Genomic DNA, 57,671 nt, shown 5'->3' on the forward strand with positions numbered 1-57,671 from the left:
AACTCCGGTGATGACTGCACTCACTACTCCGCCAATTGTATCGCGGTCTTTACGAATATGGTCGATTAGATCAATCATCCGCTCAGCCGTTTCTAAATCGGGACAGCGCACTGGGGTAGCTTCGGTTTGAGAAAAATCTAGGGATTCGTAAGGCTTTTCCAGTCGTAAATCGCCTACTTGAGAAACGTAGGCTTGCACGTCAATACCTTTATGCTTTAGAAAGAGTTTGGCAACGGCTCCGGCAGCTACTCGGGCGGCAGTTTCCCGAGCCGAGCTACGGCCACCGCCCCGGTAGTCTCGCACTCCGTATTTAGCGTGGTAGGTATAATCCGCGTGAGAGGGACGGAATTTGTCGGCAATGTGCGAATAATCTTTGCTCCGCTGATCTTCGTTGGGAATATAAATGGCTAAGGATGTTCCAGTCGTTTTCCCTTCAAACACGCCTGACAAAATCTGAAAGGTATCGCTCTCCTGGCGTTGGGTGGTAATTTTTGATTGTCCGGGCTTTCGCCGCCCCAACTCCTGCTGAATGAAATCTTCGTCTACCGGGAGTCCTGCTGGGCACCCGTCAATCACTACTCCAATGCCCTTCCCGTGCGATTCGCCGAAGGTGCTGATCTTAAACAACGTTCCGTAAGTATTGCTCATTTTCTTATTCCAAAATTTCTATCTGTCTCCTTTGGCATGTATCAGCAAAATCCCCTGAATTGAAAGTGGCCAAGGAATCAATATGTTCTCATCGCGGATCAATTCAATAATTTCGTTTGCATTACCATGATGCTGGTCTTTTGAGTCATACAAGGCTATCCAAAACCCAGTGTCTACTAGCACACTTTTACGCACCGCTATCTTCTTGAGCACGCTCTATACTAGAAGCATACCCCTCCCAAGGAGCGCGCTTCCTACCACCTACGATAAATTTTCCTTTATTCAGCTTACCATCCCGCCAAATAAGATACATCCGGTCGCCTTTTTTAAATTGAACACTATCAGTGAGCTGACTAGTAATATCCTCTACGAAATCACCCTCAATTTCAAGCTTGAATACTGCTAGCGCGCTTCCGCATTCTTTCGCCTGATGCTCGTCTAGCCACTGGTACAGACCTTCGTAATCACCCTTCAGGCCGAGATCATAAGAAAGCCAGAATGTTTTTACGTTATTTTTTATGATGGCCTAATTAATTGTTTTATGATTTTTACTTCTTGAACGATATTACCGCCACTAGAGCTAACATTCCGATAATTAAAATATTGGCAGCCAGTTGGAGCCAACCGTCGTTATTACGGCTCTTTAGGGTATTATTCATACCCGCAATCCGGTTGTAGAAAGAACCCACATCCTGTGAGCTGATATATTCGTTTTTACGGCTTTTCCCTTCTACTAGCACCTGAATATCAGAGGTCAGCGTATCATACTGCTGACTAGCGGTATTGAAAAACACCCAATTAAAGTAATTACCCAAATCATATTCACCCGGCTCGTTTGGCACAGCGTAGTAAGAAAAAGCTTTAGAACCCGTTACCTGATTGCTCCGCCGATTAATATTTTGTTCTACACTAGGATCGTAAAAGTCAAAGGCATCAGTGGTGCGAAGCGGTGGCTTCTCAATATAATTGATGTTTCCCTCTCCCATAATTTTGAAGGTGTAGTTAAAGCTCCCTCCGGTGGTTAGCTCTTGCTCAGAGATGGACTCATCCAGCCGATAATTTCCTACCGCCACTGAAGCCTTTTGGGGATGCGGTGGCAGCTCTTTCACGTATACCGTATGCGGATCGGTTTTAAACTCTTTAAAGCCTTCTTGCCGCCGTCGCCCAAATATCGAGGGGTTTTTGGCCACTTTATACTTAATCATGGTAAGCGGCACGCTTGGAAAGCGAATTGGCTCGGTGTTGTTGGGGTAATAAGTGGCTTGATATATTTTGTATTGGGTATACCCCTGACTGTTAATTGTGACCGATTGCCCGTTAATGTTCTCGATATTAAAATTTTCTTCCCATACGCTAGAAGGCCGCAATTGCTTCAAAATATCGGTCAACTGTTTACCTATATCGTAAAACTGCAACTGAGCTTGGTTTTTATCCGACAGATAAAAGGCCAGTGTGGTGGTAAAACCCTCACCTAAATAAACAGTATCTTTGCTGGTAGTTAATGCTAAGAAGGCTTCGGCTTTTACATCTACAAACTCCTGAGGCTGATTACGCCGACCGAATAAATCGTCGAAGGGATCGCTGAAAAACGGATTCTGGGCACTTCGTTGCTTAGGTGGCCCTACTGTAATGGTAGTTCCAGGTGAACGAACTTCAGTATCATTCACGGCAATGGTGAACGGAGATAGTTTGAATGTGCCTTCTTGAGAAGGTAAGTATGATTGCGTAACGCTATACGAAGAAGAAATTTGTCCATTAATAATGTTAGTAGAAGACGAAGAAGAAGTTCCGGCTTTCTCAAACCCAGCAATATCAGGAAAGTCGCCGTAACGCCGCAGTCGATCATTGGCTATTTTCAGGGTAATAGTAAACTGTTGGTTGACACCAATATCGTTAGGTCCTAGTTCTACCGAAACATTCTGCGCTTGAACTGACACTATAACTGATGAAAAAAGCAGAATAAATAAAATATTTGAAATATTATTTTGCACAAATAGCTTCATTTGAAATAAAATATTAGCTTTCATAGCATTTTCGGTTCAAGAACTTGCAAATTAGCATAACTTATTATATATTGGTAGTCCATTCAGTTGTAATCATTGTAGTACAACGTTTTACGGAAGCTTGCTTCCTCTCAGTTCAGTCTTAAGGAAATTTTTTTAACCTAAACCCTTTACGCCTATGCAAATATACAACAGACACGTAGACGCCAAGCGTATCCATGCTGAGCTAAGTTATTCCAAGCTTATTCTCGCTAAAGTAAGTTTTGATTCTCTCCTTTTCCGTAAGGAACTGAAGAAAGCGTTGACGGTCTTGTTACCTACGGATGTTGAAATGCTTAAGAGCTGGTGCTACATTAAATTTGGCCAGCAGCACCGTAGCGTCCTGGATGAGTGTTTTTCGCAAACACGTCTTAATTAATTTGCAACAACTATCAAAGTTCTAAAAGCTGCTTAACAAAAGGCAGCTTTTTTATTTACCAGCAAATCGGATATTGCGCTTCAGCCCGGAAAATTTTGCCCGCTTTACCGCTGATTTTTTAAACAACTTACGAAAAACTTCTTCGGTTATTTCTTCCCAGTCACGCTTGGTCATTTCGCTTAAATCAGGATGAGGTTCAAACAAGGCTTCCTGATGCGGCTGTGCGTGTCGGTTCCAAGGGCAAACATCCTGGCAAATGTCACAACCAAAAATCCAATCCTCAAACTTTCCCTCCATCGCCTTCGGGATTTCCTCCTTCAACTCAATGGTGAAATACGAGATACACTTGCTACCGTCTACCACATAAGGTGCTATAATAGCATCGGTGGGGCACGCATCCAAACAGCGAGTGCAACTCCCACAATGATCAGTTACCGGATGATCATACTCCAGCTCTAGGTCCAGTAGTAAAATAGCAATAAAGAAAAAGCTCCCTTGTTGCTTGTTGAGCAGCAGGCTATTTTTCCCAATCCAGCCCAAGCCACTTTTTTGCGCCCAAACCCGCTCTAGTATCGGGGCTGAATCAACAAAAGCTCTTCCGGCTACCTCACCTACTTTCTCCTGTACACTATTTAGCAATAACCGTAGCTTCTTTTTGATGACAAAATGATAATCCCGACCGTAAGCGTACTTGGCTATTTTGTAGGAATCGGGAGAAGCTAGGTTTTCTTCAGGGTAATAATTATAGAGTAACGTAACTACCGACTTAGCCCCTTCCATCAGTTTGGTAGGGTCGAGGCGAATGTCAAAATAATTTTCCAGATACTGCATTTTTCCCTGTCGCCCCTGATTCAGCCACTGCTCCAAACGCGGTGCTTCTTCCGAAAGAAATTCTGCCCGGGCAATTCCACAGAAGTCAAAGTCCAACTGTTGAGCAACCTCTTTAATGAATAAGGAATTATTTGTGCGACACATAGATCACCAATTTTCAGAGTGACAACTGAAATTAGTCAAACAATCCCTGCGCCCTGCCCGGTGGGATAAGTTTTAGATGTTTATAGGCAATTTCGGTAGCTTCTCGCCCTCGCGAAGTCCGCTTAATGTAGCCTTCTTTGATAAGAAATGGCTCATAGACCTCCTCAATGGTTTCGGCTTCTTCGCCACAAGCGGTAGCAATGGTGCTAATGCCGACCGGGCCACCTTTAAATTTCTCAATGATGGTTGACAAAATTCGGTTATCCATATCGTCCAGCCCGTTCTGGTCTACGTCTAGTGCCTGTAAGGCCATTTCGGCAATGGCTTTGTTAATGGTTCCATCACCTTTTATTTCGGCAAAATCGCGCGTACGGCGGAGCAAGGTGTTGGCAATACGAGGGGTCCCTCGGCTGCGGCGGGCAATCTCGTGAGCAGCATCTTCGTCAATAGGGGTAGTAAGAATCTGAGCCGAACGTTTTACAATAGATGTCAGTAGTTCGGCATCGTAGTATTCTAAGCGGGCATTGATACCGAAGCGGGCGCGGAGGGGCGAAGTAAGTAGCCCCGAGCGAGTAGTGGCACCAACTAAAGTAAATGGACTCAGGCTAATCTGCACGGTGCGGGCATTGGGCCCTGAGTCTAGCATAATGTCAATCTTATAATCCTCCATTGCCGAGTAGAGGTACTCTTCCACAATTGGATTCAAGCGGTGAATCTCATCAATGAACAGTACATTTCCCGGTTCCATATTCGTCAGCAGTCCGGCCAGTTCGCTGGGCTTATCCAGCACTGGTCCCGAGGTGGACTTAATTTGAGCCTCTAGTTCATTGGCAATAATGTGCGATAGCGTAGTTTTACCTAGGCCGGGAGGGCCGTGCAGTAGCACATGGTCCAGCTGATCGCCTCGCTTCTTAGCTGCCTGCACAAATATTTTCAGATTTTCTACAATCTTATGTTGCCCGGTAAAGTCACTAAATGATAAGGGGCGTAATGCCCGTTCAACTTCCTGCTCGGCGGGGCTAAGATTTGATACTTCGCCCGTTAAATAATCTTCTCGCATATTCTTATCGCTTTAATTTCATTGCTTTTACTTTCTTGAAAGATTCATCATCGACAAAACGCTGATATTCTTCCGTTTCTACTCCATAAACAGCTACTTTCCCATTTTCATCGCTGTGTACACCCCAACCGTATCTTTTGGTCAGAGGGGAAGCCCTAAAACAAGGCTGACCTTTTGAAAAGAACTTTTCCCTTTCAGAACTCAGTTCGTTTTTATCAATTTCGTTTCTATTTGCAAAAACGGTAAAGAAAATATCGTCTGATGTAAATTTATAAGGATTTTCTTTCAGCAAATCATACTGATAGTTTGCAACTGACTTCTTATCCCCTTTCTGCGGTGGTTGCTGTCCCGAGTTTACCGGACAATCTTCAGCCACCTCAATAAAAGTATTCTGGTAGTTAGTTGAGTGTACTTTCATTTTAAGTAGTGTTGATCGGTGATAGTTTGCCTTTTTCAGATATGCCAGTGCATCATAAAATACAAGACCTGATAACAGGGAATCTGCTGATTTATTCCATGATGTTTAACACATTATCAATTCCAAAATAGTTAATCTGAATGTACGGAAAATTCCGTACTATCGCAGTAAAAATAACATATTTTATGACTTTTTTAAGCATAAAATACTTATAAAAGTAATTTTTTAGTATCAGAAAAGTAGCTTCTCAGTATGAATCCTAATCAGAAGAAAAACATAATTTATTCCATTGTATTGTTAGCCTCAGTCGCTATAGTTTGGTGGGTTCGTAATCAGCCCGAAGCAGCGAGCCAGGAAGCTACCTACCTAAATGTGCTAGGGCAAACAATGGGCACAACCTACAACATTAAGTATCAAGATGATCAACGACGTAGTTTCAAACCTGCCATTGATTCGCTGCTGACCGTATTCAACCAATCAGTGAACCACTATTTGCCCGACTCCGAGATTACCCGTTTCAACCAACAAGACACGCTATATTTTGACCTGCCCTACTTTTATCCTGTCTTAAAACGTAGCGATGAAATTGTACAGGCCACCGATAGTGCTTTTGACCCAACCGTAGCTCCGCTGGTAAATGCCTGGGGCTTTGGACCGGAAGATCAACAGCTACCGGATAGTGCCACCGTTGATTCGCTACTGCAACTGGTGGGTTTTGATAAAATTATGTACACACCGGAGTACGTTACTAAAAAAATAACTGGAGCAAGCCTTAACTTTAGTGCTATTGCCAAAGGGGCTGGAGTAGATGTAGTAGGCGAATATTTGAACCAGCAGGGCGTAAACAATTTTATGGTAGAGATTGGGGGCGAGGTACTTTGCCAAGGAGTGAACGATAAGGGCGAACCGTGGAAAATCGGTATTGATGATCCCAACCGAGCCGGAAATATGTCGGCCGCAGTAACGCTCAATAACCAAGCCATTGCTACCTCGGGCAATTACCGTAACTACTACGAAGTAGACGGAAAACGCTACGCTCACACTATTGACCCAAAAACCGGTCAGCAGGTAACCCATTCTGTACTCAGCGTATCAGTTATTGCTGATGATTGTATGACCGCCGATGGCTACGCTACTGCGTTTATGGTGTTGGGCTTGGAACCTGCCCAAAAAATTATCGCTCGTGACCCTTCGCTGGAAGTACTCATCATTTACGATGACAATGGTACTACCAAAACGTTCCAGACAGATGGGTTGAAGGACATGGTGGTTAACAGTTAGATTTATGAAAGATCAGCAAACGTACCAGGTAATTGGGCTGATGTCGGGCACTTCGCTCGACGGGCTGGATATGGCCTACTGCGAGTTCTCTCTCGAAAATAATCAGTGGCAGTTTCGTATTCCGGTGGCAGAAACGCAGTCTTACGATGATACGTGGCAGCAAAAGCTAAAAAATATAACCGAAGTGAGCGGGGAAGAACTCATCATTGCTGATCGGAATTTGGGAGTTTGGATGGGTGAGGCCGTAAAGGAATTTATTCTGAAACACCAACTAAAACCAGATTTTATTGCCTCCCACGGGCACACCGTTTTTCATCAGCCCGAGCGAGGAATCACCTATCAGATTGGTAACCCGTTTGCTATGCAAGCTGTAAGCAAACAGACGGTTGTTAGCCAATTCCGTAATTATGATGTAGCTATTGGCGGGCAAGGAGCTCCACTGGTTCCTATCGGAGATCAATTATTGTTTGGTGAGTACGATGCCTGTTTGAACCTAGGTGGTATTGCCAACCTTTCTACGCCGTGGCAGGGCAAGCGCATTGCCTACGATATTGGTACCTCCAACATGGTGATGAACTACTTTGCCCAACAATCAGGAAAGCCCTACGATCAAGATGGGCAGCTTGCCCAACAGGGACACATAGATCAATCATTGGTAGATGCACTTAATCAACTTCCTTACTATCGGCAGGACTTCCCCAAATCTTTAGGATACGAGTGGGTGCATCGAGAAATAATTCGGCGGATTGAGCACGCCAATCTCTCCGTACCCGATGCTATTGCCACGGCCTTAGACCATGCTGCTTACCAAATTTCTCAGGCACTCCAATTTTTTGCTGCAAAGCAGACCGAACCGTTTCAAGTGCTGGTAACCGGTGGCGGTGCCTTCAATGATTATTTTATGGATAGCATTCGGCGATATGCGGCTGAAGGAATAGAGATGATCGCACCTCCTGCGAAAATTATCGCCTTCAAGGAAGCCTTAGTATTTGCGCTGCTAGGAGTACTTCGGGTACGTAACGAAATAAATTGTTTACAATCCGTCACCGGTGCCCAATACGATCATTCAGCCGGCGTTATCTTTGGGAATATAGATTAATGGTTCATGAAAGAGCATGTAAGAGCTTTCGCTACAGTGTGTAAACCTCCCCTTTTCCGTTTCATGGCAGCTCCCTTTAGTAAAGAGGGGCTGACTTACGGCTTCTCAATTTATTTTACAAGCATATTAGGTCTAGCTATACTTTTATTCAGCCCTGAAAATGTACAAGCGCAAGATAGCTTAGCTACTTACAAAAAATGGCACGTTGGAGTGAAAGGCGGGGCTTCCTTTTCGTCTATTTCATCTACGGATGAACAGATTACGCGCCAACGCCCCCGAATTGATTTTGCACAGGGTATTGCCTACGGTGCTGTGATCCGCTATATGACTGAGAAGAACTTTGGGTTACAGATTGAGGTGAATTACGTAGAAAAAGGCTGGCGAGAGGAATTTACCTCCCCTGACTCAGAAGGTAGACCACAGCTAGATCCAACTCGTTTCTATCGAGTGAATCTAAGTTATTTGGAAGTGCCTATACTCGCCCACGGGTATTTCGGAAAACGCAACCTTCGTATCTTCGCTACTATAGGAGTATACGGCGGGGTGCTACTATCAAGCAGTACCCAAACTGCGCCATCGGTAGATCCGAATGAAATCACCTACGAGTATTTAGTGCCTGAGCAAAATGAATACGACCTAGGAATTAGAGGTGGAGCCGGAGTGGCGATTGTTACAAAGGTGGGCACCTTTCAGGTAGAGGGCACCTACAGTTTGGGGTTGAATAGTGTACTGGATCGTAACCGAACGACAATCCCTAGTATTTTACAAAATAACGCCATTGTCGGCTCGCTGGGGTACTTAATTAGTTTCTAAAAGAAATATATACATCTCCCAATGTACACCCATTACCCAAAGGCTATTGATTAACTCGTTCAAGATCATGAGTTACATGTAATGGGGTTGAGTTTTTACCCCGAGCTAAAAACGTGAACAATAAATATCAAGACAAATATCGCATTGCCTCGGCCCGCGCCTCATGGTGGAACTATGGCTGGAACGGGGCGTATTTTGTGACCATCTGTACCGAGAACCGTGAACATTTTTTCGGCAAAATTCACGATGGACAAATGCAATTATCACGCACCGGGGTGGTTGCCGACATTCTATGGCACCAAATCCCCTACCATGCGCCGTTCGTGGAATTGGGCGATTTTGTGGTGATGCCGAACCACGTCCACGGAATCATAATATTGGACAAACCCGGCGGTAATACCGATACGGTGGTAGAGACGTTGTATGCAATGTCTCTACCACCGTCAAAAAACCAACAAATGGCGGATATTTCGCCCCGGGCGGGCACGTTGTCGACGGTGGTGCGTTCGTACAAATCGGCGGTGACCCGCCACGCCAATCGGTTGGGATTGGAACATGGGTAGCAGGCCCGGTTCCACGACCGTATTATTCGCAATGATGCGGAATACCAACGTATATCTGATTACATTGTCGCCAACCCTGAAAATTGGACGGGCGATCGGTTTCACACGACCCGATGAAAAATACGATCCCTATTCTGTACGCATCTACGGTTCGGGTAAGTAAACGTCCTTTTTTTAGCTAAAAGCACACCCATTTTACTGATTTAAAATAGCAATATGAGCGTAAAATACTGCTGCCACGAGCATTTTGGAAATGCTATTTTTCCGGCACATACGTTAGCATACTCAATGCATCTTCCCGAAACATATCCTGAGCAATTTCTTGTAATTGGGTAGCAGTAATTGTGTTTATTTTTTTGTAGAGTGCTTCTAAGTTCTCTAACTCATACTGATCGAGTAAGCTACGACCCATCGCTAACATAAGCCCTTGGTTGTTTTCACTGTTCATGGCCATTTGCCCCATCATTTGTTCCTTAGCCCGGTGCAGTTGCATGGTTCCCAAAGGTTTTTCCCGCAGTAATTTTAGCTCCTTTAGCGTGAAATTGACCGCTCGGTTTAATTGCCGAGGTTCAGTACCAAAGTAGATAGCAAATAAACCAGTATCGGTGTACGGCTGATATTCAGCATCAATGGAGTATACCAAACCATGCTTTTCTCGCAACACCATACTCAGGCGGGTATTCATGCTAGGTCCACCCAACAGGTTAATTAGCAAGTAAAAAGGTAAACTACGATCATCGCCTACGGGGTAGGCCGTTCTACCGATAGCACACTGGGCTTGGGTGAGCGTTCGGGTGCGGGTTTCTTGCTGGGGAGGCTGATGGACAAATGGTAGCCGATTCCCTTTTCCTACCAAAGTGGGGACTGAGGTCAAATACTTTTCCGCTAAGCGAAATACTTTCTTGGCCGGAAGGTTACCAACACAACTGAATATCAGCTTGCCGGTATTCATATTGGCTTGCAGAAAATGCTTGAAGTCTTCGCGGTGAAAGCGACGAATGCTCTCATTGGTTCCTAAAATATTTTTACCCAACGGATGCTCCCCAAATACCACTGCATCAAAATCATCCTGAATAGCATCTTCGGGCGAGTCGTAGTACATTGACATTTCTTCCAAAATCACATTGCGCTCCCGCTCAATCTGTTTCTCCGGAAAGATAGAATCAAACGTAATATCGGTCAGTAGCTCCAGGGCATTTTCGAAGTGGCGGTCGAGCACCGAAGCATAGAAGCAGATTTTTTCTTTGGTGGTGTACGCATTCAGCTCCCCTCCTACTGAGTCCACCCGGTTTAGAATGTGGTAGGCTTTCCGCTTACGGGTTCCTTTAAAAGCCATATGTTCCCAGAAGTGGGCTAAGCCTTGTTGCTCCGGCTGCTCATCGCGACTACCAATGTCCAGAATAAAGCCACAGTGTACTACCTTGGTATGGGTAGCTTGCTTGTGGGCAATCCGAATGTCGTTTTTTAGGGTGTGTACATCAAATCCCGTCATGTTCAATACGCGCTATTTCAGTTATTTGGGCGATGAATTAACAAAAAAGTCAGCGTATTTGTGCTACACAACACGAAAATTTGATTTGAAGAGCCACAAAGTTTCTGATCTGTTTCTGTCTCAACTATACGGTATCTTTTCCAGAACATGGGTCACTGCTTCTAAACGAGCTTGGGATTTCTGATTAGCGTCAATAATCAGCCAAGGAGCATGGGCACTATTGGTTACTTCAAACATCCGCTCTTTATACTTGCTGTATTCATCCCACAGTTCTTGCGCTCTTCGGTCAACCGCAGTCATCTTCCAGCGCTTCATCGGGCTATTCTGTATATCTTTAAACCGCTTGGCCTGTTCTGCTTTAGTAATAGAGAAATAGAACTTGATAAGGTGGGTATCCGACTGAATCAGCATCTTTTCAAAATCGTTGACCTGCGACATAAAAACCTCGTACTCCTGATTGGTGCAAAAACCATTCACTGGCTCTACAATAGCACGGTTATACCAACTGCGATCGAAGAAGACAATCTCGCCCGGCTTAGGCAACTGATTAATGTAGCGTTGAAAAAACCACTGCTTTCGTTCATCATCAGTAGGAATATTCAGGGCTACAATTCTAAAGTGCCGAGGGTTGATGTATTCAGTAATTCGTCTGATTGCCCCGCCTTTTCCGGCAGCATCCCGCCCCTCAAAAACGATAACTACCTTTTTGTCATTCTCGATCACCCAGTTTTGCAGCCTAATCAGTTTCTCTTGTTTCTTTTTAAGCTCATCTCGGTAGGCTGCTTCTTCCAACGACTTAGTGAGGTTCACTTTCTTGTTTCTCAATAACGAGTATAGTCCCTCTTTAGAATTTAAGAGCGCTACTTGTTCTTCAGTTAGTTCTAATTTACTCATGGCTGCTATAAATCAACTTGAAAAGCACTTCTATGATACCGCATAATAACGTTGGGGTCGGGAAACAGAGGAATCTTGGAATCGCCTTTTCCTTTGTAGTCAAACTGCGATAATAAATATCGCATACTTTCTAGCCTGGCTCGCTTTTTACTATTGGTTTTCACAATAATCCACGGACTGAAAGTGGTATGCGTCTTGCTGAACATCTGCTCTTTATAGTAGGTATAATCATCCCACAGCTCCTGCCCTTTCATATCTACCGGACTGAATTTCCAGCGTTTCAAAGGATTACTCAGGCGATCATCAAACCGTTTCTTCTGTTCGTCTTTGGTAATTGAAAACCAGAATTTTATTATTTTCAGATTATCTTCGTAGAGTAGGTGTTCAAACTCAGTCACCTGCTCCATAAATTTCTCATACTGCTCTTTGGTGCAAAAGCCCATCACGGGCTCTACCACCGCCCGATTATACCAGCTTCGGTCGAAAAAGACAATTTCTCCCGCGTTGGGCAGTACTTTAATATATCGCCTAAAGTACCACTGGCCCTGTTCAACTTCGGTAGGTTTGGTGAGGGCAACTACTCGAGAGGTACGGGGGTTCAGATGTTCCTTGAACCGCTTGATAGAGCCACCTTTTCCGGCAGCATCCCTTCCCTCAAATATTACTGCTACTCGCATTTTGTGCTGGGCAATCCACTTCTGAAGATTCACTATTTCGGATTGAAGCTTGGCGAGTTCGGCTTCGTACCGTAGTTTCTTTAGGGTTTTATCAATAGAAATATTTTCTTTTTTGGCAATGGCAATGAGATCATCCCGATTTTTCGCCTCTAATAAGTGCTCTGCTTTAAAATCCATAGGTTAGTTTTATAGTGCTCACTAGCCCATACCAAGCAAATATGATTGGTGTGGGGTTGCAATATAGCAATTACTTTGCAGGGCTATTCAGATGAGTAGATGTAAAGGATAATCCGCTCTCTTGTGCAATTTCGGTAGTGAGAATCTTTCTTCTTTCGGCAATCTATGCCTAAAAAAGCAGCATTTAGCTACATAACTTACATGATAAAGTTTTGAATGAAAAGGAAATTATATTTTAAATATGCAAGCATTCCCTATAAAACGAATTATTATTCGGCGTACACTCATTTTCTCAGAAAAAAGCAACTGATTTTTACTTCTGTTTACCTAATTCTTCGTGCTACAAGGGTTTAGCAAACAGCTTTTTGTCTGAACATTTATACCATCTTTATGGCATTTTGACTAAACACTGCTATTCCTGGCTTTGTAAGCGCATTCGGTAGCACTATTAATCAGACTGATTATAGTAGCCGCCATGTTACCTCCTCCGGCTTTACTCTAAAGAAAGAAAATTACATCTCAAATATCACATGGGTAATATCCTAAGTTCAGCTATTGGGAATGCAATCAATTTAGCTTTTAGCTAAATTAGGAAACGCTACTGTGATAGCTATTTTTTTTAGTAGCAAAAATATACCCTCACACTTTGTACACGCATGGAAAAAAATATAGCCATTAAGGAATCTAAAATGGGGATAGAAGCCCCCCTAGCGATTTACCGAATTTTTGATGGCTGTCTATTTGCCTCGGTCATCGATAGTCTGGGGCAAGGAACCAACGCTTGGAAAATTACTCAACACCTCAGAAACACCATGCTGGAAAACTACGACCTCAACCTAGAATGCATTCTAAAAAAATGCGAGCAAGCTATACGGAAAAATTATCCAAATTCAGGGGCTGCTTTAGGATTGCTCAATATACGCCCAGGGCAACTGAGCTACTTGGCTGACGGCGACGCCACTGTGCTGGCGAGTAAAGTTTTTCAGGAATCATGAAGCAGACTGAGAATACTACCACCGAGTTTAAGCAACTACTGCTCTCCTTAGTGGGCAACGCTCCGTTAGGAATTATTACTGTCGACCTTCACGGAAGTATTACGCTAATCAATCACAAAGCACTACAGATACTGAATTTACCACACAACGTTGATAGTTACCTCGACCTAGATGTTCAGAACATACTGAGCGACGTTCCCTCGTTTTGTGAGCAAATAGAGGCCTGCATGGTACGCGGTCAAACCACGTTTAACCTCACGCAAGTGGCCTACCACGATAAGATACTCACTATAAAAGGGCGCCCAATTCTAAACGGAATGTTGCTGACCTTTGAGGATATTACTGAAATTGAACAAACGCACCAACGACTTAGCGAACGCACGCAACAGCTCGAAAATAATAACAAAGAACTAGAACAGTTTGCCTATATTTCGTCGCACGATTTGCAAGAACCGCTGCTCACAATTATTAGTTTCAGCAAATTAGTCTTAGATAAGGCCGACCAATCAAGCTCTGCCGACACGCTAGAGTTCTTACAGATTATTCGGGGGGCTGCCGAGCGGATGAGTGCTCAGATCACCGGATTGTTGGAATACTCCCGCATTGGCCGAAATAAAGACCGAATGCAGACTGATAGCGCCCAAGTAGTAGAGCGCATTAAAACCTCACTGCATTCACTAATAGAAGCCAACAAAGTACAGTTCAATATTAGTGAGCTACCTACGGTACTGGTTTTTAAAGAAGAGTTTGAGTCGCTGCTACAAAACCTTATCAGCAATGCTATTAAGTACCGCAAAAAAGACGTAAACCCAACTATATCGGTTGATGCTCGCGAACTCTCCGGTAGTTGGCAGTTTTCGGTTACCGACAATGGTATTGGTATTGATGAAAAGTACCACGAACGCGTTTTTACTATTTTTCAGCGACTTCACCACAAAAATGAGTACGAAGGCAGCGGAATAGGACTAGCTCATTGTAAGAAAATTGTGCAACTACACCAAGGCAAAATCTGGTTTACCTCTGTACTTGGCCAGGGAAGCACCTTCTATTTCACGATAAGAAAGTAAGTCATGAACAAGCCCATTCACTCTATTTTGCTGGTTGACGATGATTATGCTACCAATAGATATAATAAAATTATTATTGGTGATATGGCCATTGCCCATGAAGTACACGATGTGCTAGACGGAGAAGAAGCACTGGAGGTACTTAAAGATACCTCTCGCTCGCTTCCCGATCTTATTTTGCTAGATATTAACATGCCCAGAATGAATGGATGGGAGTTTCTGGATGAATTACCCAAGCTGCACTGCCAAGATCTAGATCAGGTAAAAGTATATATGCTCTCAGCATCCCGTAACCCCGACGATGTAGAAAAAGCCAAAAAGTACACGATGGTTCGGGGTTTTATTTCCAAGCCTTTAGAACCTAATGAAGTAAAGCTGCTGACAGCAAATACAAATCAATCGCCAGCTTAGCGTAATTTACCGCGACGAGCCGCCAAAATATAGGTAATCGAATTCAGATAGATTGGCAGAAACCTATTTGCTTCAACGAAGTCAGTTCTTCCGCTCTCGCACTGAATAATCAAAGCGGCCACTTTTAACTTCTATCAAACCTAATGAATCAGAAGGTGCGGTAAACGAAAACGTACCAGCCACAATATAGTGGCGATCCTGGTTATCTTCAATCTCAGGATTCAACTGAACATGCCGTAAAGTCAGTTGCCCCGTGCCATTCGTAGCAGTAATATTGCCATCGCCTTGGTTCAACTGCCCGTAGCTCTGCTTTCCATCTAGTATGAAGGTTCCTTCGGGAATTGTACCAATGGACGCAATGGGAGTAGTGCTCACCTGACTTGGGCGGTTATCCAGCACGAAACTAATCTCGGTGGGTATTCCTACTGAATCGGTAAGCTCCTTTTGATAACCATCAATCGTGAAGCGGATGAGGCTATCTTCAGACGAAAAGCGAATACGTAGCACCTCATCGGCTCCAAAGAGGTGAGGCGACCTAACGGCTCGCCACAGGTTACCATTAATAAAACAGCCAGCAGCATCTTTTCCTCCCTCTGAGTAGCGCGGTAACCGCGGATCAACCGGATCGGGAACGAACTCACCCTTGCAACCAATAAGTGCAGCTACTACCAAAATGAATATTATCTTACTTTTCATAATCAAACATAGTAATGAGAAAACCAATCTGGGCAGTACGAAAATTTACATCACGAATAGTTCCCACGAAATCGCCAGTGTCAGATATGTTCGGATACTTCACCAGATTGCGTAGGCCATGCGTATACCCAGCGTATATACCGAAGGTAGTGCTACACTGCCAGCGAAGTTCAGCCCGCAACCCTATGTCGCTACCTCGGTAGTTTTCAATTACCCCAATTCTTTCTGAACCCTGACGGTATCGGGCCCGAATTAAAGCATTTAGTTCTATTCCGGTAGTTACTGACCAACGCTCCCTCACAAAATAGCTCAGGTGTGGATAAGCTATCAAATACGTAAGGCGGTAGGCATGGCGAATATCATCGATTTCCTGAGTGTATCCCCGTTGGCTAAGTTCTAATGAAAATCCGGGGCGAAATGAAGTAGCTTGGAAAGCTGACCCGCAGTAGGTCGCGCCTAACTGATACCCTAAGTGTGGCTGGGTATCACCCACCAGATACTGGCTATGAACGGTACTTGCTGTAGCCCCGCCGTATAAAGATATTTGAGCAGATGCCACGTATGGCAATAGTAGAAACAGTAACAACCAAAACAATAATCGCATAATAAAATTTTTTAAACATACTCTCAGGGACATAAATTATAACCGGAAGGTTGGAAGCCATTTCAGAAAAATCAGAACGCCTCACCAATGGTTAGGTAGTAGCCAGTGGTACCTTGGCCAAACCCAGCATCAAAACGAATGTTGATCTTCTTTTCAGGATCAAGAGTGAAGCGTAGTCCGGCTCCACCCGCTAGTAGAAAATCATTTAGGGAAAAATCAGCAATTTGAGGGGCTACCCCACCGTAGCCTAGGAAAGCCACAGCACCAATGCGCCAACACAAAGGACTGCGGTAGGCAACCTGCCCCAATAGCAGATTTTTATCACGAAAGCGGCCTTCAAAGTAGCCACGTAGCCTTCTATTGCCTCCCAGTGCAGCCAGCAAATGAAAGGGAGGTTCGCCTCGCTGAAATGCCCCGTAGCCATTTAGGGCAACTACGTGCTTCCAGGAAGTAGTAAAATAGGTATTGGCATCTACGGTGAAAGTAGTATAGTTGAAATCACTACCCGTCCAAGAGTTATCGTGCTGAAGAGAAGCTTCTATGTACCAACCTCGTGCCGGGTAAAATACATTGTCGCGAGAATCGTAAATAGCCACTAATCCTGGGCTGGAATTAAGCCCGCCTTGGTTGCCCGCAATATTTTCGTTGGCTAGTAACCCGTCGGGATCAACCTCCGTAATTTTATAATTTTCAAACCAATAACGTAGCCCTATGAACAAGTTTGACCGTGCCCTCCGTAACCAATTAAGCCGGACACGAGGAAAGTTTACTTCGTAAAACTCCTGAGCTTCCAACGGAGCCGGGTTGCCGATACCGTAAAACTGATACACGTACTGGTAGTACCCTATTTCCCCGTAGCTAAAGTAGCGGTTCTGATCCCAGCGAACCTGAAACGGAGCGTACAACAGCAATTGCTCTTGTAAAGTATATACGGCAACGGCCTGAATCTGAGAGTCGGCAGTATCACCGGGAACCCGGAAGGCGTAGATTCCTGCTGCACCGAAGCCCCAGCTAGTTTCGGGAGTGAAGAAGACTACGGGTAAAGCAAATGCCCTATTTTTAAGTACAGTAGAGTCCGCTGGCTGAGCCAGTAATGTATTTCCAGATAGTATACCCAGAACTAATACCACACAGTGACGTAAAAGTAGCCTATACATCCCCCCCACGCCACGTTGGTTTTGTTGCCTATTCACTTCCGCATTCGTTTGAAAAACGTCTGTAATAATTCGCGACATTCTACTTCTAAAACCCCCGACGTAACGAATGTTTTTTTGTGCGGAATGTCTTGGTGATAGCAAGTGTAGCCCTTTTTATCGTCAGCTGCCCCGTACACCAAACCACCGAGCTGCGACCAGTGGATAGCTCCGGCACACATTACGCAGGGTTCGAGAGTAACAAAAAGGGTACATTCGGGTAAGTACTTGGCTCCAAAGTAATCGAAAGCTGCCGTGAGGGCTAGCATTTCTGCGTGGGCGGTGGGGTCATTGAGTTTTTCGGTTTGATTATACGCCCGGGCAATAATCCGGTGATTGGCGACTACAATAGCCCCTACGGGAATTTCGCCTTCTTCGTAAGCTTGCTCTGCCAATTGCAAAGCGTACCCCATATATTCTTCATGACTGCGTTCTCCTAGCAAATTGTTCTTTCATTTGGCACCTTAAGGTAATAAAAATCGGATGAACATTATACGAAACCTATCTAATGATAAAACTCTCAGAGTTACTTATTTTCCAGACGTAGTAGGTATTTTATAAAAAATTCAACTACTTATGTAAGTATTATTTTATCTGATATATTCACAGTTAATAACTCTTATTGGTTACTGAAAGCGTTTATCGTTTATGAGCTTATCACATTAGCGCACATAAGTATTAACTTAAAACTATCATTATGAGACTGCTACACTTTTACTTAGTTGCTACTGTACTAGGAACCGTACTACCTTACTACCAATTGTTTCAGTTTATTGCCGAAAATGGCTGGGGTTTAATGACATTTATTGAAAAGTTATTTATCAATGCTGCTTCCAGCATGGGAGCCATTGACTTGCTTATTTCTTCCGCCGTTTTCTGGGTATTCTTGTACCTTGAAGGAAGCCGAGTGAAAATGTCTAAGCTCTGGATTTACGTACTCGTCAACCTCTTTATTGGGTTGTCAGCAGCCTTGCCACTATTTTTATACGTACGAGAGCGTAGGTTAGCCGCCAGAAGCATGTCCGCGGTGATCGGATAATCTCTGTTCAGTATCAGATATCACAAAAAAAGAACATGAGGGTACTCCTCATGTTCTTCATACTTCGCCGATAGTTTAAGCGAAATTTAGTTGGCTATTTTATTGTACTATCTCCAGCATTGGTGTATCTGCATCAGCAACAGCATCGTTTCCTGGTACGTCTTTCGCCGTTACTACAATATTCAGAGGTCCTTCTGTTAGCGTTTCTCCTTCTGGTGAGAAAGTATACACCGCAACCTGATCTCCCACTAACTCCATCTCTACACTCTCTACCGGAGTGATACCCTGCCCGCTAATGCTAATGGTAGGATTCTCCTGTACCGTTTCGTCAAACTCAGCAGTAATGGTTACATCAAACCCTGTGTTTGTAGCGGGAGCTGAGTAGCTTAGCAAATATGTTGGCGATGTATTATCTACCTGAATGGAAAAATCATCATCCGCCATTGTTTCACCACCTCGCTCACTCGTTTCCGTTGCTCCAGTTGCCAAAATATCAACATCTCCAGCAGCCAGCGTTCCAGCGGTGAATGTGGCCCGATAGGCCTGTACTTCATCGTCGTCCTCCGTAAACATTACAGCTTCTACCCCACTAATCGCTCCACCATCGGCGGTTGTAGCTGCAAAAGTTGGGGCTGATTGCAAAGGGGTGTCAAACGTAGCGTACACTACTTGGCTACTCCCTGCACTCAAGGGCGAGAAGCTTGCCCGAGCCAATGTATCGTTTCCTAGTATAATATCGCCGTCGCTATCAGGTACCAATGTGAAGTACGTTGCCTCAGGGCGAGAGTCAACTACATCAATGGTTAACTCGCAGAACTCACCCTGATCGCTAAAACCACCGCAGTAGTCAGCAGAGGGCGTGCCTAACGTACGAGTTTCGCCACTTTGGTTAGCGTTAATCCGATACTCGTACGAAAGCACAAACTGGTCGCCTTCCTCCAGAGCTTCTACTGTTGCTTCGCTAAAGAATCCAGCTGCTTCAGCAGGGGTAATATTTACATTTACAGGAAAATCAGTAGGCTGATAAATAGCATATTCTACCGGGCCGTAGGTAGTATCTGCTTCGCTATCGTAGAATTCCATAAGAAATGTAAAATCTATCAGTTCTGAGGTAGGTCCTTCTCGTCCTACAAAGAAACGGTGACCGTCTTCTGCTCCGTCAAAATCTTCAATCCCTAGCGTAAAGGCAACGCTTGAGTTAGTGAGATCATTCACGTTAAAGGCATCCTCAATGGGGTTATCATCTGGCTGAAAATCAGGTGCCAACGGAATAACTGGCGTAATCCAGTCGGGCTGACGGATTACGTCCTCATCACGGCAGCCAGCAAAAGCCACCATCGTTACTAATAAACTTGCTATATAAATTCTTTTCATGACTTTCATTGATTATTGGTTACCATCGAAACGAGCCGGATAAGGCTTAGTATCCCAGAATACCGTAGCATCGCGCCAATCGAGATCGCTAGGGCGAGGAGCATTAGTATTGGTGTTTACCTCGTCTAGCGGCAATGGCAAACGGCGGGGGAAGCGATTTACTGGAATAATCGCCATAGCCTGTACATTGTTTCTTGCCACCGGTACAACGGGGTATTTGGTACGCCGGAGATTATTGTACGATTCAATCGGATTACCAAAGTTAGCTAGATGGAATTGACTGATAATAACATCCAACCGAGCTTCTTCCACACTGGAGTGATTAGCATCGGGCATAGCATTATCGTATAGACCTAAAATACGATTTACGTAGGCAGTAATTTGTGCGTCACTTGGCTCATACGTAGCATCGTAGTTAGTAGCATTGGCTTGCCCAAATGCAATTACTTTACTAATTGACTCCTCTATACCCTCTTGCAGCAGTGTACGAGGATCACCGTCAGCACCGTAGAGGAGGGCTGCTTCGGCCAAGTAAAACTTCGTCATGTAGCTCGTTAGCATAGGCACAATACCAGCTCCGGTACCATCGCTCTGCCCTACGGTTTTAAACGAGTTGTCATCAAACAGTCCAACAATTGGGTATACTCCGAAAGTCGTGCGGGAGTTGCCATCGTTCGGAATTCCGCTTCCATCACCGTGATCTCGTCCGGTGTAGCCATCTCCTACGTAACCTACCGCACAAGTTCCGGCCCAAGAAGCGGGGTTATTCGGGCGCGCTCCGTAACCAAAACAAGGGAAATCGTCAGGAACTACCTGGTTGGCCGCCAAGGCATCGGTAAACTCACCAATTTGCCGATAGAAGTAATAGCGGAGACGGGGGTCTGCCACTCCGTATTCGTTCTTCATGCGGTTCATCATAAAGTTACTCATGTAGTAAGTCTTCGCTCCTTGGTAGTGTAGCTGGTGCCAGCGGTGACGATTTTCAGGAGCTAATCCGGCTCCGTATTGCAATTGAAAATCCTGGCTGAATTCCTCAATGAGTTGTCCACTCTGAGCCAGTTGGTTAATGGCTGCTACCGCTTCGCTCCGTCGGCTATCCAGCATAGCCAAGTTAATGTACATCTTTAGCTTAAGCGTATTACCCATCCGCACCCAACTATCGATATCACCGGCGTAGATAATATCGGTTGACGGAGTAAGTGCGTCGTCCGGTAATCCTTGTAGGGTTACTAAAGCTTCATCAGCCAACGCCAGCACGCTATTATAAACTTCTTCCCCTTCCTGAAACTGAGGATTGTTGGGACCCTCGGCTCCAGCTACTGCTTCATTAAACGGAGCAGTACCCCACATATCGATAAGCACCGTATAGACATATGCCTTTTGCAGTTGAGCGATGGCTACGTATGAAGGTAACTCCTGCTCACCAGCATCCTTAATTACTTTATCAAGATTTACTAGAGAGGTAGTAAATAAATCATTCCAGGCATTGTTAAAGTTAGATAAATCAAACTGATACTGACTATCGGTGCTTTCTGCATTTTGCCCTAGGGTCTGCACATCGCCTAAGCGACTGTTCTCGTGAATAAGCGGCTGTACCATCCCGACCTGAGCTGCCGGAATTAACAAGTCTAAATCTGGATTGGTCGGATTGTTCGGATCGGTGTTTACGTCCAACCAATCATCACCGCACGACGAGGCTGCTAACAGCAGCACTGCCATACTTAGTATTGAAATAATATGTTTCATAATTACTTTCTTCTTTACTGATTAGAATGTAAGGGATAGGTTCACTCCGTAGCGTCGGGTGGTGGGTATCCCCATGAAGTCAAACCCCTGGGCAGCTCCTGATACATCGCCTGCCCCCAAACCACTTACTTCAGGATCAAAGTCTAACTCTTTGGGAAAGTTGGGAGCGTTATACCATAAGTTTCTTCCTGAAAGGGTAACGCGAGCACTTCCAAACGGAGTTTTATCTAAAAATGCTTGCGATAAACGGTAGCTAAATGATACCTCCCGTAGACGAATGGTAGTACGGTCGTAGACTGATACCCAATCGGCACCACCAGCAGCCCAACCATCGAAGAAATACCAGTCGTTGGCTGGAATAGTCACATTATTAGGAATTGTATTTCCACTTTCATCCAGAACAGGTCCCTGAGTGGTTCCTAAAATACCAGGCCCTAAACGAGGAACCCGATCGGTTTGACTACCCAAAACACCCCGGCTCTGCATTTGATCTGCTGAGTAAGAGTACATATCTCCTCCGTGCTGATAGTCGATCAAAAACATAAACTCAAAGCCTTTCCAGCTTAAGGTACTGGTCACGCCTAATAAATAGTCAGGGTTAGGATCTCCGATTACCTGTAGCTCAGGGTTTTCGAGAGGCTTACCACTAGTTGGGTTCACCAATACTTGCCCATTAGGATCGCCTAAGCCATTCTCTTCACTCCAACGCAGCACATCGGTTCCTAAAATTTGTCCGAAGGGTTGCCCGGGGCGGTGCACAATCGCCAAGTTGGCGAAACCGCCTACAACTACCTGCTCTAGATCACCCAACTCTTTTATCTCGTTTCGGTTGCGGGTATAGGCAGCGTATAAATTCCAGGTAAGACCACCACGGGTACGCACTGGGGTTAAATCCAGACCAACTTCCCAACCGAAATTATCTACCCGGCCTATGTTAGTCACCCGCTCAAGGTAGCCAGTAGAAGGGGCCACGTCAATCTCAGCAATCTGATCAGTACTCTGACGGTTATAGTAGGTAACGTCCAGCCCAATGCGATTATCTAAGAAACCAAATTCAGCTCCTACTTCATACTCCGTGGTGAACTCCGGCTTCAGTGCCGGGCTACCTAATGTGCTCTTGGCATTAGCTACGTTAAATGTTCCATCAGGATTAGTGAATGGAAACTGTAGATCGCGATAAGCCGTCGTTACATCACTATCATTTAGAATAAACGGAGTTTGCGTTAGGTAAGCATTAGCCTCATTACCTACCGTAGCAACCCCACCACGTAATTTAGCAAAGCTCACTAAATCGGGCATTTGAATTGCCTCGCTTAGTACGGCTGATAAGCTGACACTAGGATAGAAGTAGCTATTCTCCCCATCCGGTAGGGTTGATGACCAGTCGTTACGAGCAGCCACATTTAAGAAAAGATAATCTTGGTACGCCAAAGAAATATTACCGAATGCTCCCTGAAAACGCTGACGACGTAGTAAGTCGCGCTGCATTACCTGACTACCCGTGTTCACGATATTGGTAATACTTCCGTCAATAATACCGTTACCCAAAACAGTAGTTTGCTCGAATACTCGCTCGTTGGCATTATGCCCAAACTGGGCTTGTAGATTGAAATCAGCACTAAGGCTTTTATCGATAGATATCAAGAATACTCCGTCCAATTCGCGACGGTAGATATCATCAAGAATGTACTGCCCGGGAGGCACATTCTCTCCACCCGCTGGCAATAAGCTAGAACGGCGATCAGTGTAAGCGTTAAAACCGATCTGATATGATACGGTCATCCAGTCAAATAGATCGTAGCCAATTTGGGCTTTACCAAACGAGCGATCTACGTTACTGGTAATTGGGGCAAACTCTGATACCCAATAAGGATTATCAAAACCATTTCGGTAGTAGACACTTCCTCCGGTACGTTGGTTGTAGTACGGATAGTTGGTCAGATCGTAAGTAGGGCTTAATAAGTAAAGCATACTAATAAGCGAAGAACCAGCAGAACTTCCAGCAATTACTTCCGCACCCTGTTGAGCCGTACGCTGGTTAGTACGCACGTAATTAACATTACCGTTAATAAATAACCCATTTTCTAGAGTGGTAGTACCACCGAAGTTGATGCTGGTACGGTCTAACTCTGAGAAAGGAATAATTCCTTGGTTATCAGTACGGGAAACACCGGCGGTTAAAGAAACTTTTTCTCCACCACTAGTTACTTGCAGCGAATGCTCCATTAATGAACCGGTATCCCAGAAATTTTTCCAGTTATCAGAATGAGGAACTACCTCATCCAGATCTTCCAGGATTTCAGGATACTGATCGCCTACGTAAAGATCGGAGTTAGGATTACCGTACTTCCGCTGTAACGGATGAGGCACTGTACGATCTCCAGCAGCGATTTCACGATTAACTTCTGAGTAAGGAGGGCCCCATGTTCCGAAGAAACCACCATTGTACACGAAGTTATTACTACCGAAGGTAGCCCCCTGAGTAAATACATCTTGGTAAACTGGCTGCATGGCCACTTCTTCTAGTGAGAAGCTACCGTTGTAAGAAACTTCTAAGCCTTTCTTACTACCGGTTTTTCCGGCTTTAGTGGTAATTACAATTACTCCGTTAGCTGCTCGAGAGCCATAAAGTGCAGCAGCAGAAGCACCCTTTAGTACGGTAATTGACTCAATCATGTTGGGATCTAAGTCAAAAGCCCGGTTCGACATAGGATTACCCTGCTCAAAGTTGTTTCCCGTTCGGGTTACTGAGTTGTCAAACGGAACTCCATCCACTACAAATAGTGGTTGGTTATTACCTAACATAGAGGAATTTCCTCGGATGGTAATGTTGGTAGCCGAACCAACGCCACCACCAGAACCAGCAATGTTTACTCCGGGTACTTTACCCGTTAAGGCTCGCACTGCATCCGGCTCAGAGCGTTGTTGTAAAGTTTCGCCCTCTACTTCCGATACGGCGTATCCCAGAGCTTTCTTTTCCCGCTCAATACCGATAGCAGTTACTACTACTTCTGATAGTTGCCGGGTGTCTGATGTCATTTCCACGTTAACAGTAGAACGACCGTTGATAGCGACTTCTTTGGCTTCCAAACCAATGAAGCTAAACGAAAGAATTTCAGCATCTGCCGGAACACTAATTCGGTAGTTACCATCAATATCGGTAACCGTTCCTTGGCTGGTGCCTTTCACTATGACGTTTACCCCAGGTAAAGCACTACCATCTTCTTCCGAAGTTACTTTACCAGAAATGGAACCGTCTTGTGCCCATACTTGGGTGGATAATAAGAGTGCCAGGATAAAACCCCCTATTCCCTTCACGAGGGAGAACGGATGGCCTGACGAGGTGAGTTGTGTAGAATTGTACCCCATAGTTTCACGTTTTAGTTTAGTTTAACATATCACACTTATAGTATTTTTATATAATTTCTTACGTCAAAATAACCATTGCCCATTTGGCAACAGCACCTACTTATCTGAAAGCAGCTTTTGTAATTCTCAGTTTCTTAACAGAATAGCAAAAATATATCTTTGATTTTAAAAAGAAACTTAATTGCCTATAAATATTCTAAAATTATGGATATTATACTACAAACCTTTACGTAACTAGGCGAAATAGCCATAGTAAATTTTTATGAGTGCGCTTCTTTCATTAGAAAATTTTCTCAAATTCACCTAATAAAGTGGGCATATTTAATTAAGTAACCTACAATAATACATTTATTGTAAAAATACTAAAAGTAAAAATTCAAAAATGTGGGTTTCGCAAAACTCTGTTAATAGTTGTCTTATAAAAGATAAGAGTTTTATCCATAGCACCTAGCAGGATTGCCTCACATTATAGTGTCCATTTAAAAAATGGCAAGGTCGCTTCACCACACAAATGTAAAACAGCCTTGATTAAGGAAAAGCTCTTTTCTTTGGTAAGCCTAGCTAGGCTCGTAGTCGTACAGGTTGTGAACATAAAACTGGCACATTAGAACATGACGACACTTGAACTGGAGTAACAGCATCTTTGAGCATAGGTATTATAGCCATCTTACGTAGTGTAGAAATGAAAAAGACCTATCTTAAAGACAGGTCTTTTCATTTATTGTTCTTAAAACAGGGCACACTTCCTTGCGGTACTCGCTGATTCAAGAAGCTAGACTTCCTCTAAATGAAGTCACTCTTACTCTACGATAAACGCCCGAACTTCGGTAGGAACAATTACCTGCTGATCAGATAATTGAATTTCAAAGATAAACTCTATTTCATCCTCGACTGCCAGGGTATCGGTATCGCTAATGGCTTGGTTTATTTCCGCAATAGTGGTTGTAAACGTAGCCTGCCGTCCGTTGCCAGGAATAGGGGTGCTTCGATAGAAAATAGCCGGATTTTCAGCACTCTCCGCTTCTAGGTTTCCTACATTTACGCTAAACCCACCTGCCACTTGCTGTATCTGACTAATGGTCAAGCCACTCTCTTCCGGTATTTCCATCGTAAACTCTATAGTGCCATCACTAATAGGCACTTCTATAAACGGCGAGAAACCGTAAGTAGTAGCGTTAGGAAAGGTAACGGGTATCTCTGGACGGTTATCTTCCAGAAATTGTCCGTAGTGATCTTCGCAGCTAGCTAATAATACTACTAGGCCAACAATGGCAAATTGAAATATATACTTTTTCATAATTATCTTAGTTAGCATTAATTATTTACATCCCACCATACCGGTACATTAGATGCAGGCGGAGTGCTTGGGACATTTTCATTATTGGTAATGGTCTCAGCGGTGTAAAAAACCCGTAGGGGAATAGTGCCATCAACTCCATCAGCATTTAGGGATAGTGGTAAGGTCGGGTAACCGGTACGGCGGAAATCATTCCACGATTCGTAACCGTACCCAGTAAAAGCAATGTACTTTTGCTCAATAATTTGGGCCAACTGTTCTTCGGTACTACCACTCAAGGTTACTACATTAGGGTTAGCCGCAAAGTACGCATCAATAGCAGTCCCCTCAATACCTGCTAGTTCCATAGAAGCCCGAATACCTGCTTGATAAAGCTCTTGAGCCGTACCTGCTTGTGTGATACCAAAACGAAGGGCAGCCTCGGCTAAAATAAATTTGGTTTGGAAATTGGTAAGTAAGCGAACCGGACCTTCACCATTGGCTCCGGTTACATAAGCGTTAAACTGAGAGTAAGTCTCTGGATTAGGTAACGAACCCCGGAAGCCATTCTCGAAGGATACGTATTCACCTTCAGTTTGGGTGTAGAAGATTGGTAATCGCGGGTCATTCAATCCTTCTAGCCGTGTTTGGAAACGTGAACTTAATGCCATATCATTCTGGAATATACCCAAATTAGTATACGAATACACTGGACTCTGACTTCCTACACTTCCTCCAAAATTCACATTCAGGTCGTGCGCGTTTTCCGTCATATATACTGCTTCACCGCCTGTTCCTTGGCTTATTACAGACTGTATCTCTTGCTGTGCTCGTTCAGGGGCTACTTCGCTTAACTGCATTGCTAGCTTAAGTAGCAAGGTGTTGCCAGCCCGTCTCCATAAGTCTACGTCACCGCCGTAAACTATATCATCAGCACCAGGAGAAACCGCGCTTTCCATACCTAGAAATGATAACCCTTCCCTAGTCAGATCAAATAGGCTTTGCACTGTTCGTCCGTCTACCTCACCGCCTAGATAAATTAGCTCCTGGGGATCAAGATCTGGCTGGATGACCGCGCTGTCTCCCAAAAGAGCTTCTGAATACGGAATATCTCCCCAAAAATCGGTGGTTAAGGCAAAAACATACGCCTGCATAATTTTGGAGATACCAATGTAGGCATTGCCATTTATTTCTTCGGCAGCAGTAATACATTGGCGCCCGTTGATTAAGGCACCACCGTATATTTCAAACTCCCATTGGTTATTGAAATCGGTTCCATCGAGAATGTAAACATCATATCCGCGAGGTCCTCCGGCCGCACCATAGTTATACTGCATTACGGTTGAGGTAAATCGGTTCAGAGCATTCGCGTTAACAAATGCTGCCCCCGCTAGCACCGTAGGTAGCAATACATCCGGGGTAACCGCGAGCGGGTTGTTAGGAGTCTCGTTGACATCCAGGTAGTCTTCACAGCCTGTACTCCAGAGCAAAGAGACTACCGATAATATAGAAACTAATATTTTTTTCATGACTTTGATTTTCTAAATTCTTTAAAGCGTCACTCTTACATTAAACCCGTAGTTGCGAACATTCGGTGGGCCGTTCAAATCTAGCCCTCGAATATTACCGGCTCCCTGCTTATTAATTTCGGGGTCGCCTGGGAAGCCAGGTGCGTACAGTAATAGGTTTCTTCCGGATACACCAATAGTTACATCACCAAACGGCGAGTTTTCTAACAGACTGGCTGGTAGGCTGTAACTTAAACTGAGTTCTCGTAAACGGTAGGTAGTGGCATCAAAGGCAGCTCCCTCATCAGCCAAACCACCTAGCCCACCCCAGTACCGCTGTGAGCTAATCTGGATATTATTAGGGCGAAACGTTCCATCACTATTTTCAATAACTCCGGGTAAAATACGAGGCTGCTCACGATCTACTCCCGTTACTGCCAATGATCCGTTACTTCGCTGGTCAGGAATAGTGAACGAATAAAGCTCACCTCCTTGCTGAGTATCTACCAAAGCCGATAAAGTGAAACCTTTATATCGGATAGTATTGGTTAAACCTGCGGTCCAATCAGGGTTAGGGTCAGCAACAACTACCCCCGACTCGTAAGGCTGGTACGTTCCAGTTTCGGGGTTAATCAGCAATTCCCCCGCATCATTTCGTGGTCTACGGCGGGAAATAATAACTCCGTATGGTTCCCCCACTCGGATGGAAGGAGCGATACCAATAAAACTGTTTCCATCAAGCACTGATGATTCATTTGCAATATCTACGCCTTCAATAATATCCAATACCTCGTTTCTAATTCGGGTATAGTTCAACGAAACATCCCACGTTAGATCACCAGATCTTACCGGAGTAGCATTGAGCAAAAATTCTAATCCGCGGTTTTCCATTTCACCGGAGTTGGTAGTCAACGTACTAAAGCCTGACCCGGCAGCAATCGTTACATCCAGAATCTGATCGCGAGAAACGGTATAGAAGTACGTTGCATCTAAGGTTAGACGATTATTAAACAGACCTACGTTGATACCCCCTTCGTAAGAAGTAGTGAACTCGGGAGTCAGGTTTGCATTTCCAACTCGGGAACCGATCTGAAAACCAGGAACGCTAGACCCACCCACTGAAAGGGGGAACTGAATATTAGCTACGTTATTACCGTACTGACCGGTTACAAATACCGAGTTAAGCAAATACGGATCAGCATCCCGACCTACACGGGCAGCACTACCTCGCACCTTCAAATAAGGCAAAATGTCAGAATCAATTCCTAAAGCCTCAGTCACTACAAAGCTTAAAGCACCGGCTGGGTAAAAGTATCCGCTATTTTCGGTAGGAAGTGTAGAGGACTGATCGTAGCGTCCGGTAAATTCGGCAAATAGAAACTCGCGATAGTTAGCCGAAATTTGACCGTAGTACCCTACTAATCTTCTTTGCGAGCTAAACTCTTCGCTTCCGGTAAATACGGCGGCGTTATTTACGTTATAGAAATTAGGAATGGTAAGCTCATCAGCTTGTATTTGCTGATTCTGGAAATCGCGCTGATTTAGGTTATGCCCCAAAAGTACGTCAAAGTTTAACCCATCAGTAAATACATCTGATTTGTTAGCACTGATGAGTAAGTCTCCGTTGAGTTCCGAGCGGAAGAATAAATCTTCAGTTACTTGACCAGTAGGAGCTCGGCCAGAGCCAATGGCTTGAGTGAATTTTCTTCGATCGGTGTAGACATCAGCTGTAACCCGGTAACGAACATTCAGCCAGGGGGCAATATCGTACCCTATGCTAAAGTTCCCGAATACCCGGTCTACTTGGGTGTCAACTACTTCATTCTCTAGGCTCCAGAGCGGATGATTATTGCTAGCTGAGTAGTAGATGCTTTGCCCGGTATTAGGATCAGCAAATGGTCGCCCTACCAAGTCAAAGCTACGGGGAATACGGGTAATTTGCCCGAAGGCACTTCCTCCATTTCCTTGTACACTACCCAACTGATTGTTCTGAGCGTAGTTGATTTTTCCATCTACAACCAAACCGTTGTCTAGTTTGCTACTTCCCCCCACTGATACATTGTAGCGAGCCAGCTCACTATTACGCACAATACCTCGCTGGTTGGTGTTACCCAAGGATAGAATAAAACTCTTATCAGCGTCTCCACCGGCAATACTTACAGTGTTCTGAATGATTCTGCCGGTGCGGTAGAAGTCATTAATATTATCGGGATATGCTTGGAATGGCACCTCTTCTTCCTGAAGGGTAGTAACGACAGGTTGTCCATCCGCTATTCGTACATCGGTACTTCTAGGGTAGGAACCCAAACCGAACTGAGGTCCCCAAGAGCTACCTGTAGTATTGATATATCGGTTTTGTGACCCTTGCCCGTACGTGTTCTGTAGCTCGGGTAAGTACGAGGGCGTCTGGAAGTTAGTAGAGTGAGTTAATGTTACTTGGGTTCGTCCTTTCAACCCTTTACCCGATTTGGTAGTAATGAGAATTGCTCCATTGGATGCTCGAGAACCGTATAGTGCCGCAGCAGCTGGTCCCTTTAGCACATTAATAGAAGCAATATCTTCCGGGTTCAAATCACCTAATCGGTTGGTGGGTTGATTACCAAAGAGGGTATTAATTCCTCCTACACCATCGCTACCATTATCTACATCATTACTGAAAATGATTTCATCAATAACAACTAATGGTTGGTTGTTGCCATTAAAGGAAGTAAATCCGCGGATGTTGATATTGGTAGATGCACCCGGCGCACCACTACCCGAAGTAATATTTACTCCGGCTACTTTTCCTTGTAACGAGTTTAGCACATCGGGGGATGATTTCTGCTGAATAACTTCGCCTTCCAATTGCTGAACTGAATAGCCTAAGGAACGCTCGTCCCGCTCAACCCCTTGCGCCGTTACTACTACTTCCTGTAGTGACTGCACATCAGACTGTAGACTTACATCAACGGTACTTTGGTTACCAACCGTCACTTCTTGAGAAGCAAACCCAATAAACGAAAATTCAATCACGCTCTCGGAACTAGGTACAGTGAGGCGGTATTCGCCGTCAATGTTAGTTACTGTACCAACGGTTGATCCTTTTACCACCACGTTCACCCCAGGCACGGGCTGATTATCTTCCGCAGAGGTAACTGTACCTGATACAGTCTGCTCTTGAGCCAGCGTTACTGAGGCCATGCCCCATAACGCAAATAGGAATAGCCACTTACCGACTTTTGGGAATCGGCAAGCCCACTGTTCCGCTACGTAATTTGTAGAACTGTTCTTCATAAGTTAAGATAGAATTATTTGATAGGTAAAAAATAATGACTGTTTACTGTAGTAGTCGCTGAGGGTTGGCTAGTCAAAACTATTCGGCAGATTGTAGGCATGCCGAATAGCAATTGCGTACAAACATAGCTTCTGAAATTCCAAAAGTCAACCTTTGCTTGATCTAAGTTAGAAAATATTACACCAATCTTACATAGAAATAAGCGAAAATGTAAGTAAACGGACGATCTGTTTGTTTAAAAAATATCGAATTATTACCGCTGTAAGGCTACTTTACTATTATCTTGAACAAAAAAACATGCTCGTGAGATTAATAGTTAATGGTATCAATCCAAGAGTCGTACAAAATAGAAAGTATGAATATCACTCTACACGTTTAAATCTTTTTAACTTTAGTTTTACAATTTATCTCTTACCTCTTCCTTTGGTTAGCTGTTGTTTGTTTTCCTAACCGAAGTGAAGTACCTAATATAGAATAGCGAGCAACAAGTATTTTTGGTAGGCGACTGTCGAGTTATCATCCAAATAACTCATACTATACCGTTCAGTGGAGTACACAAAAAATCTAGTGGCTCTTTACCAAAAGAACTTAAAATTGCACTGGCAATCTAGTACGTCTACAGTGGCTGATCCTCAGTAGATCGCTTCGTTCAGACAACAAACTTTCCCCTAAGAAGCGAAAAAGCGGACCAAGACCTCTCGTTAGCCTAAATGTCAAAACGCCTCAGTATTTAACAGGCTTACGTTGATTTGGAATAGGCTTCTTAGAAACAAAAAAGCACGGGAAATTCTCCCGTGCTTTTCATTATGTTTTATAAAATGTAGCTGATTTATCCTTCTTCTTCTTCTTTTTCTACGACGGATACTGTTCTTGTCCCATTAATACCCAACGCTTCTACCTGTATAACACCACTACCTACTTGGTCGAAGAATACGCTAACACTGAATTTGTTCGTATTTTCCACGAATGTAAAACTAGGATCTACTGTCCAAATGTACTCTTCGTTCTCGTATAAGCTGGTGTAAAAGGTAATAGTATCCCCTACGAATACTTCTACCACGTTAGGCCATAGTTCTTCACCGTCAGCACTAACAATTAGTCGGGTAGGCTCTAGTGGTTCGGCTTCTTCCTCTTCACACGCCATGGTAGCAACAAGGGCAGATAGGCAAAGTGCCATTATCAATCGTTTAAATAATATGTTCTTGTTCATGAGTGTAGTCTAATAGTATTGCAAGGTAAAATGAACCAAGTAGGTGATAGCTACTTGGTATTATTAAAATTTAGTTCTCTACGTCCCACCACATACGCGATTCCATGGTATTACCTTCGGATAGGCGAGCTACGGCCTCATCATAATTTGCTTTATTCAAGTCAGACTCAATCTGAGCGTAGGCTCGACGGCGAGGAATAGCCCGTCCTTCTACTGCGGCGGGGGCGGGGGCTAGTTCAGGGTAACCAGTACGGCGCCACTCAGCCCAGGCTTGTAGGCCTTGCATGTAAAGAGCAACCCACTTTTGCTCACCAATTTGCTGCAAAGCAGTAGCTTGGTTGAAAGCAACTCCAGGCTGGGTTAAATAGGCTGCAATTTCTTCGGGGGCAATTTGTGCTTGTAGGCTGGTTTTCACCCCAGAAACTGCTTCACCAATATCTTCCTTATAAATCGCATCAAAATCAGTACTGGCAGCTTGAGCATCCCAGAATTCCATAGAGGCACGAATAGCCTGCTCATATAGTTCTTGGGCATTACCCCCAACCCACCCTCGGGCAGCAGCTTCGGCCTGAATGAATAATACCTCAGGGTATGTCATTATTAAGCTGGGCGAAGTGGCCGAACGAACGGTGGCTCCCGGAAATGAGATAGAAGCATTGGTAATACTACCCGCATCAGCCGCGCTCACCCCGTAGGGCATTCCGGCAATGGCTAAGTCAGTACTAGCATCCTTAGCATATGCTGCTAATGTTCCACCAGTAGGACTAGCGTAAATCGGCAATCTAGGGTCGCTATTACCACTCATATAGTCTTCCAATTCATTACTAATAGCGTAATCCGTACGAGTCAGGAAGTGCTGGAAGTAGGTATTATCATTGGCAGCATCGGCTAGGTTAGCAAAAATGGCGTTGTCATCATTGCTGGTAAACACACCTGAGCCAAGGGCACTGGTAATAGCGGCTTGGGCTTGCTCAGGGGCTACCGCTGACATACGCATACCGATCCGCATTTTTAGCGACTGGGCAAAGAGCTTCCACTTGGCCATATTGCCTCCGTAGATTACATCGCCCACTACTCCGGTTTCTGCCGTATTAATCTGCGCGGTAGCCTCATCTAGCTCTTTAATCAAGTCGGGGTATATGTCCTTTTGGTGGTCGTAGATAGGTAAAAATATTTCACGGCCTTGTAGGGCTTCGCTGTAGGGAATATCCCCCCAAATATCGGTGAGCTGATGGAATGTCCAGGCTTTTAGTATACGGGCTACCGCAATTTGGTTGCTATTACTTCCAAAGCTTTGGACTTCGGTCATTGTTTCTTCGTCGGTGTTCAACCGAATAATTTCCTGAAGATCAGACAGTCCACCCAAGCTAGTACCTGTGTTAGGTTGAGAGCCGCGGTAGTACTGGCTAAAATCTGAGTCGGGAGTTTCATATCGGCTAGTATTAGTATACTGGGTTTCAGCCCATAGTTGAGCGTATAATGATCCGTTAGTATTGAATATATTTTTTAAGCCCCGTTGAGCGTGTGTCAACAAATACGAAGTAGGTACTTCTGTAGGGTTATTGGGGTCTCTATTTATTTCCTCAAAGTCATCGGTACAGGCACCTACCAGCACTAAGGCCAGCATCACTCCCCATAATTTTATCGTTTTCATAGTTATATATTTTGAATAGGAGGATGCCCCAATGGGAACACCCTTACCTAATGTTAGCAATGGTTTATAATTTGATGTTAAGGTTGAATCCTAGCGAACGGTTACTAGGCAATTGTCCGTTTTCAAATCCTTGGATGTTACCCGAACCTAAAGCACTTTCCGGATCAACATTAGGAATGTTAGAGTGCAGTAACGCTAAGTTACGCCCTACAAACGATAGTGAAATGGACTGCACCGGAATGTTTTCGTACAGTGACTTGGGAAAAGTGTAACCAATTCGCACTTCCCGCAGCTTCACAAAGCTAGCATCATAAACGTAGTTCTCGCGGATAGAACGAAGGTGCTGGAAGTAGGCAGCCGCATCTACCGGAAGGGTATTTTCTTCGTATACTGGGGCTTCCTCGGTACCGGTGTTCACTACGCCTGCGGCGATAACTCCCCCGCTGTTCGGGTCAACGACTCCGTTATCAACTAGTACCGGATCGCGCAGAGGATTACCCAATGCGTTATCTCCTACAGTGCTGGCTAGTAGTCCTGAGTACTCACCGTAGCGATTAGTCACCGAGTACAGATCACCGCCCTTCTGGAAGTCTACCAATACACTAGCGTTCACCCCTTTGAAAGAGAACTGGTTCATAACCCCACCGGTAAAGTCGGGCATAATGTTTCCTACCACCTGATCAAGTTCGCGTTCGTAAAAACCGTCGTCTCCCACAATACGTTGCCCGTCATCGGTAAGCAAGAAAGACTCCGTTACAATCGCGCCGTAAGGCTCTCCCTCACGGGCGTTAATAGAAGGTCCCCAGCTAGAGATCAAATAATTATCTTGTTCGTCAGTCAGTTCAACTACTTCATTCTGGTTACGAGCCCAGTTGGCCGTGATATCCCATCTGAAGCTATTAGCCAGCTCAATAGGAGTGGCGGTCAGCATTACCTCCCAGCCTCGGTTGGTTACGAGCCCAGCATTGATAACTGCATCGCGGAAACCACTGGTAGCTGATACATCTAGCGGAATGATTTGGTCGGTAGTCTTATTATCGTAGTAGGTAACATCCAACCCTAAGCGATTTTGGAAAAAGCGCAGATCTATCCCAGCTTCGTAAGAGGTCGTAATTTCCGGCTTAAGCTCGCTATTATTCAATCGGTTGGGCACTGAGAAAGCCGGTAGGTCGCCGTAGTTATTTTCGGAACGGTACACCACTGCTAAACGGTAAGGATCAGTGTCGTTACCTACTTGTGCCCAACCCGCTCGCACTTTCATAAAGGATAAGGCTGATAGCCCAGGAAGCAACTCAGAAACTACCACACTGGTAGTAACCGATGGATATAGGTATGAATTATTACCCGAAGGTAGGGTAGATGACCAATCGTTACGTAAGGTTCCCTCTACGTACACAATATCCCGGAAACCAACGTTAGCACTTCCGTATACACTATTAACTCGCCGTCGGCTCTCGTAATCATTAATGATCGGCCGATCAATAGAAGCTTCCACATTAAAGAAGTTAGGTACGTTCAATCCACCCACGGTGCGGTTGGTATTACGGAATAGTATATTATCTCGGCGATTAGCCCCTAGATTGGCGCCTAAGGAGAAATCATCGGTAAGCTGCTTGTTATACTGCATCAGTACCTCAAAGTTGTTCTCTCTCACCTCCCGGATTTCTTCGGCATACATATCCTGCGGAATCATACCTGTAGCAATACGGTCATCGCGACGATCAGTGTAGTAGTCGGTACGGGCCCAACCAGTTATCTTTAGTGAGGGGGCAATGTCGTACGATAGCGAGATATTTCCGAAGAGGCGCTCACGCTGGCTGTTAGCGTAGCTGTTATACAGTACGTAGTAGGGGTTCTCCCAGTACAGTGGCTCTAAATTGGTAGGACTTTTAATATTCCAGGTACGATCTTGCCCTTGAGCATTTTGGTAGTTACGCAGTTTATCGGTGTCTAGCTGACGCTGGTACCACTGATTAAATGCCGTTACTACGTTACCCGCATCTTGACCGTAACCTGTACTGGGAACACCGTCTACGCTATTTCGTACGTAGTTGATGTTGGTAGAAACATTAAGTTTCTCAGTAAGTTGGGTGCTTCCGTTAAAGCCTACGCTGTTTCGCTCCAACTGGCTATTAGGCATTGTACCTTTTTGGCTCAGGTTGGTATACGATAGCCGAAACAGGGTAGTCTCATTACCTCCCGACAGAGCTACGCTGTTGGTAAGGGTACGACCAGTCTCGTAAAAATCACGGATGTTGTTGGAGTGGGGCACAAACGGGGTCAGCTGCCCAAAATCAGGATCGTCGGGATACCAGCTATACCACTGACGCACCAATTGGCCTTCCATGCGGGGGCCCCAGCTTTCGTCAGCCGCGTAGTTTACTACGGGTTGCCCTTCGTGTAGGTCAAACTCTTGCTTATAACCTCCGCCGTATTCGTTTTGGTAGTCAGGTAAAATGTAAGGATTCTCAAACGTAAGATTAGTGTTAATCTCTACCCCAATTCCCTTGCGAGCCGTTCCTTTTTTGGTAGTAATTAGAATCACTCCGTTGGATGCTCGGGAGCCGTAGAGTGCGGCAGCACTGGGCCCTTTCAGTACTGACATAGACTCAATATCATCAGGGTTGATGTCCTGAATAGCGTTTCCGTAGTCTCTTCCACCGCTACCCCGCTGGGTATTGGTGGTATTGAAATTAGAGTTGTCTATCGGAGTTCCGTCAATAACAAATAACGGTTGGTTGTCACCAGAGATAGAGTTGATTCCCCGCAAAATAACCCGAGATGACCCTCCTATGTTGCCCGAAGCTCCAGTAACTTGCACTCCGGCTACCTTCCCAGCCAAAGAGTTAACGATGTTAGTTTCACGGGCTTGGGTAAGCTCTTCGCCTTTTACTTCTTGTACGGCGTAGCCGAGCGAGCGCTCTTCCCGCTCTACGCCCAAAGCGGTTACTACCACTTCCGAAAGTTGCTGAGCATCTTCAGACATGGTAACATTTAGTGTAGATTGGTTGCCGATAACCACTTCTGTGCTTTCCAAACCGATAAAAGAAAACACCAATATACCGTCCTCACTGGGCACAGAGAGGCTGAAGTCGCCTTCAATATCAGTAACGGTTCCTTGCGTGGTACCTTTCAGGATAACGTTTACGCCCGGCAAGGGATCACCGCCTTCCTCAGAAGTAACTTTTCCAGAGATGATGCGACCCTGAGCTATCGCCCCCAAGGCAAATAGCGCAAAAAACGCACTAGTCAGGAGCCAACGCGCTAGCGTCCTCCCAGGTAAAGATGATGAGTAGTTTGTAGAAATTCTCATAAGATTAGAGTTTAATTGTAATTTCAGTATGTCTGTAGTTTATTAATAATTATGAAAGCAAAAGCTTACTAAGCTGACTAGCTATATGGTGGGAATATGACTGAACAATCATATCCAGATCCGAGATTTCAAAGAACTAAATAGATGGTGTAAGCAACCACGTTTGGTTGCTAGGCTCTCCCTAAGAATATTAGGAATCACTAAACTAAATCTTAAATTTTATATATACAAAGAAACACTATAGATAAATTTAAAGCCACCCCTTTTCCTATTATATTAAGACATTTAACAGTAATAATATTTTTATTTTTATACATAAAACAGTATTTAATTCTTATAAGAATAGGCAATAGTAGTTATACTATCACAGATAAAAGTCTAGTTATCGTTTAAATTAGCGATAGAATAAAAAAAATAAAAAGAGGTGAACTTGCATATTTGCAGAGGCAAAAAATGGTAAAATGCAGCAGAAAAATATATTCCACCTACTAATCAACCTGCTAAGAAGATAAGGGGGTAAGTTAGATGGGTTTCGTGTGGTGCTCCTTCACGGTATCAATGAAGCAGCGAACATGATCGGGGGAAATATCGGGGTAAACTCCGTGGCCCAAATTGGCAATATGCTGCTGAGGCCCAAACGCATCCAGCATCTGATGGGTAGCCTGCTTAATGTCACCAAAACTGGCGTAAAGGGCGGCCGGATCTAAGTTACCTTGCAAAACCTTATTGTTACCAACTACCGAGCGAGCGTGGTGAACTTCGGTATTCCAGTCGATACCCACCGTGGCGCAAGGTAGCCGACCAATCTGGGCTAGGCTAGCGTAGGCTCCCTTAGCGAATACGGTAATAGGCACTTCCGTAATGGCTTCGCAGATTTGCTGAATATACGTTAAAGAAAAATGCTCGAAGTGCAATGGAGGTAGTATTCCCGCCCAAGAATCAAATATCTGTACCACGTCGGCTCCAGCAGCAACCTGTGCTTTCAAGTAGCGGATGGTGCTTTCGGTAATCATGCTGAGCAACTGACGCGATAGGTCAGGCTGGGTGTAGAGCATTGCCCGCGCCTTTGAGAAGGTTTTACTACCCGAACCTTCTATCATGTAGGCAAAGATCGTCCAAGGGGCGCCAGCAAAGCCGATCAGCGGTACTCGTCCGTCCAGCTCCTTTTTTACAAGTTTGATTGCTTCGGGCGTATACGCTAAGTCATCGGAAATATCGGCTACTTTAAGCCGATCAATATCAGCTTTACTGCTCACCGTGCGCGGAAACACTGGTCCCCGGCTTTCCACCATCTCGTAGGGCAAGCCCATTGCTTCGGGAATCACCAGAATGTCAGAAAAGATAATCGCGGCATCTACTCCTAATAAATCTACCGGTTGAATGGTAACCTCAGCGGCTCGCTCAGGGGTTTTCACTAACTCAACAAAGCCACTCAATTGCGCCCGTACGGCTCGGTATTCAGGTAAAATTCGTCCGGCTTGGCGCATAAGCCACACTGGAGTTCGTTCAGTTTTTTCTCCCCGAATGGTGCGAAGCAGTAGATCATTTTTTAGTGGCATAACCGAAGAACGGATTTAGAGAAGAGGAAGTTTGATGGGTCAGTTGGGTCAGTCAGGAAAGGAAAGGAAATATTTTAGCATTCCACAGATAATTGAACCATTTGCTATTGATAGAATAAGCAGCCATATAATAACATCTTTCCTTAATCTGTCTATTGATTTTATGACAGCTTCTATTTCTTTTGAAAAATTTTCTATACTCATGCGGATGATTATTTGTTAAGGCTACAACCGTCCACTTCCGAAACTTCCATGAATGTTTACTGATAATTGTGTAAATATACGTAAAATACCAGTATCGCTTTTTAATCTAATCGTATTATGCCTATCCAAAGTATCAACCCAATTAATAATCAACTGATTCAAGAATTTGAAGAACATACTGACAAGGATATTGAAAAAGTACTTAGCCGGGCTGAAAGCACTTACAACCACTGGAGAAGAGTAGCCTTTGCTGAACGAACTCAGCTCATGCTGGCTGCTGCCGCTCAGTTAAAGCAACGCAAAACCCACTACGCTCAACTAATGACCGACGAAATGGGCAAGGTAAAGCAAGAAGCGATTGCCGAAGTAGAAAAGTGTGCGCTAACCTGCGAATATTACGCCGAACGGGCGGAGAAGTTTCTAGCCGACGAGTCGCTCAGTGTTCCTGAAGGTGAAGCCTACATCGCTTACGATCCTATTGGAGCTGTACTAGCGGTGATGCCCTGGAATTTTCCCTTTTGGCAAGTCGTTCGCTTTGCCGCTCCCAACCTGATGGCAGGCAATGTTGGAATACTAAAACATGCTTCTAATGTTCCTCAGTGTGCTTTGGCACTGGAAGAAGTATTTCGCGAAGCTGGTTTTCCTGAAGGTGCTTTTCAAACATTACTAATCTCTAATGAGCAAGTAAATTATTTACTGGAAGATCGCCGAGTGAGAGCCGCTACCCTCACCGGCAGCGAGGGGGCGGGCAGCAGCGTAGCCCGCAAGGCGGGAGAACAAATTAAAAAAACGGTGCTAGAGCTAGGCGGTAGCGATCCGTTTATTGTACTAGCCGATGCCGATGTGGCGCAAGCAGCCGAAATTGGAGTGAAAGCCCGCATGATTAACTGTGGACAAAGCTGCATTGCTGCCAAACGATTTATCATTCACCGATCAATCTACGATGATTTTGTCACTCTGTTTTTACAGAAAATGCAGCAATTGAAACAAGGTAACCCCAACGAAGTAGAAACTGACTACGGCCCTATGGCTCGAGCTGATTTGGCCGATGAACTGGTAAATCAAGTACAAAAATCAGTAGCAAAGGGGGCAAAAGTATTACTAGGCGGAGCACGACCAAATAGAGAAGGGGCATTTCTGGATGCTACGGTATTAACTAATATCTCGCCCGGCACACCCGCTTACGATGAAGAGCTATTTGGCCCGGTGGCTTGTCTGTTCAAAGTAGATTCAGAAGATGAAGCGATCCGTATTGCGAATGACTCTCCCTACGGATTAGGTGGCTCGGTTTGGACGCAAGATATTGAGCGAGGTAAAGTGCTTGCTCGGCAGATTGAGTCGGGTGCTGTCTATATCAATAAAATGATGGCTTCGCACCCCGCCGTACCCTTTGGAGGGGTAAAGCTTTCGGGTTACGGACGTGAATTATCCCATCTGGGTATTCGCGAATTTGTTAATCAAAAAACCGTATGGATTAATTAATTTTCTGTATAGTTTTTAAAAAGTCATTTCGCTGGTAAGTTAAAAAGGCGTATAATTAGCAGAAGATTATATCATCTAAGGGTATAACTCTTCTGTTTAAGGGATTTTTCATGTGCCGACGGCTTTTCTTACTCACTACTTTATTATTGCTGGTGGGTTGTTCTCCTTTTGAAAGTAAACCTCAAGCGAAACAAGGGTTGCTAGATCTCAGCGCGTGGTCGTGGGACAACGACGGGGTTATTGCGTTAACTGGTCAGTGGAGCTTCTATTGGAAGCAACTTGTTGCACCCGAAGCGTTTCCGTCATCTACGCTAGACGCAGAAGGATTTACGCAAGTGCCAAATACTTGGCATCAAGATTTATTTAACAATGTATTGCCGTCGGGTACCGGATATGCTACCTATCGACTGAAAATACAACTACCCGCCGACTCCGTTCCGCTTTCGCTTCGAGTTAATACAGCTTCTACCGCTATGCGTATCTGGATAAACGGAACATCCGTCTACGAAGTGGGGAAAGTAGCTACCTCAGCCGCTGAAGCTGTTCCCGATTATAAACCGCAAGTAGTGCCCATCTCTTTTGCTCCGGTGCTGGATATCGTTATTCACCTCTCTAATTATCACTACCGCAAGGGTGGGTTGTGGGACGCTTTGCAGCTTGGCCCTCATAGAATGGTAGCTCGCCAGTGGATTCGGGACTATGTTGTTGTATTTTTTCTTATCGGTAGCTTCATCATCATGGCTCTGTACCACCTCATTTTATATCTCTACCGACAAAATGATAAATCTCCCCTGTATTTCAGTATCTTTTGTCTGCTTATTGTTATCCGTACCCTCAGCACCGAGTTGTATATTATTGCCCAAGTTCTACCCTGGCCCTGGGTGATACGGGCTGAGTTGCTAAGTTTTTATTTATGTGTACCCGTTTTTGCAGCTTTTGCTTTTGCTATTTATCCTCAGGCAGTTCCACGGGTCTTCTTAAGAACCGTTACTATAGTTACTGGTGTGTTCTGTAGTATCGTACTTATTTTTCCGCCGCTGTGGTCTAGTCATACCGTAGTTCCGTTTGAAGTATTTGCTGTATCAGCAAGTTTATACGGTCTCTACAAAGTAATAAAAGCTCCGTGGCATCAGCTTGATGATATTGTTACCTTCTTATTAGGTCTGGGGTGTCTATTTGTTGCCCTGATTAACGACTCGCTACATGCCAATAATATTATCTACACTTTTTTCGTGGCGCCTATTGGGTTGTTCTTCTTTCTGTTCTTTCAATCTGCTTTGCTCTCCCGTCGCTTCTCTCAAACCGCTAATGCGCTAGAAGCCACCAATAGTCGGCTAGAGCAGAAAAATCAGCTCATTGAGGAAACCAATGAAGAGTTGTCCCGCCTCAACCGGGAAATGGATGTGTTTGTGTACCGTACTTCCCACGATCTACGGGCACCACTTACTTCATTGCTAGGTATTATCAATCTGATGCGGGAAGAATCGCCCTCACCCGAAAATAAGGTGTATCTGGATCTGCAAGAACGGTCTATTTATAAATTAGATGGATTTGTTCGGGAAATACTGGATTACTCCCGCAACTCTCAGTTAGCCATTACCCCCGAACCTATTAATTTCCCCTTACTAATTGATGAAACCTACGCTCTGTATACGCATCTTCCTCAGTATGAAAAGATCGAGAAACGCACTGAACTCAATGATTCTACTAGTTTTATGGGAGATACCAAGCGACTAGAGGTGGTTTTCAACAACCTTATTTCTAATGCGCTACGCTACTACAACCCTTACGAAGAGCACCCCTACGTGCAAATTAGCATTGACGTTAGTGAAAAGCGTGCCCTGATTCAAGTGGAAGACAATGGACTAGGGATTGCCCCAGAGCACATTGATCGTATATTCGACATGTTTTACCGAGCCAGCAACCACCAAGAAAGCTCGGGGTTAGGACTGTTCTTGGTGAAGGAAACGATCGTAAAAATGCGAGGAACCATCAGGGTTGAGTCTGCAGTAAACCAGGGCACTACCTTTACCATTGATTTGCCAAATTGCCCAGAAAAAACAGAAGAGGTACCGCCTGAATCTGCTACTTAATATCCATATGCTGTTTCGCCCGTTCTAGGTCGGCCGGAGTATCTACACTCAGGCTTTTGTGTTTGGTGATACCTACTTTTATGCGGTAGCCATTTTCAATCCAGCGTAACTGCTCTAACGACTCGGCTTTCTCCAGTGGTGACACGGGTAGTTCGGTGATTTCTCGCAAAATATCGGCTCGATAAGCGTACAGATGAACGTGTTTATAAAAAGTATGATGCTGCAACCACTTATCTGCCGGAACATCCCGTAGGTAAGGGATCGCCGTTCGGCTGAAATAAATCGCTTCCCGATGAGCATTGAAAATCACTTTCATCATGTTAGGGTTACTCAGTACCGAAGCGTCGCGAATCTCAGATACTAGTGTACCCAACTGGGTTTGGCCATCCAGTAAGTGGGCAAGTTCATCAATGGCTTGGGGCTGCACAAAGGGTTCGTCTCCCTGAATATTAATTACGTAATCATACGCCTCAGCTTGTTGAGCTAAGGCTTCTCGACAGCGATCGGTGCCCGACGGGTGATCGGGACTGGTCAGGCTTACCGCCCCCCCAAAAGAGACAATATGTTCGGCTATTTTCTCATGATCGGTGGCAACAATTACTTTATCTAATTTCTTGGCTTGCAGTGCCTGTTCGTATACGCGCTGCACCATACTTTTACCGCCAATATCGGCCAGTACCTTTTGTGGAAATCTCGATGATGCCCAGCGAGCCGGAATGATACCCAGAATTTTCATTGAGTTGCTGATTGTTCTTTGAGCAGGGAGCGTAGGGCGGGGCGATTGGTGTTCTGCCCCATGCACCGAGCTCCCTGCTATTTATTGCTAAAGCTACTATCAGTTTGTAATTTTCAACTATCAATTTTCCATTATTCACTCTTTCACTTCTACTTTGTTGGGGTAAAATGCTACATGACCTTTTATTTGTTGGGCAGCATCCTTCGGTGATGGGTAGTACCAGGCTACATCTTTGGCTACTTCACCTTCTACACCTAAATTGTAGTAAGAAGCTTCTCCTTTCCAGGGACAAGTAGTCTGCATATTACTCTCGGTAAAGTACTCCCACTTAATTGATTCCGGCGGAAAATAATGATTTCCTTCTACTACTTCCGTCTGATCGCTTTCGGCAATTACTTGGTCGTTAAAAATAGCTTTCATAATTGTTGGGGTTTAGCCCCGGAACCTATCCGGGGTAGATTTTGGGGTTGGCATTGCGAAACTTCAATTATCTCGTCAGAATACTAAGCAATGACCATCCGAATACTTGAACACGGTAACCTGTAAAGTGTTATACCAACTGGCTAGGCTTTTTCACTTTACTAAAAGAATGACAGAAATACGAACAATTTGGTTGGGAAGGTCTTATCAGAGAGTATAATTTTTCCTAAATCTATGAGTCAGTACGGGCTACGCATTCCTGATCCGAAAAACAAAAAAAGAGTAGTTATTGTCGGTGGCGGCTTTGGCGGCATGAACTTACTAAAGCACCTGGATGAGAACGTATATCAAGTAGTGTTATTTGATAGAAACAACTTTCACACTTTTGTACCACTGCTGTATCAGGTAGCTACTGCCGGTATTGAACCCGACTCTATTGTAGATCCTCTTCGTAATTTGCTGCGAAAACGGATTGATACACATTTCCGAATGATGAAGGTACTACAGGTGCGCCCGGAAAATCAGGAAATTGATACTGCCATTGGGCCTCTGCACTACGATTATCTGGTTATTGCCACCGGCACAGATGCCAACTTTTACGGCAACAAAAATATCGAGTCTAAAGCACTGAAGCTGCAAACACTACAGGACTCGCTAAATATGCGAAGCCGTATCTTGCAAAATTTTGAGATGGCTACGCTGTCTAACGATAAAGCTGAGCGCGACCGTCTAACCAACTTTATTATTGTGGGCGGAGGGCCTACGGGAGTAGAATTAGCTGGAACAATAGCTGAACTTCGTAAGTACGTACTACCTCGCGACTATCCTGAATTAGATTTTGGGATTATGAATATTTACCTGGTACATAGCCGCGACTACCTACTACCGTACATGCCCGAAAAGGCAGGTCGCCAAGCAGGAAAGTTTTTACGAAACATGGGAGTAGAACTTGTTCTTAATACAAAAGTTACTGACTACGACGGTCACGTGGCCACGCTCAATGATGGCCGTACACTAGACGGCGAATGCCTGATTTGGTGCGCCGGAGTACAGGGGATGACCATTCCGGGTTTTCCCGAAGAGAGTACCGAGCGAAGTAACTATGTAGTGGATGAGTTCAGTCAGGTGCGAGGTGTAGATCATGTTTTTGCTATTGGCGATATTGCCCTGCAAAAAACAGCAGAGTACCCCGACGGTCACCCGGGAGTGGCTCAAACGGCTATTCAGCATGGAAAGCAATTGGCTGTAAACCTGAAGCGAATCAGTCTTAAGCAAGAAATGAAGCCATTCCGCTACACTAATCGGGGTACTATTGCCACCATTGGGCGCAACAAAGCGGTAGCCAATTTTTTAGGCAAGATTCGTTCTGGTGGTTGGTTTGCTTGGTTTGCCTGGTGGGTAGTGCATATTTATTATCTGGTTGGGTTTCGGAACAAGCTAGGCACACTTTCTAACTGGATACTCAACTACTTCTCTTTTCGCCACAGTAGCCGCCTAATTGTTCGCCCCTTTGTACGACGAAATGATAGCCAGGAGCAAGAATTGTTTGCTAAGAATATTGACGCTTAATTATGCTTTTGTACTGGCTTTGTTTCAAAAAAGAATGTCTCTCCTTCTTAACACAGTTCCTAAGAAAAATATTTTTTCAGGATGTGTTTCAGCTTTACCTCGGTCAGCGGTTTATTTAGCATATCGGCTAGATTGGAACGTTCGATCTTTGCTACATCTGTCGGGTTGTTTGAGCTGGTCAGCATCACAATAATCACTGATTGTCGGAGGCTTTCTTCTAGCCTCTCATAAGCTTGCAGAAACTCAAGACCATTCATTCCCGGCATATTCATGTCTAGTAAGATAAGACTGGGAAGACAGCTATTGCTCCGCGAGCGTTGTTTGATTACATTTAGTGCCTGCTGTCCGCTGGTAGTTACCAACACTTCTTGGGCTGCCGCTAAGTCATTAATTAATGACTCGTTTACAAAATTCGTAATCTCATCATCATCCACCAACAGGATGCAATCTATCTGTTGCATAAAAAAATAACGGATTTTAACGCTTAAAAAATACTACAAAAGTAGTTCCAGAACCGACTCTGCTCTCAACAGTAATTGTACCGCCCGCACCCTCAACAATTTTTTTAACGATATACAGTCCTACTCCTGTTCCCTCTACATGACTGTGCAAACGCTGGAACATAGAGAATAGTTTGGTATCTTGACTTAAATCCATGCCCAATCCATTATCTGAAACTTTTAGTACGTGGTGACCGTCCGTGGTATTGCACTGAATTCTTACAATAGGCTGCCGATTTGGATCATGATACTTAATAGCATTTGACAACAAGTTGTACACCACACTACGCAAATTTTTGGGTGAAAAGTTGATATACTCACCAACATCTACCGTAACCTCTAGCTTGGTACCTGATTGTTCAATGAGCATAGCGAGATCCATTTGAACGTCATCAATCATTTGCTTCAGATTGATGCTCTCCGTTGGCTGGTTAGATTGCTTCTGAAGCCGCGTGATTTCGCTCATATCTTCCAATGTATGAAGAAAACGAACAACGGATTTGTCTATTAAACCGAATACCTTCTGAATATTGGGTTTATTCATAACCTCAGCAGGTAGATGCCGCTCAAGCAGTTGCACTAGTGATTGAATATTGGTGATAGGAGTTTTAAGATCGTGTGAAGCAGTATAAATGAAGCTATCCAGATCAGTATTAATGAATTGAAGCTGGCGGTTGGTATCGGTTAACTTTTGATTGCTGGCCTGTACTTTCGCATTTGCTATCTGTAGATCTTCGTTCAGTATCTTTTGCTCGCGCGTAATCCGATACAGGGTTTCTGCCGCGAGCTTTTTTTCGTGAATATCGGTTGATGTACCTACCCACAACGTAATCTGCCCAGTTTCATCCCGCACAGGAACTGAGCGGCTCAGGTGCCAACGGTAGGTGCCATCGTGACGCAGTAGCCGGTTTTCGTGCGTAAACTCTGATCCGGTCTGCAAAGCATGCCAATAGTTGGCTAACATATCGTGTAAATCATCAGCATGAACCACCGGTCGCCACTTCCAACCAGCTAGTTGCTCATAGGCTAGTCCGGTATAATCAAACCACCGCTGACTGTAAAAGTCCACCGACCCATCGGGCAAATTCGTCCAAGTCATTTGCGGAATACTATTGAGCAAAGTACGAAAGTAGGTTTCGCTTTTCTCCAGCACCCGGCGTACTTCTACCCGTTGGGTAACTTCGGTTGCTACCATCACAATGCCCGTAACCTTGTGTTGTTCGTCCCGAAGAGGGTAGTACATAAAATCCCAATATCCCGTTTCGGGGCGACCGTAACGATTAATCTGAAAAGGCAATTCTTTAGCCACGTACGGATCACCGGTTGTCATTGTTTGATGGAGTAACTCTTCGTATCCTTGCCCTGCCAGTTCAGGTAATAGATCAAATAACGGAGTATTAAGTGCCTGCTGTTGTGTCTGCCCCAGCAACTCAACGAAAGCAGTGTTGGCCCACTCTATAATGTACTGAGCCCCCCGAAAAACCGCAACGGCTGCGGGTGCTTGCACAAACAGTGTAGATAAAAGATTGCGCTCAGCGGCAAGCGGCGGATTATCTAGCTCGAGGGGTACGCTTAACTTATGAATAATATAGCTGAGAGAATTATGCTCATCGAGTACAGGGGTGGTAAGCACATGAGCACTTGCTTTATGATTACTTTCTTCCAGAGGTAATGATAAAAGTACCTCGTCTTGGTATTGGCTAATTTTAAAGCTTGCCTGGTGAGCTTGCTTGGTGTGCAATACTTCCTGTAGGGAAGCGTGCAAACAAGCACTGTACCCATTATCAGTAATTGCGAATACCTCCTTCAGTGGCTTTCCTACTATTTCTTGACGTACTTTACCCGTTGCCGATAAGTAGGCTTTGCTGGCTGTAAGAATGGATAAATCAGGCGAAAGAAGTAGGTATAAATCCGGAACTGTGTTAAATACTTCAAGCTGATCTGTCGAAAAAATAGCCATAGGGCTCAGCAAATAATCTTTTGAGAAATTCTCAGTAGCAGCAATACTCCTGTACAGAGTGTCATCCGATGATTAAGAGCACTGAATCATTAACCGTTTTAAAGTTTCTTAGTAAGAAAATGATCTTTGTTTTAGTATCGTTTGCTCAATATCTCTAGGGCAAATAACTACAAGGAGCGAATAAAGTTATACTTCATCGGTAGGATTTATTCTTCCCTCTTCACACTATTTTAAAACAGTATACCAATGGCATTAACTTTTGCCAGGAATTGCCGTTTTTACGGTATGCGATTTCTGTCCCCCATTGTTTTTCTTCTGCTACTTAGTTCCTGCAATTACTCGGAGCAAATTTCCCAAGAATTGAATCAGGAGCCTTATTTCGATTTAACTGGCTTAGTAGCGCAACAACTCGTTCACTTAGACTCGCTATATCCCTCAGTAGAGATCACGGCTACTATTAATGATCGTAAAGAAGTGGAAACCATGCGGAAAGATAGTGCCAATTGGGCCGAGACGCTTAAACTATTCAGCGAGGCCAATATCAATCTTCCGGTACTCCAGGGTAGCTACCAAGTTACCGACAGTACCGACCAAGAACACGGATGGAATATTCGTACTTACCAAGCTCTGAAAACGGCCAATGTTGAAATTCCGTACTTAGCGGTCTACTATCAAAAAACTTTACAGGATGTTCGGAAGGTTGAGGCTATCTTTCGGGAGAAGAATATGTTGTACCGAACCGAACGCCATATGGAAATGCAGCTTACCCCCGCTGAAGTGGGACCATTACTTACGGAGTACCAGAGTAGTGGAACGCAAAAAATGCTTTTTCGCGATAGTGTGCATTATCAGCTACGTGCTACATTAAAGTATCCCTCGCTAAATTAATCTAGCTTCTGCCAAAAATATGCTTCAGTCTTTCAACTATTCCTGGTAGCGGTTCTTCTGAGGTATAGTAATTTTGTCCATACTTTTCGTACGCATAACCATACTCGTTAACCGAATCTACGCTGTTTAAGATCAACGACAAATTCTCGTGCTTGCGCGTGGTTTGAATACGGTCAATATTTTTAATAAACACTTTGCGGGAGAAGTCTGCCCGAACAACGTACAGGGGAACATCTGCTTTTTCCATCACCAACGTTCCATCGGTAACCAGTCCTACCGGGGGAGTATCGATAACTACTAAATCATAGCGATTCTTTAGCTCTTCTAACGTATCGGCAAATTTCTGGCTACCAATTAGCTCTGCCGGATTTGGAGGTATTGCTCCGGCCGAAATAAAATCTAGGTTGTCTATCTTTGAATGTCGAATGCAATCATCCAGCGTATATTTCTCAATGAGAATTGTGCTCATACCCTTTGCTGAGTTATCAGCATCAAAAGCAAAGTGTATTTTTGGCCTTCGCATGTCCAAATCGATCAGCACCGTCTTCCGGCCCGACATGGCCATAATACTCGCCAGGTTTGTTGCAACAAATGTTTTACCTTCGGTGCTTACGGTAGAAGTCACCGATACCACTTGGCGGTTATCACTCAACCCCATAAACTGAAGATTGGTACGAATGGTACGAAAAGCTTCGCTGACGGCTAACTTAGACGATTCATTAACCACTAGCACCGCTGGCAATGATTTGGCTCGCCTGTATTTGGGGATACTACCCACAACCGGCACTTGGGTGTACCGTTCTAGCTCCGATTGACTACTGATTTTATCGTGCAGTACGTAGGCAATGAGTAAAAAAGCTACGCTGAGCACCACTCCGGTAACGCCACCGGCTCCTCGTATTAATAAAACTTCGGGGGCTACCGGAGTACCTGGCAGCGTTGCCGGCAATAATACTACAAAATCGGTTACTGTGCCGGCCCTAGCAATTTCTAGCTCGTTTTTCTTTTGAATTAGTGAAAGAAATATTTCTTCGTACAGTGCGTAGTATCGCTGGTTACGGTTATAGTCCGTGCCCCGTGATGGGAGGCGCATAAACTCCTTTTCTATTTCTTCCCGATTTTTTGCTATCTCCTCTGCTTCTTGGCCTAGACTAACCTGATAACTTTGTAATAATTCTAGTATACTTTTCTTCAGAAGCGCAATTCGCTGATCTTTGAGCTGAATAGCGTAGGTTTTTTCTTTGTACGATCCTGCTAATAACTCTCGATCATTAATCAGCTTATTCAGCTCCTGAATGTGCGTAGTTACATCTGAAGGGTACTTACTGAACATGGTGGGTTCAGCCAGAACAACCTCTTCGTTTTCCACTTGCTTTTCTAACTCTGTTACCGCCTCTCGCATCTGAGTGAGCTCGAACCGCTTCAGCTCCAAAGCCTCCAGTTTCATAATAGCTTCGCCAATTTCTGAACGTAGATCGTTGGTTCGGTTCTGAATCGTAAAATCCTCAAAGTAGGTTTCGTACCTACCCAATCGATCCTCAACGGTAGTTAGCTGTTCATCTAAAAACACAATCTGCTTTTCGGTAGCCTCGTTCTTTTTCTCCAACGTATATTCTAGGTACACCGAGTCCATAATAGCTACTAGATCCCGTACCTTATGGCGGTCGTACCCCTGAAAACCGATACGAATTGTGTTGGCTTTCAGATTGACTGGCTCCACATTCATGTTTCTAGAGAGATAGCCCTTTACTGCTTTTTCACTGTTCACGGTAAAATAGTAGCGCGTGTCATCACGAGGCGATTCGTAATCTTCAGTAAGAGTTACTACAAAGCGAAATGAAGGGTTGCTGATTTCTTCTCCGAATGCGTATGCTCGCGATATTACTTCACTCTCTTCTTCGTAGGACAGCACAAATTGCTCATCGTTTAGTATCTCTATATCAAAAGGACGATCATACGCGCCAACATCATAAATAGCGTATTGTACCCGAAAAGGAGAATTTTGGTAGCGCTCCTGAAAGTTGATCCGCCCCCGAGCATAATAGCTGATATCCATCCGGGCTATTTCGGCTACTTTAGTGAAGAATAAGTCTGACTTAAGCAGCTCCACCTCACCCGCCATATTATCTAAGTTTTGCTCCAGGGCATTAATGCCTAGAATATTGGCCTGTTTCTCAACTCCCAGTTTCACTACCGATTCCGATTCGTAAACCGGACGAGTGTACCGAATGTACAGATGAGCTGCCAGATTAGTCAGCACTATAATTAACACCACCCACCAGGCGTGTTTCCGGAACAAGTAAATGAGCTTTCCCTGGTCAATTTGACCGGAAGCATTGCTACTGTAGTAGGTAGATAGTTTGTTTTCGGGAGACATATCTATTTACTCGGATAGCTGAGTTATTAGTAAGACTAACGTTATTGTACTGGTTATTAGACTAAAAATTGGGGAGATGTCCCGCAACACCTCTGAGGTTATTCGCTGCACGGGTTGTACATATATTATATCTCCTGGCAACACTTTCAGCGAGGCCTGCTTCATACCCTCAACGGTTGATAAATTAATAAGCCTCACCTCGGGATCGTCGAGGTTACCCCGAATAAGGCGGATGTTATCGGTTCGGGAAATATTGCCTACCCCTCCGGCCAATGCTAATACTTCTACGAGATTGGTATTTTCATTCATCAGCGGAATTACTTGCCCACCTGCTGCCCCTAATACAATTACCCGTTTATTCACGTACCTCAGCAATACATAGGTATCTTCGTAAAACTCCTCGTACTGCTGTTTTAACAAATCAGTAGCTTCCTTCAGCGTGTAACCAGCAACCTCTACTTCACCCACAAGAGGAAGTTCCACCACACCATTACTGAGTACTAAGTACTGGGGCATGAGTCGCATTTGGTTATTCTGATTCATCATACCTACTTCTCGGGCAATTTCCCGGTTGGGATCAATTAGTAACTCCCCATCATTCGTGTATACCTCTACCTCCAAAAAATCATTAGGCTGGATTATATAATTTTTGTCTGCATCGGCCACTGCTATTTGTAATTCTTCTTTTATGATCTCTTGCTCAGTGCTAAACAAAATACGGTTGCGGTACGCCCCACATGAACTTAGAAGAAATAACAAGCAAACACAGACCGTAAGATGAAGGAGTACTTTCAATAGCGTTAACCTTAAGTATACTGCTTCTGGTATTCAGACAAGCGAGGTAATGCCAAATCTTTATCGGAGATAATGGGTTCCTGAATATCATATTTTTCCAGTTCCCAGTCGATGGCAAGATCGGCATCATCCCAAATGATTCCAGCCTCAGAAGCTTTATCATAAACATTGGTACACTGATAGCTGAAAACACTTTCTTCTAGTGCCACAAAACCGTGGGCAAACCCTTCAGGTACGTAAAATTGGTTGCATCGCTCACTATCCAGCACAACACTTTCGTAATGCCCAAAGGTAGAGGAACCTTTCCGAAGATCAACCGCCACATCTAGTACTTTCCCCTTACTTACACTCACCAGTTTACCCTGCTGATAAGGTGGCAACTGCATATGTAGTCCGCGTAGTACCCCTTTGGTTGAGAAGGATTGGTTCGACTGGACAAATTGCCTATCTACACCGATTTCTCGGTATTTTTCTATATGAAATGTTTCCAGAAAGAACCCTCGACTATCTCGGTATAAATCTGGAATAATCTCTATTAGTCCTTCTATTGATGTTTTTCTTATCTTCATATTGCTTGTAAGCAATTTTATGATAATAACTGGGAAAAGAAAATGCTTCCCGTAACTATTTATTAGTTTACATTCATTTCATCTATGGCCCGAACGTATTTATCAACTACTACCTGCTGACTAAACTTAGCTTGCACCATCTCGCGTCCTCGCTCACCCATTACCCGTACTTCTTCCTGAGCCAGTTGAGCCATCGTTAGCATTTTCTCCGCCAAATCAGCAGCATCTCTTACTTTGCAAAGCAGTCCGTTTATTCCGTGCTTCACTACGTGCCGACAGCCCGGAGTATCAGTCGCTACAATGGGTTTTTGTAAGCTGGCAGCTTCTAGTAACGTTCGGGGCAACCCTTCACGGTACGAGGGAAGCACCACACAATCGGCCTGTTGAATAAGGAAACGCACATCATCTGTCGTTCCTAAGTAATCAACTACACCACTCTGAACCCACTGGTCAACCAGACCTACTGGAATTCCTCGCTTATGATTAGGATCTTTGGCCCCTAGTAGTTGGCATCGTACGGCAATACCCTGAGACTTCAACTGCTGAGCCGCCTCTATATATTCTACAATACCTTTGTCATAGATTAACCTAGAGATCACCAGGAAAGTGAATGTATGCTGGGAAGAAACTGGCTGACTATCTGGCTGAAATCGTAGCGTATCAATTCCCGAACCGGGCACTACATCTGCTTTATTACTATTCAACAATCCCTCTCTGATAAATAGATCGTGGTCGTCGGGATTATGAAAAAATACTTTTTCGGAAAACCGGAAGGATACGCGATACAACCACTTAGCTACCGCCGATACCATTCCATCTTGTAGAAAAACCGTACCCAACCCGCAAACATTATTAATAACCGGAATTTTTAGATAACTGGCCGCCAAGGTTCCGTAAATATTGGGCTTCACCGTAAAATGAAGAATCAGATCTAGTTCTAACTTACCGTACAAACGGTATAGTTCTAAGATGAGGGATGCATCTCGCACGGGGTTTACCCCCCGGCTATCCATGTTTACATCGTACAATGTTATTCCATCCTCTCGCAAGCGATCGGAATAAGGGTCGGGCGGGGCAATTGAGACCACCTGATGACCTTGCTGCTGAAGAGCCTGGATTAATCCTAATCGGAAATTGTAAATGTTCCAAGCGGTGTTGGTAACAAGCGCAATTCTCATGGAAAATAATTAATTGTAAGCCAGCTATTATTCCGACGTAATTACTACCCAGAGGTAGACGGGCTAATAGTTGAGCGCAATATACAATTTCCAATTTCTAAGCAATAACTACCTCAAAATCAGGGAGAGAGACCTTATGTAACTTTTTGAAAAAATTAACTGTAAGCTAAGTGGAAAGATAAAAGAAAAGGGATATAAATATTATAATAGCAAGAAACTATTATACTGGAACTATATGCTTGACCATTTTATGAACTGCACCTGCTGTAAGAAAAGGGATCAGATAGTATTTACCGGTACATTTCCTTAAACTGGCCTGGATCGAATTCAACCATAAGGCTGTATACCGTATCGAAAACTGTTTCCACGTTGGGCTTAGAAAAATAGTCTCCGTCTGAGCCATAGGCCGGACGGTGCGCCCGACTAGTGATCGTGCGGGGCTGAGAATCTAAGTACCGATAAGCCTGCTGCCCTTCTAGTACTTGCTGCATCATATAAGCCGATGCACCGCCAGGAACATCTTCATCCGCAAAAACCACCCGATTGGTCTTTTCAATAGATTTAACTATGCGATGATTAACATCAAAAGGGAGTAACGTTTGTACGTCAATCACGTCGCAAGAAATGCCGACTTCGGCTAATTCAGATGCTGCTTGCATTACCACCCGACACATGGAGCCGTAGGTAACAATTGTTACGTCGTTGCCCTCTCGTAGCACTTCAGGTTGGCCTAAAGGTACCGTAAACTCGCCTACGTTATTGGGCAGCTTTTCTTTCAGGCGGTAGCCGTTTAAGCTTTCTACAATCAGAGCTGGATCGTCGGACTGTAGCATGGTATTGTAGAATCCAGCTGCTTGCACCATATTTCGGGGAACCAGTATATAGATACCTCGCAAACTGTTTAGGATAGCTCCCATAGGCGAGCCGGAGTGCCAAATACCTTCCAAACGATGCCCACGAGTACGAATAATGAGCGGTGCTCCTTGCCCATTCATGGTTCGGTACCGCAGGGAGGCTAAATCATCAGTTAGGGTGGCCAGTGCGTAGTAGATATAGTCTAAGTACTGTATCTCTACAATCGGACGTAAGCCCCGCAAAGCCGCGCCGATGCCTTGACCAATGATAGACGGCTCCCGAATTCCTGTATCGGTCACTCGCAGAATGCCGTGTTTGGCTTGTAATCCGGCGAAGCCCTGGTTTACATCCCCAATTTTACCTACATCCTCTCCAATGGCAAAAATCCGTGGGTCGCGGGCTAGTGCTTCATCAAAGCACGCATTTAGTACTTGCCGACCGTCTACTGACTTACTGCTCTTGTTAAATGAGGGAGGAATAGTCGGAACATTCAACGCAGATTTTTTAGTTTGGCTGTACAGGTGACTGCTGTACCGCTCCTCGTTGTCTTCTCCGTAGGAATTTAACCATTCAATAAGCTGATTACGCGCTTCGTGCTGCTCGTTTCGTACCAGCCGTAACGTTTTTTTCGCTAAGCGTACCACATCTAAGCGACTAGCATTAGGCTTCTTCTCCACTTGCTTAATAAGCTGCTGAATAGTCACTTTTTCTGAGCTCGCCTGAGCAACGGCTACAACCAACTGCTTAGCTTGACTAATTTCGGCATTCAGCTCACTACGGTAGGCCTTCCAGGCGGCATCCCGAGCTTGCCGGGCGGTATGTTTGGCTGCTTCTTCTATTTCGTCCAATCGCTCTTCAGAAGCAAAACCGTTATTAACGATCCACTCCCGCATTTTTCGGTTGCAGTCGTACTCGCTCTCCCAAGCCAACCGCTCTTCGGATTTATACCGCTCGTGCGAGCCAGAGGTAGAGTGCCCCTGCGGTTGGGTTAACTCTTCCACATGAATCAGTATGGGTACATGTTTTCTTCGCGACAATCGGGTAGCAGCCTGATACGTTTCGCACAGATTTTCGTAGTCCCACCCTTTTACAGTAATAATCTCCAGACCTTCTGTCGCCGATGTTCGCTGAAAACCTTCCAACGCTTCCGAAATGCTTTCTTTGGTGGTATGATATTCCTTAGGAACCGAGATTCCGTAGCCATCGTCCCAAACAGAAATTACCAACGGCACCTGCAAAACCCCGGCAGCATTTACTGTTTCCAGGAACATGCCTTCCGACGTAGAGGCATCACCAATAGTGGCGAACGTCACTTCGCTACCATTTACTGAAAACCGGCCCATGTCGTGCAGTTCCGGGTTCTGGCGGTACAGTTTGGAAGCGTAGGCTAATCCTAGTGAGCGAGGAATTTGTCCCGCTGTGGGTGAAAGATCCGACCCAGTATTATACTGATCGGTTTGAGAGTGAAATTGCCCGGTTTCAGGGTCAATTAGGCGGGTGCCGAAGTGAGAATTCATGGAACGCCCACCGGAAGAAGGTTCGTGCTCAACATTAGCGTGTGCGTAAATCTGAGCAAAAAACTGCTGTAAGGTAATTTGCCCGGTGGCGAACATAAACGTCTGGTCGCGGTAGTAACCCGAACGAAAATCTCCCTTCTGAAAAGCTTTGGCCATCGCAATCTGAGCTACTTCTTTGCCGTCACCAAACACGCCAAATTTTGCCTTGCCCATGAATACTTCCTTTCGGCCTAACAAGCTGGTGTGACGGCTCTCCCAGGCAATGCGATAGTCGTTTAGAATCTCTTCTATGGATAAATCAAGTGCTATGTGGTCTTGCGTTGTTTTCGATTCCACGATTTGAGGATTACATTGAACCAAATTCGTTCCTGAATTCAAATATCGTTGCAAAAACTGCCTTCAAAAATACGAAAAAAGTGTGCGTTTCTCAAATACATCCTTATTCCGCCTTCGTATCTTTTGCTATTCAACTACAGCTTTTTGCTATTTATATAACATAGAAATAACCGAAATTAATTTACCAAACGACGGATATTTTTTTCACCTTTGTGTTTAGGCAAAGATTCCCTAGCTTTGCCACACTTTTCGTATGAATACAGTACGTACCATATTAACTGAACAATCACGGATTGTATCTATACTAACGTTAATCCTACTACTTTGGGTTACCGGTGGCACTGCTGTGCATTTCCCCAGGGGCGAAAGCGACTTGGCAAACCACGAGCAATCGGTTCCGGCTGATGATGCTGACCAATCTACCACGATCTCCAATTTTCAGGAGGCCGTTATTCCTATCAGTAAGATTCATATTCTGTTCGTATATCATTTTCTGCGGGAATGGGTGCTGATTGAGGAAGAGACTTCTACTATATCAGCCAACGCCCCCCTCCCACCGAGTCAGCTTTTTCTGACGCTCTTTCGGCAAATAATTTCGCCTAACGCCCCCTAGCTGTCTTCTTTTCCTCAATCAATACTCGAGAGCTCGCTAACTGGCAGAAAGTACGTTTAGCTATACTCTCACATCAATTCATATTTAAAAAATTAGTCTAATTATTAATCCTTACAATTATGCGGAACCGAAGTGGTATCGTTATTCTTACCGTACTCGTCTCCCTGCTCTGTATCTACTATTTATCGTTTACGGTGGTTTCTAACCAAGTGCAGAAAAAGGCCGAGACCTACGCTACTGATGCGGAGGGCAATATCGATTTTGCCAAGAAGCAAGACTACCTGGACTCAGTATGGACCGAACCGGTCTACAACCTACTGGGCATTGAGTACACTTACGAAGAAGTAAAAGAAACTGAACTCAACCTGGGTCTGGATTTACGGGGTGGAATGCACGTGGTGCTAGAAGTTTCCCCTACCGAAATTATCCGGGCACTATCGGGTGATAATAAAGATGCTGACTTCCTTCAGGCACTTGACTTAGCCCAGGAGCGGCGGGTGAACAGCCAAGAACGGTTTACTACCTTGTTTGCCGATGCTTTTCAAGAGGTAGCTCCGAACAAGCCGTTGAGCCAAATCTTCGCCAATGCCGCTAACCGAGGTCGAATTAGCCGTGGTTCTACCAACGATGAGGTGATGGAAATTATTGATGAGGAAGTAGAAAATGCCATTGACCGCTCCTTCAACATCCTTCGTACCCGAATTGATCGGTTCGGAACCTCCCAGCCTAACATTCAGCGCTTGCAGGGAACTGGCCGGATTCAGGTAGAGCTA

The 57,671-nt window shown here is 44.6% G+C and carries 45 protein-coding genes (2 of these 45 cut by a window edge); 14 read left to right on the plus strand and 31 right to left on the minus strand.

The genetic code is table 11. The features are described 5' to 3' along the window. The 5 genes from aroC to P0M28_RS09460 form a co-directional block, all read right to left on the minus strand. Positions 1-648, minus strand: the 5' portion of a protein-coding gene (gene aroC, locus P0M28_RS09435; RefSeq protein ID WP_302209605.1) for a chorismate synthase. 432 nt of this gene lie to the left of the window's left edge; the window shows 648 of its 1,080 coding nt (coding positions 1-648); its start codon is at positions 646-648; the stop codon falls past the left edge of the window. Between the two features lie 548 nt (positions 649-1,196). Beyond that, entirely contained in the window at positions 1,197-2,675 is a 1,479-nt protein-coding gene (locus P0M28_RS09440) for a BatD family protein (protein WP_302209606.1), read from the minus strand. A gap of 445 nt (positions 2,676-3,120) precedes the next feature. Beyond that, complete coding sequence (queG, locus tag P0M28_RS09450; protein WP_302209607.1) at positions 3,121-4,044, minus strand: tRNA epoxyqueuosine(34) reductase QueG; 924 nt, start codon at positions 4,042-4,044, stop codon at positions 3,121-3,123. A gap of 31 nt (positions 4,045-4,075) precedes the next feature. Beyond that, positions 4,076-5,104, minus strand: a complete 1,029-nt coding sequence (gene ruvB / locus P0M28_RS09455; protein ID WP_302209609.1) for a Holliday junction branch migration DNA helicase RuvB — start codon at positions 5,102-5,104, stop codon at positions 4,076-4,078. A gap of 4 nt (positions 5,105-5,108) precedes the next feature. Further along, the gene (locus P0M28_RS09460) at positions 5,109-5,522 is read right to left on the minus strand and encodes a DUF6157 family protein (protein ID WP_302209611.1); all 414 of its coding nucleotides are present in this window, start codon (positions 5,520-5,522) and stop codon (positions 5,109-5,111) included. A gap of 252 nt (positions 5,523-5,774) precedes the next feature. Between P0M28_RS09460 and P0M28_RS09465 the strand changes: the two genes are divergently transcribed. From P0M28_RS09465 to P0M28_RS09480, 4 genes are all read left to right on the plus strand, one after another. Further along, a complete protein-coding gene (locus P0M28_RS09465; RefSeq protein ID WP_302209613.1) occupies positions 5,775-6,803 on the plus strand; it encodes an FAD:protein FMN transferase in 1,029 nt (342 codons plus the stop codon). 4 nt (positions 6,804-6,807) lie between these two features. Next, a complete protein-coding gene (locus tag P0M28_RS09470; protein WP_302209615.1) occupies positions 6,808-7,902 on the plus strand; it encodes an anhydro-N-acetylmuramic acid kinase in 1,095 nt (364 codons plus the stop codon). Between the two features lie 63 nt (positions 7,903-7,965). Then, complete coding sequence (locus tag P0M28_RS09475; RefSeq protein WP_302209617.1) at positions 7,966-8,715, plus strand: porin family protein; 750 nt, start codon at positions 7,966-7,968, stop codon at positions 8,713-8,715. Between the two features lie 113 nt (positions 8,716-8,828). Then, entirely contained in the window at positions 8,829-9,278 is a 450-nt protein-coding gene (locus P0M28_RS09480) for a transposase (protein WP_302209619.1), read from the plus strand. Between the two features lie 256 nt (positions 9,279-9,534). Here the strand turns inward: P0M28_RS09480 and P0M28_RS09485 are convergent, their stop codons facing one another. The 3 genes from P0M28_RS09485 to ppk2 (P0M28_RS09495) form a co-directional block, all read right to left on the minus strand. Then, the gene (locus tag P0M28_RS09485; protein ID WP_302209621.1) at positions 9,535-10,770 is read right to left on the minus strand and encodes a M16 family metallopeptidase; all 1,236 of its coding nucleotides are present in this window, start codon (positions 10,768-10,770) and stop codon (positions 9,535-9,537) included. Between the two features lie 120 nt (positions 10,771-10,890). Continuing rightward, positions 10,891-11,664 (minus strand): polyphosphate kinase 2, encoded by a 774-nt coding sequence (gene ppk2, locus P0M28_RS09490; protein WP_302209623.1) that lies wholly within the window; start codon positions 11,662-11,664, stop codon positions 10,891-10,893. A gap of 5 nt (positions 11,665-11,669) precedes the next feature. Then, positions 11,670-12,518 carry a polyphosphate kinase 2 gene (gene ppk2, locus P0M28_RS09495; RefSeq protein ID WP_302209625.1) on the minus strand — a complete coding sequence of 283 codons (849 nt, stop codon included), beginning with the start codon at positions 12,516-12,518 and terminating at the stop codon, positions 11,670-11,672. Positions 12,519-13,174: 656 nt separating this feature from the next. Here ppk2 (P0M28_RS09495) and P0M28_RS09500 point away from each other — a divergent pair. Genes P0M28_RS09500 through P0M28_RS09510 form a run of 3 tightly spaced genes read left to right on the plus strand, consistent with a single transcriptional unit; the run spans position 13,175 to position 14,991 of the window. Next, positions 13,175-13,513, plus strand: a complete 339-nt coding sequence (locus tag P0M28_RS09500; RefSeq protein ID WP_302209626.1) for a hypothetical protein — start codon at positions 13,175-13,177, stop codon at positions 13,511-13,513. Continuing rightward, on the plus strand, positions 13,510-14,580 hold the full coding sequence (locus P0M28_RS09505; protein ID WP_302209628.1) for an ATP-binding protein: 1,071 nt from the start codon (positions 13,510-13,512) through the stop codon (positions 14,578-14,580). Before P0M28_RS09500 ends, P0M28_RS09505 begins: the two co-directional genes overlap by 4 nt. A gap of 3 nt (positions 14,581-14,583) precedes the next feature. Then, positions 14,584-14,991, plus strand: coding sequence for a response regulator (locus tag P0M28_RS09510; RefSeq protein ID WP_302209629.1), 408 nt, complete (start codon positions 14,584-14,586; stop codon positions 14,989-14,991). Positions 14,992-15,072: 81 nt separating this feature from the next. Here P0M28_RS09510 and P0M28_RS09515 read toward each other — a convergent pair whose 3' ends face one another. The 4 genes from P0M28_RS09515 to P0M28_RS09530 form a co-directional block, all read right to left on the minus strand. Further along, positions 15,073-15,687, minus strand: coding sequence for a Riean_0653 family protein (locus tag P0M28_RS09515; protein WP_302209631.1), 615 nt, complete (start codon positions 15,685-15,687; stop codon positions 15,073-15,075). Next, positions 15,677-16,291 carry a hypothetical protein gene (locus P0M28_RS09520; RefSeq protein WP_302209633.1) on the minus strand — a complete coding sequence of 205 codons (615 nt, stop codon included), beginning with the start codon at positions 16,289-16,291 and terminating at the stop codon, positions 15,677-15,679. The genes P0M28_RS09515 and P0M28_RS09520 overlap by 11 nt, the downstream gene beginning before the upstream one ends. A gap of 71 nt (positions 16,292-16,362) precedes the next feature. Next, positions 16,363-17,484, minus strand: coding sequence for a BamA/TamA family outer membrane protein (locus P0M28_RS09525; RefSeq protein WP_302209635.1), 1,122 nt, complete (start codon positions 17,482-17,484; stop codon positions 16,363-16,365). Next, a complete protein-coding gene (locus P0M28_RS09530; RefSeq protein WP_302209637.1) occupies positions 17,481-17,927 on the minus strand; it encodes a nucleoside deaminase in 447 nt (148 codons plus the stop codon). Before P0M28_RS09530 ends, P0M28_RS09525 begins: the two co-directional genes overlap by 4 nt. Before the next feature lie 254 nt (positions 17,928-18,181). On the opposite strand from P0M28_RS09530, the gene P0M28_RS09535 reads away from it, so the two are divergent. Then, complete coding sequence (locus tag P0M28_RS09535) at positions 18,182-18,523, plus strand: DUF2834 domain-containing protein (RefSeq protein WP_302209639.1); 342 nt, start codon at positions 18,182-18,184, stop codon at positions 18,521-18,523. Between the two features lie 99 nt (positions 18,524-18,622). Here P0M28_RS09535 and P0M28_RS09540 read toward each other — a convergent pair whose 3' ends face one another. The 10 genes from P0M28_RS09540 to hemE all read right to left on the minus strand — a co-directional run bounded on the left by P0M28_RS09540 (position 18,623) and on the right by hemE (position 38,806). After that, the gene (locus tag P0M28_RS09540) at positions 18,623-19,897 is read right to left on the minus strand and encodes a hypothetical protein (RefSeq protein WP_302209640.1); all 1,275 of its coding nucleotides are present in this window, start codon (positions 19,895-19,897) and stop codon (positions 18,623-18,625) included. Between the two features lie 12 nt (positions 19,898-19,909). Beyond that, positions 19,910-21,643 (minus strand): SusD/RagB family nutrient-binding outer membrane lipoprotein, encoded by a 1,734-nt coding sequence (locus tag P0M28_RS09545; RefSeq protein ID WP_302209642.1) that lies wholly within the window; start codon positions 21,641-21,643, stop codon positions 19,910-19,912. Positions 21,644-21,664: 21 nt separating this feature from the next. Beyond that, positions 21,665-25,012: a SusC/RagA family TonB-linked outer membrane protein gene (locus P0M28_RS09550; protein ID WP_302209644.1), complete on the minus strand. Its 3,348-nt coding sequence runs from the start codon at positions 25,010-25,012 to the stop codon at positions 21,665-21,667. Positions 25,013-25,811: 799 nt separating this feature from the next. After that, positions 25,812-26,309 (minus strand): hypothetical protein, encoded by a 498-nt coding sequence (locus P0M28_RS09555; RefSeq protein ID WP_302209645.1) that lies wholly within the window; start codon positions 26,307-26,309, stop codon positions 25,812-25,814. Between the two features lie 17 nt (positions 26,310-26,326). Continuing rightward, on the minus strand, positions 26,327-27,817 hold the full coding sequence (locus P0M28_RS09560) for a SusD/RagB family nutrient-binding outer membrane lipoprotein (protein ID WP_302209646.1): 1,491 nt from the start codon (positions 27,815-27,817) through the stop codon (positions 26,327-26,329). Positions 27,818-27,838: 21 nt separating this feature from the next. Beyond that, positions 27,839-31,069 carry a SusC/RagA family TonB-linked outer membrane protein gene (locus P0M28_RS09565; RefSeq protein WP_367281908.1) on the minus strand — a complete coding sequence of 1,077 codons (3,231 nt, stop codon included), beginning with the start codon at positions 31,067-31,069 and terminating at the stop codon, positions 27,839-27,841. 830 nt (positions 31,070-31,899) lie between these two features. Further along, positions 31,900-32,280: a hypothetical protein gene (locus tag P0M28_RS09570; RefSeq protein WP_302209647.1), complete on the minus strand. Its 381-nt coding sequence runs from the start codon at positions 32,278-32,280 to the stop codon at positions 31,900-31,902. A gap of 70 nt (positions 32,281-32,350) precedes the next feature. After that, positions 32,351-33,934 (minus strand): SusD/RagB family nutrient-binding outer membrane lipoprotein, encoded by a 1,584-nt coding sequence (locus P0M28_RS09575; RefSeq protein ID WP_302209648.1) that lies wholly within the window; start codon positions 33,932-33,934, stop codon positions 32,351-32,353. A 64-nt stretch (positions 33,935-33,998) separates the two neighbouring features. After that, on the minus strand, positions 33,999-37,247 hold the full coding sequence (locus P0M28_RS09580; protein WP_302209650.1) for a SusC/RagA family TonB-linked outer membrane protein: 3,249 nt from the start codon (positions 37,245-37,247) through the stop codon (positions 33,999-34,001). A gap of 521 nt (positions 37,248-37,768) precedes the next feature. Next, on the minus strand, positions 37,769-38,806 hold the full coding sequence (gene hemE / locus P0M28_RS09585; RefSeq protein WP_302209651.1) for a uroporphyrinogen decarboxylase: 1,038 nt from the start codon (positions 38,804-38,806) through the stop codon (positions 37,769-37,771). 321 nt (positions 38,807-39,127) lie between these two features. On the opposite strand from hemE, the gene P0M28_RS09590 reads away from it, so the two are divergent. Further along, positions 39,128-40,492 carry an NAD-dependent succinate-semialdehyde dehydrogenase gene (locus P0M28_RS09590; protein ID WP_302209652.1) on the plus strand — a complete coding sequence of 455 codons (1,365 nt, stop codon included), beginning with the start codon at positions 39,128-39,130 and terminating at the stop codon, positions 40,490-40,492. Positions 40,493-40,602: 110 nt separating this feature from the next. After that, positions 40,603-42,585: a sensor histidine kinase gene (locus P0M28_RS09595; protein ID WP_302209653.1), complete on the plus strand. Its 1,983-nt coding sequence runs from the start codon at positions 40,603-40,605 to the stop codon at positions 42,583-42,585. Here the strand turns inward: P0M28_RS09595 and kdsB are convergent. Together kdsB and P0M28_RS09605 are read right to left on the minus strand one after the other, a co-directional pair. Then, a complete protein-coding gene (kdsB, locus tag P0M28_RS09600; RefSeq protein ID WP_302209654.1) occupies positions 42,578-43,321 on the minus strand; it encodes a 3-deoxy-manno-octulosonate cytidylyltransferase in 744 nt (247 codons plus the stop codon). The genes P0M28_RS09595 and kdsB overlap by 8 nt on opposite strands. A gap of 135 nt (positions 43,322-43,456) precedes the next feature. Next, on the minus strand, positions 43,457-43,741 hold the full coding sequence (locus tag P0M28_RS09605; protein WP_302209656.1) for a DUF427 domain-containing protein: 285 nt from the start codon (positions 43,739-43,741) through the stop codon (positions 43,457-43,459). A 234-nt stretch (positions 43,742-43,975) separates the two neighbouring features. On the opposite strand from P0M28_RS09605, the gene P0M28_RS09610 reads away from it, so the two are divergent. After that, entirely contained in the window at positions 43,976-45,310 is a 1,335-nt protein-coding gene (locus tag P0M28_RS09610; protein WP_302209658.1) for an NAD(P)/FAD-dependent oxidoreductase, read from the plus strand. 59 nt (positions 45,311-45,369) lie between these two features. On the opposite strand, the gene P0M28_RS09615 is transcribed toward P0M28_RS09610, so the two are convergent. Together P0M28_RS09615 and P0M28_RS09620 are read right to left on the minus strand one after the other, a co-directional pair. Continuing rightward, complete coding sequence (locus P0M28_RS09615; RefSeq protein ID WP_302209659.1) at positions 45,370-45,771, minus strand: response regulator; 402 nt, start codon at positions 45,769-45,771, stop codon at positions 45,370-45,372. A gap of 16 nt (positions 45,772-45,787) precedes the next feature. Further along, complete coding sequence (locus P0M28_RS09620; RefSeq protein ID WP_302209660.1) at positions 45,788-47,770, minus strand: PAS domain-containing sensor histidine kinase; 1,983 nt, start codon at positions 47,768-47,770, stop codon at positions 45,788-45,790. Positions 47,771-48,055: 285 nt separating this feature from the next. Between P0M28_RS09620 and P0M28_RS09625 the strand changes: the two genes are divergently transcribed. Beyond that, the gene (locus P0M28_RS09625) at positions 48,056-48,658 is read left to right on the plus strand and encodes a hypothetical protein (RefSeq protein WP_302209662.1); all 603 of its coding nucleotides are present in this window, start codon (positions 48,056-48,058) and stop codon (positions 48,656-48,658) included. A 1-nt stretch (position 48,659) separates the two neighbouring features. Here the strand turns inward: P0M28_RS09625 and P0M28_RS09630 are convergent, their stop codons facing one another. The 5 genes from P0M28_RS09630 to P0M28_RS09650 form a co-directional block, all read right to left on the minus strand. Beyond that, positions 48,660-51,035: a polysaccharide biosynthesis tyrosine autokinase gene (locus P0M28_RS09630; RefSeq protein ID WP_302209664.1), complete on the minus strand. Its 2,376-nt coding sequence runs from the start codon at positions 51,033-51,035 to the stop codon at positions 48,660-48,662. 6 nt (positions 51,036-51,041) lie between these two features. Then, entirely contained in the window at positions 51,042-51,830 is a 789-nt protein-coding gene (locus P0M28_RS09635; protein WP_302209666.1) for a polysaccharide biosynthesis/export family protein, read from the minus strand. A gap of 11 nt (positions 51,831-51,841) precedes the next feature. After that, entirely contained in the window at positions 51,842-52,399 is a 558-nt protein-coding gene (gene rfbC, locus P0M28_RS09640; RefSeq protein WP_302209667.1) for a dTDP-4-dehydrorhamnose 3,5-epimerase, read from the minus strand. A 62-nt stretch (positions 52,400-52,461) separates the two neighbouring features. Further along, entirely contained in the window at positions 52,462-53,577 is a 1,116-nt protein-coding gene (locus tag P0M28_RS09645) for a glycosyltransferase family 4 protein (RefSeq protein WP_302209668.1), read from the minus strand. Between the two features lie 290 nt (positions 53,578-53,867). Continuing rightward, the gene (locus P0M28_RS09650; RefSeq protein WP_302209670.1) at positions 53,868-56,285 is read right to left on the minus strand and encodes an alpha-ketoacid dehydrogenase subunit alpha/beta; all 2,418 of its coding nucleotides are present in this window, start codon (positions 56,283-56,285) and stop codon (positions 53,868-53,870) included. 253 nt (positions 56,286-56,538) lie between these two features. On the opposite strand from P0M28_RS09650, the gene P0M28_RS09655 reads away from it, so the two are divergent. After that, positions 56,539-56,898, plus strand: coding sequence for a hypothetical protein (locus tag P0M28_RS09655; RefSeq protein ID WP_302209672.1), 360 nt, complete (start codon positions 56,539-56,541; stop codon positions 56,896-56,898). A 119-nt stretch (positions 56,899-57,017) separates the two neighbouring features. Beyond that, positions 57,018-57,671: the 5' portion of a protein translocase subunit SecDF gene (gene secDF, locus P0M28_RS09660; protein WP_302209673.1), read on the plus strand. The gene runs 2,409 nt beyond the window's last position; only the first 654 of its 3,063 coding nucleotides appear in the window; its start codon is at positions 57,018-57,020; its stop codon lies off the right edge, out of view.

Source organism: Tunicatimonas pelagia (assembly GCF_030506325.1).
Classification (GTDB): domain Bacteria; phylum Bacteroidota; class Bacteroidia; order Cytophagales; family Cyclobacteriaceae; genus Tunicatimonas; species Tunicatimonas pelagia.

Coding starts and splice junctions, on each gene's coding strand:
- queG (WP_302209607.1), bottom strand. CDS start 4,044: ATGTGTCGCACAAATAATTCCTTATTCATTAAAGAGGTTGCTCAACAG.
- P0M28_RS09570 (WP_302209647.1), bottom strand. CDS start 32,280: ATGAACAAGAACATATTATTTAAACGATTGATAATGGCACTTTGCCTA.
- P0M28_RS09595 (WP_302209653.1), top strand. CDS start 40,603: ATGTGCCGACGGCTTTTCTTACTCACTACTTTATTATTGCTGGTGGGT.
- P0M28_RS09630 (WP_302209664.1), bottom strand. CDS start 51,035: ATGTCTCCCGAAAACAAACTATCTACCTACTACAGTAGCAATGCTTCC.
- P0M28_RS09565 (WP_367281908.1), bottom strand. CDS start 31,069: ATGAAGAACAGTTCTACAAATTACGTAGCGGAACAGTGGGCTTGCCGA.
- P0M28_RS09465 (WP_302209613.1), top strand. CDS start 5,775: ATGAATCCTAATCAGAAGAAAAACATAATTTATTCCATTGTATTGTTA.
- P0M28_RS09555 (WP_302209645.1), bottom strand. CDS start 26,309: ATGAAAAAGTATATATTTCAATTTGCCATTGTTGGCCTAGTAGTATTA.
- rfbC (WP_302209667.1), bottom strand. CDS start 52,399: ATGAAGATAAGAAAAACATCAATAGAAGGACTAATAGAGATTATTCCA.
- P0M28_RS09550 (WP_302209644.1), bottom strand. CDS start 25,012: ATGGGGTACAATTCTACACAACTCACCTCGTCAGGCCATCCGTTCTCC.
- P0M28_RS09515 (WP_302209631.1), bottom strand. CDS start 15,687: ATGAAAAGTAAGATAATATTCATTTTGGTAGTAGCTGCACTTATTGGT.
- P0M28_RS09535 (WP_302209639.1), top strand. CDS start 18,182: ATGAGACTGCTACACTTTTACTTAGTTGCTACTGTACTAGGAACCGTA.
- P0M28_RS09615 (WP_302209659.1), bottom strand. CDS start 45,771: ATGCAACAGATAGATTGCATCCTGTTGGTGGATGATGATGAGATTACG.
- P0M28_RS09520 (WP_302209633.1), bottom strand. CDS start 16,291: ATGCGATTATTGTTTTGGTTGTTACTGTTTCTACTATTGCCATACGTG.
- P0M28_RS09470 (WP_302209615.1), top strand. CDS start 6,808: ATGAAAGATCAGCAAACGTACCAGGTAATTGGGCTGATGTCGGGCACT.
- P0M28_RS09460 (WP_302209611.1), bottom strand. CDS start 5,522: ATGAAAGTACACTCAACTAACTACCAGAATACTTTTATTGAGGTGGCT.
- P0M28_RS09500 (WP_302209626.1), top strand. CDS start 13,175: ATGGAAAAAAATATAGCCATTAAGGAATCTAAAATGGGGATAGAAGCC.
- P0M28_RS09545 (WP_302209642.1), bottom strand. CDS start 21,643: ATGAAACATATTATTTCAATACTAAGTATGGCAGTGCTGCTGTTAGCA.
- P0M28_RS09575 (WP_302209648.1), bottom strand. CDS start 33,934: ATGAAAACGATAAAATTATGGGGAGTGATGCTGGCCTTAGTGCTGGTA.
- P0M28_RS09610 (WP_302209658.1), top strand. CDS start 43,976: ATGAGTCAGTACGGGCTACGCATTCCTGATCCGAAAAACAAAAAAAGA.
- hemE (WP_302209651.1), bottom strand. CDS start 38,806: ATGCCACTAAAAAATGATCTACTGCTTCGCACCATTCGGGGAGAAAAA.
- P0M28_RS09580 (WP_302209650.1), bottom strand. CDS start 37,247: ATGAGAATTTCTACAAACTACTCATCATCTTTACCTGGGAGGACGCTA.
- ppk2 (WP_302209623.1), bottom strand. CDS start 11,664: ATGAGTAAATTAGAACTAACTGAAGAACAAGTAGCGCTCTTAAATTCT.
- ppk2 (WP_302209625.1), bottom strand. CDS start 12,518: ATGGATTTTAAAGCAGAGCACTTATTAGAGGCGAAAAATCGGGATGAT.
- kdsB (WP_302209654.1), bottom strand. CDS start 43,321: ATGAAAATTCTGGGTATCATTCCGGCTCGCTGGGCATCATCGAGATTT.
- ruvB (WP_302209609.1), bottom strand. CDS start 5,104: ATGCGAGAAGATTATTTAACGGGCGAAGTATCAAATCTTAGCCCCGCC.
- P0M28_RS09540 (WP_302209640.1), bottom strand. CDS start 19,897: ATGAAAAGAATTTATATAGCAAGTTTATTAGTAACGATGGTGGCTTTT.
- P0M28_RS09510 (WP_302209629.1), top strand. CDS start 14,584: ATGAACAAGCCCATTCACTCTATTTTGCTGGTTGACGATGATTATGCT.
- P0M28_RS09475 (WP_302209617.1), top strand. CDS start 7,966: ATGGCAGCTCCCTTTAGTAAAGAGGGGCTGACTTACGGCTTCTCAATT.
- P0M28_RS09655 (WP_302209672.1), top strand. CDS start 56,539: ATGAATACAGTACGTACCATATTAACTGAACAATCACGGATTGTATCT.
- P0M28_RS09560 (WP_302209646.1), bottom strand. CDS start 27,817: ATGAAAAAAATATTAGTTTCTATATTATCGGTAGTCTCTTTGCTCTGG.
- P0M28_RS09620 (WP_302209660.1), bottom strand. CDS start 47,770: ATGGCTATTTTTTCGACAGATCAGCTTGAAGTATTTAACACAGTTCCG.
- P0M28_RS09605 (WP_302209656.1), bottom strand. CDS start 43,741: ATGAAAGCTATTTTTAACGACCAAGTAATTGCCGAAAGCGATCAGACG.
- P0M28_RS09590 (WP_302209652.1), top strand. CDS start 39,128: ATGCCTATCCAAAGTATCAACCCAATTAATAATCAACTGATTCAAGAA.
- P0M28_RS09645 (WP_302209668.1), bottom strand. CDS start 53,577: ATGAGAATTGCGCTTGTTACCAACACCGCTTGGAACATTTACAATTTC.
- P0M28_RS09625 (WP_302209662.1), top strand. CDS start 48,056: ATGCGATTTCTGTCCCCCATTGTTTTTCTTCTGCTACTTAGTTCCTGC.
- P0M28_RS09485 (WP_302209621.1), bottom strand. CDS start 10,770: ATGACGGGATTTGATGTACACACCCTAAAAAACGACATTCGGATTGCC.
- P0M28_RS09505 (WP_302209628.1), top strand. CDS start 13,510: ATGAAGCAGACTGAGAATACTACCACCGAGTTTAAGCAACTACTGCTC.
- P0M28_RS09440 (WP_302209606.1), bottom strand. CDS start 2,675: ATGAAAGCTAATATTTTATTTCAAATGAAGCTATTTGTGCAAAATAAT.